The organism is Amycolatopsis jejuensis, from assembly GCF_000717335.1.
Classification (GTDB): domain Bacteria; phylum Actinomycetota; class Actinomycetes; order Mycobacteriales; family Pseudonocardiaceae; genus Amycolatopsis; species Amycolatopsis jejuensis.
The window spans coordinates 57,672-113,886 of record NZ_JNYZ01000026.1; the positions used below are offsets into that span (position 1 = coordinate 57,672).

The window sequence follows — 56,215 nt, forward strand, 5'->3', positions numbered from 1 at the left end:
GGGGTAATCGAGGAAGAACGAAAGTGCCGGGAGAAGACAAAGCGCGGCGAGTCATACACAAGCCACGACGGACAGCAGAGGATGTCGTCCCCGGAGTGGGAGTATCAGTGGTACCTCGAGCGTTACCGGCCCCTCCACGAGTTGTTGCGGGGCTGGTGTGGTCATCGCGCAGTCACCATGCAGGAGCGGCTCGCTGCGGCTGAGGCTGAGGTGCAGCGTCTGGACGTGCTCATCACCCGGCTTGTCGACCAGATGAAGGAGCACGAGCACAGTATTTTCGCCGAGGTGATCGAGCGTGTGCACGAGGAAGAGCGGATCACCGCAGCCAACTACCGTCCGGTCGTCGATCGTCCGTTGAAGCCGTCGGAGATACCTGTTCGTTACGAGCGCGCGCCGCGACGCTGGGGGTATCGCAACTGGTGAGTATCACTGGTTCATGAAGGCCTGCAGCTCGCTCGCTGTCGGCTTGCCCAGGGCGTCAGGTCGGACCGCGCGGTCGGGGAACGGATCCATTACGTCGGCGACCTTCGTAACTCTGTCTGCCCAGTACAGTGCATGTGCGCGACGCTCCGCGGCAAGCGATGACGCGTGCTGCCGCACCTCCGCCGCGTAGGCGCGCAGCTGGCTTGCTTCCGTCCAGCGTCTCGCTTGATCTCGCGCCTCCTCGTCAATCAGGTGTTCTCGGTGTGCGATCGCGGCGCGTTCCTCGGCTGCGGCCTGTTGCCTCGCGCGTTCGGCCCGCTGAAGCTCCGCTTGGCGCTGCCGTTCCTCGGCGGCCGCACGCTGCATTGCCAGGCTTCCGTGTCGGAGCCGGATCTCCTCCAGAATCTCGACCAGATCATCTTCCAGGCGATGGTCGTCGGTGTCCTTCCAGCTGTCGGCCCAGAACCGGCCGCCGGCGCCTGCCAGCACGATGCCGAGATGTTCATCCGGGACCTCGTCAAAGTCCGGGAACATGTAGCCCTGTCGCGCTTGTTTGAGCTCGCGTTCGGTGGGCTCGTGAGGAACGCGGAGCGTGGCCTGGGTGAATCGGAGCCAGGCCTCGTCCCGGTCGACTGCGAACCGGATTTCGTTGGCATGGCTACTTCTTCCGGCGTACCCACGGGTGTGCCGCTCGGTCTGAAGCGACACGGCCATTCCGGTCGCACGTGCACCTCGGACGAGGGCGTCAAGCAGGTGGAAGGCGCGGTTGCGCTGCGCTCCCTGGACGGGGAAGTCCTCCAACTCCATGATCTCCAGCACGACATCGCTGGGATCCGTCGGTGCCTCGGACATGGTTCGGGTCAGCTGCGTGGTCTGCCAGCCGGGCAGCGGTCCAAGTGTGATCGCCAGCCGGTACTTGCTGTCTTGTCGACAATATTCGAACCCTAGCCGGTTTCCTGCCGGTACTCGCCCGAACCGTTTCGCGGTTGCCGCAAGCTGGCGATATTTTGCCGCGTGGTCGGCCGGCGCGAGGACGCGGTGATCGTCTGCGTCCTGGAGTGAGCGCATGAGCTGGTCGACCGGGCCTGTTTTGCGCGAGACCGGCTTCCGTGGCGGCTTCATAGCCGCTTCCCCCGGGCCTGGTCTGGAGTCTTGGCGCGGGGACGGTAGGGGGGTTTTGGGGATCTTCTTGGATTCCTTACTGTCGGCGTGCGACGAACTGTGGGGTTCATCCGGGGGCGAATACGTGTCGGTCGCGAGGTAGTGGGTGCCCTCTGTGGTGATCGTTGCCGTCCAGGATGGTCCGTGGCCCTTCACGATGAGGAGGCCGCGGTTGTGCAGCGCGCGAGCGACCAAACGGTGCGCCCAATCTTCGTACACTCCCGCTGCGCACCCATCTTGCACCCACTTGAGGACTGCCCGCTGAGCCGCATTGAGAGGCGCTTTTCGATTGGTCATCCTCACGTCCCTCGAACCGGCGCGACGATCGTCAATACGTGTGAGGGCAAAATACCCGAGCGCCGATGCTGTTGCCGCTCCCGGGTTGTTACGTTGTTGTGTGTTGGGCTGACCGATGGTGAAGTGCTCGTGCCGAGGGCTCTCCGTCGTTGTCATGTTACTGGGTGGGCAGTTCGATCACCATTCTCGAGACTATGGAGCCGTCTCGCTGACTTGGTTGCTCGTCCGATGCAACCTGACTGGCGAGCGCCAACTTCAGCCGGTGAAGGAAGCGCTCGGCGATTACCTGGACGCAGCGGGCCTGCCCGCGGCACGGCGACGATCGTGAACCGATCAGTTCATCTCGGATCGCTCCCACAGTGGCGGGCGGACTAGCGGGACGCCGCTTGCTTGGCGACGCCAGTGGTGTTGTATCGGAAGCGCGCCATCTCGACGGTCACGTCGTACTGATTGGCGATCTGCTCGATCGAGGCTCTGCGCCGCGCAGCGCTCAGAAGTAGGGGTCGAGGCAGGAGGAGTGTTCCCCCGAAGGCGGTGGCCTCTTCCTCTTCGTCCGGCTTGCAGGTCCGGAAGGGCATCCCGTCGACTTCGCGGATCTCCGACAGACCATGCTTGAGCATGAGGTGTGCGAGTTCGTGTGCGATGTCGCTGTTCTGGCGGCCAGTGTTGCGCAATGGGCTGACCACGATGATCTTGCGCCGCTCGATCTCGAAGGTGGCTGCGGAAAAAGCGAACGACTGGAGGTGCTCCAGATCTTCAAGCTCTGCAACATCTACAAGCTCACCCGCGTCAACGATCGAGACACCGAGGTGCTTGGCGAGGTCTCGCGGGTCAAGGCGATCGTGCGAGGCGAGACCCAGCTCCTTCCGGAATCTTGCCGCCTCTCGTTCGGCTTCAGCCTTGAACCCACGGCGTAGAGTCACAGCTCCCCGCCGGCCACGCGAGCTGCCAACTTGTCGTGCATCTCACCGAGGAGCGAGTTGAGGCGATGGGGAACCCCGGGGCGAAGCACAGATGCGGCGCGTAGGTGGCACGCCACTACCTGCCGCTGGGTCGGTGCCTTCGCAAGCACGTCGTACATATTGCGGAGGACGTCCGCAATCTTCGAGGCGGCGTCCGGCGCCAACCGCGGATCGGCGGCGAGGTGCGCGATCGCCTCGTCGATCGGGGCGACCTGGCGTTCGGTGACGGGCGTGAAGAACTGCCCCGGGGAGACGCCGAGCCATGCGCACAGGAGGGTGAACGAGGTGAGGTCGGGCTGAGCGCCAGCTTCGACGCGGGTGAAGGTACTGAAGCTGACGCCAGCTTCGGCTGCGGCTTGGCGCAGGGACAACTTCCCGCGGCGCTCGCGGAGTATCTCGCCCAGCCGGGCGAGATCGAGCCCCTCCACGCTCGGGGACGGACGCGATCGCCGTACCTGTTCATCCCGGTCACGGCCGGTGTGTTCCTGTCCTCGTACGCGACCACCTGGATCGGTATCCACGCCATTTTCGGGGCGTTCGTCTTCGGTCTGGTCCTGCCTCGGGAGCCGGGACATGAGCTGGCAGGGAGCATCCGCGACCCACTGGTCGCGGTGAGCACAATGCTGCTGCCGGTCTTCTTCATCGTGACCGGCCTCGCGGTGGACATCGGGGACCTCACGGGGCGCGGCGGGATCGAACTGGCAGTCATGATCGTGGTCGCATGTACCGGAAAGGTTGTCGGTTCCGCGTTACCGGCACGGCTCTTCGGAATGTCGTGGCCAGAGTCCGCAAAACTCGGGGTACTGATGAACACCCGTGGTCTCACCGGGCTCATCATCCTAAACGCAGGCATCGGCCTGGGAATTCTCGACACATCGATGTTCACCATGATGGTCATTACCGCACTGGTGACCACTGTCATCACGGGACCACTCCTGTTTTCCCGAACACCGCACTTCCTACCGGATTCTCGCCAAAGAGGTGCAGCCGGCTCGTAGCGGATGATCGGTACGGGCGGAGTTCTCCTGGCGGTTCCCTGTATCGTGGTCCGGGAGTTGGCAGATTATTCTGATCGGGTGGGGTGTGGGCTGCTGTGAGCTTTCGGAACGAAAAGGTTGACGCGGATCTGCTATTCGAGGGACTGCGTGATCTCGGCGTGAGCAACGGGGCAAACCTGATCGTGCATTCCTCTCTGTCCGCCTTCGGTGAAGTTGCCGGCGGCGCCGAAGCTGTGGTGCGATCTCTAATGCGCGCAGTCGGGGCCTCGGGGACGGTTGTCGTCCCTACCTTCACGGGGCAGGTTGCCGACCCCCATCCCGATTCGCGTACGACGGGGGACCGCCGTGTGGACCTCGCGCGTCGGCAGGTACCGCTCTTCCACAAAGATCTCCCTACGCCGATGGGGAAGATTCCCAATACCGTCCTGGCCTGGTCTGGACGGCACCGTAGCCATCACCCCCAGGTCTCCGTGGCAGCGCTCGGCGCGCACGCTCTTGATGTGACGCGACGGCAACCGCTGGCCTACGCAGTGGGAAAGGGATCACCGTTCGATTGGCTGCACCATCACGACGCACAGATCCTGTTGCTCGGCGTCGGCCACAACCGCAACTCCTTTCTGCATTACGCCGAATCGCTCATACCTAACCATCGGCGGAAGCTTCGGCGGTTTCCCTACCTGGTGGAGCAGCAGCGAGTTTGGGTGGAGGCTGATGACGTCGGGGACGACAACGGCCGCTTCTTTCCTCGCGTCGGAGCAGAGTTCGGTGAACTTGGAAACATCAAGCGAAGCGTGATCGGGCGTGCTACTTGCGAGCTGATCGACAGCGTTTCGTTTGTTGAATTTGCCAGTAAGAGACTCGAAGAACTTCTGAGCTGAAATGCGCAGTCGGTCAAGAGGAGGGCTTCAGTGTTGACCACTTCGGAAAAGTACTTCAATCTCGGTCAATTTGTCGTACCGAAATACAACCAAGAGGCACTGGCGAGGGAATGGCGGTTCATTTGGCGGGAACCCGCATTGGCGTTCTACCGGAGCAAGTACTCCAGCAAGGGATTGATACCCGGACACCTCCCCGCGCAGGATCAGATCCCAATTACGTATGCTCGCGAACTCAGACAGGACGAAGCGGACCATCCGCCGTACGGTACGCATCGAGCGGTCATCCCCGAGACCGCCCGCGAGCTCTCGGTAAGCCAGGACGTCAGCGGGCAACGATTTCTCCGTCTGCGCAGCGAGCGCGACATGCAGGTCCACGACGACATCCTTGCCGGCACCCTGAAAACCGTTGGAATACAAGGTCACGACCTTGTCGTACACGTGTCTTTGCAGAGCCTCGGCGAGCCAGCGATCTGCCGTGCTCTGCACCAGATCAACGCGACCTCGTTCCCCCTGTCGGCTCCCGTCGACGACCATGCCGCCGAAGGTCATCTGGCATTGTGGAGGCGCCTCAGGCCCCGCGTTCTCTTTACATCGCTCGACGTGCTGATCCGATATCTACGAGTGGCATCGAATCAAGGGATCCGCATGCGGGACGTGTTCTCGGGTGGCTGCGTCGTTGCCGTCGATTCTCCTCTGTCCCCCGAAGACAGCCTGTTCATCAGACAGCTGTCCGACGGCGGGACTCCGGTACGGGTCGTGGACGTCGTACCAGAGGTGCCCGCGTTCATTGCTGTCGACTGCTCAGCAACCGGCGGTTTCCACCTGCCCAGTCACCATCTTCACTTACAGGTCTGCGACCCCTTGACAGGCCGGGAACTCCCCTGCGGCGAGCCGGGACACATCACGGTCAGCAGCGTTGGCCTCGACACGCTGTGGATCAAGTACGATAGCGGAAGGGAGGGAGTTGTCGACCGATCACTCTGCGAATGCGGGCATTCGAGCGTTCGATACACGCCGATTCGATAGCCTCATCCTGAATTCCCCACGCCACAACAGCGTCAACAACGTCGGCCGTGCCCGTCCACCCCGGATGGTCCCCGGCTAGACGTCCCCTGCCTGTCCCGGAGTGAGGATCACCGCCAAGGGCAGACCCGCGACGTCGACGGCCAGATGGATCTTGGTGGTCAGCCCTCCCCGGGAACGCCCGAGGCACTCCCCGTCGACGGCGAGGTCCTCGATCCGGTCCGCGCAGCCCCCTTTTTTCCGGGCACCGGCCGCGTGCTGATGCGCCTGGACGCTCGTGGAATCGACACTGATCACAAACTCGACATTGTCCCCCAACGTGCCCAGGGAATCGTCTTTGACGATCACCTGCTCCAGGATCCGGTCCCAGGTCCCGTCCGCGGTCCACTTCCGCAACCGCTCGTGCGCGGTCTTCCAGGGCCCGTACCGCTCAGGCAGATCACGCCATGGTGCACCGGTGCGCTCGTGCCACAGAATCGGCGGCCGAGGCGGCCACCAACGCGATCCTGACCGACCTCGCGGAGCGACCACAGGGCCGTGGTCGTGGACTCGCCGCCCGGAGCCGGCAAAAGCACCCTGGTGGTCCGCGCCGCCGGAGACCTCCTCGGCGGCGGCGAGCGGCCGATCATCGTCGCCCAGACGAACAACCAGGTCGACGACCTGCTCGTCCGGCTCGCCGCCGCACATCCGGACGTCACGATCGGCCGCCTGAGCGGCTCCTCCTACACCGCATCGCTGGCCGTCGACGCCCTCGCGAACACGACCGTAACCAACCGCGCCGCGGACCTCGCCCACTGCGGGATCATCGTCGGTACCTCGGCCAAGTGGGCCACCGTCCGCGATACCGCGTTCAGATGGGCGATCCTCGACGAGTCCTACCAGATGCGGTCGGACATGCTGCTGCAGGTCGTCGAGCGGTTCGACCGCGGCTTGTTCGTGGGCGACCCCGGGCAACTGGACCCGTTCACCATCGTCGGCACCGAACGATGGGTCGGCCTGCCCCACGACCCGACCCAAAACGGCGTCACCGTGATGCTGGAACACAACCCGGACACACCCGTGCATCGGCTGCCGGTGTCCTGGCGCCTTCCGGTGACCGCAGCTCCCATCATCGCCCAGGCGTTCTATCCGTTCACCGGATTGAGGTTCCCCCGGTTGCCCGGAGGCTTTGGCAAAGCGGGGGAACCTCAGATTCACCGCGGGCACCGCACCTGGCGCACGTTCCCTGGAGTTCCGCACGAGAAGTCTCGGCAACTCCGCCTTGGACGAGACCTTGACGATGGCCTTCACCACCGGTTGGGCCTTGCACGAATTGCCGCGGCGCCACGTGCCCCGGACCGACAGCGAGACAATCCAGACCGCCGCCGACCTCGCCGTCCGGCTGCTCGACCGCGGAACGGTAGCCACCTGCGAACGCCACGCCAGCGGACGAGTCCTGAAACCGCGCGACATCGCGATCGGCGTCGCTCACCGCGACCAATCCGACCTCGTCCGGATCGCGCTGGCCCGCAGCGGCCGGCCGGACGCCACGGCAGTCGCGGTCGACACGGCCAACCGGCTGCAGGGTCGCGAGTTCGAGATCGTGATCGTCGTGCATCCGCTGTCCGGTCGACGAGATGCGACTGCTTTCCACCTGGAGACCGGACGGCTGTGCGTGCTCGCGTCCCGTCACCGGCACGCGTGCATTGTCGTTGCTCGCGAAGGAATCACCGATCTCCTGGACAGCCACCCGTCCAGCGACCCGGTGCACCTGTCGGTGCCCGCTAAATTCCCCGACGGCTGGGAAGCCAACCAAGTCATGATGGCGACGCTTGCACGGCACCGCGTAGCGGTCTGATCGCGAGCAGCCGCTCGTTGCGCGGCCGGATTCCGCATGCAGGGTGGCTACGGGGCGCTCGACGCGTAACCATCGTGGCGAGGGCGCAATGAGTCCAGCCCCATACGATCGCATCGGCGTCGCTGTAGTTTGACTCACTGATTCTCGTGGGCAGGTGCAGTCGTTGGTCTCACTACAGATGTTCGATCTCGAAATTGCTGCGCATCGTTGGCTGTCATTCCGTGTCACGGGCCTGATGTTTGCGCCGGTCGTTGCTGCTGAGGCTGATCGCGTCGTCATTGGTTCTTCCGCATTAACTTTGGCGTCCAGAGAACGCGCGCTGTCAGCGCGAGCCGTTTGTGCTGCCGGTGCGCAGGATCTGCTCCTGATGAACCCGTTGTCGGGCAACCTTCGCTGGTTGGCTACGGCCTTGACACGGCGTCTCCCGCGGTGGATGACGGGTTTGTCGGTGTTGGCGCTGGTGCGTGGAGGTTGTTATGGCGTGGGTGGAGCAATCTGGGAGTTGTTCGTGGCGGGTTCGGTATCGGCGGGTGTCGGGGCGTGTGGCGTCGGTGGGTGGTTTCGTCAGCGAGGACACGGCGCGTGACTACCTGGCCGATATGGCGGCGGATCGGCGGCGCGGCACGTGGATCGATCCGGTCGGTGGTCGGATGTTGTTGCGCGCGTGGGTGGAGCGGTGGGTTCCGTCGTTGGATCTGGATGAGAGGACGGTTGAGAGTTATTGCAGCAGGCTGCGGTGTCACATCCTGCCGGAGTTCGGGGAAATGCCGTTGGGTGCGATTACGAGTTTGGACATCGCGTTGTGGGCCAAGCGGCTCTCTGCGCGGTATGTGCCGGCGACGGTGTCGGGTTTGGTGAATCTGTTGTCGATGATCCTGGCGGATGCGGTCGATGAGCGGTTAATAGCGGTGAATCCGGTTCATCGGCATCGGCATCGTCGTCGAGGGCGACGGTCGCGGTATGTTCGCGCAGAGCGGGTGTGGGCGACGCCGGAGCAGGTGGTGCAGGTCGCAGCCCAGGCCGAGCAGTTCGGCGGCCGGGCGGCGTTCCTGTTGGTCGTCACGGCGGCGTGGACGGGGTGCCGGTGGGGCGAGCTGGCGGGTCTGCATCGCAGCATGGTCGATCTCGACCGGGGTGTCCTGGTGATCGACCGGTTCCTGGGGTCGTTGCACGAGTCGGGTCGTCGCAGATGGCTGGGGCCGCCGAAGACGCCGTCGTCGGCGCGGCGGATCAGCCTGCCGCCGTTCCTGGTAGAGCTGTTGCGGGAGCATTTGGAGACGCATCCGTTCGAGTTCGTGTTCACGACGCCGTCGGGTTGCTGGTGGTGGCGGTCGACATTCATCCGGCGGGTGTTCCGGCCCGCGGTCGACGGCACGCGGGACGGCCGCGCTGTCGCGGTGCGGCCGGGGTTGACGTTTCACGGGTTGCGGCACAGTCACAAGACGTGGCTGATCGCGGACGCGGTGCCGGAGATCGCGCAGGCTCGCCGGCTCGGCCACCGGCTGGACAACCGGGTGGTGGAGACCTACAGCCACGTCGCCCCGAGGTCGAAGCCCGACTGCTGGACGGGCTGGAAGAGCGCTGGCAGGCCGCCATCCCCGCCAACCCGCCGCCTACCCCGCAACCCCCGGTCTCAGCTGAGGAGGAATGGCTCGCGCCGGTTGTCCCCCTCTTCGCCGGAACGCGGGACACCTATTCCTCGCTGCCGAAATACCGGACGCCGCAACGGAAACGACCGATAGAAAAGAGGCCGAGGCGGCTTACCGCGCCCCGGAACTGCTCCAGCGGAGCAGCGGCCACAACCTCGATCATGACCCTGCAAGATCGGACCCACTATGCGGAAAACCCCTCCGACCAGCCGAAACGGCTCGCTCGAAGGGGTTCCCTGCGTTGTGGAGCTAAGGGGACTCGAACCCCTGACCCCCTCACTGCCAGTGAGGTGCGCTACCAGCTGCGCCATAGCCCCGAGGCGAAGGTGAACTCCGCATCTCGTACGGACGTACAGTACACCCCGCCTGCGGACCCTCCGGCGGGGGGTCCGTTGACTGTCACGCGCAGGATGAGCGATTGGTCGAGGTGAGCAGGTGAGATGCTCGCTACGGGTTGGTCGCGAGAACTTCGTGCAGGCAGACTGCCCTTTCTGACTTATTTTTAGCCGTGTATTGAACGTTGACGTGTCCGCCGTTACATTCCTCGGCGGTGTGGCACGGGAGTCCCATTCTCCTCGCTTGGTCTCGACGGGCGTTGGACTTGTCCCTTGCCTGCGGGGTGCCCGTGTTGTGGCGAAGGAGGTTCGATGAGCTCTCGATTACGGAGAGTGTCGATCTTCCTGCTGTCCATGCTGGTGGCCTCCGCTGGATATCACCCGATGGCGCAAGCAGGAGTCGCGTCGGGGCGTGCGGGCTCCGGTTCGGGTACGCATGACGAGCCGTGTGTGGATTCGCTGGCAGTTGAGGGAGCCGACAAACTGGTACGGCCGTACACCTGCCGCGGAACAAACGCGCACAGTCGGGATTTCCGACTCACCCGCGAGGGCGATACGCGTCAGGCCACGCGTTTCGACTCGCTCCGCGCTCCGAAGGTCACGAGCTCCTCGCCCGGTCATCGCGGTTCGGCGCCGTCGCAGCTGCCCCTTTCCGGCCTCGACCAGCGCCAGCGAGCAAGCTCAACCGCTTCCGTTGCTTTCCCCTCCCCACGTCATGACGGCGAAATGTGTCCCGATGCACCAATCACCCAAGGCGGCCGACCGCAGCAGTACGCCTGTCACGGCACTGCCGCCCGATCATTCACACTGACTCCCGTGGGTGGCACTACTCCTCCGCCGCCGGGGCAGCCGGACCTGGGGCCGAACGTCGTCGTTTTCGATCCGTCGATGCCGGGTGCGAGCATCCAAAGCAGACTGGACGGGATCTTCGCCGGGCAGGAGAAGAACCAGTTCGGCAGCCAGCGTTACGCCCTGCTCTTCAAACCGGGCACGTACTCCAACGACGTGAACGTGGGCTTCTACACGCAGGTTCTCGGCTTGGGCAGTACGCCCGATGCGGTGACGATCAACGGCGCAGTGCATGTGGAGGCGGACTGGTTCCCGCCCCACAATGCGACCCAGAACTTCTGGCGTGGTGCGGAGAACCTTTCCGTGAACCCGGTCGGGGGCACGGATCGGTGGGCCGTTTCGCAAGCGAGCCCGTACCGCCGGATGCACGTCCGCGGCGACCTCCAGCTCGATGACGGCGGCTGGTCCAGCGGGGGCTGGATCGCCGATTCGAAAATCGACGGCCAGGTGCGCTCCGGCTCGCAGCAGCAGTGGATCTCGCGTGACTCGCAGTTCGGCGGTTGGAGCGGCTCCAACTGGAACATGGTCTTCGTCGGTGTCCACGGTGCGCCGGCGGGTACTTTCCCGAATCCGCCGTACACGACGGTCGATCAGGCACCGGTCGTGCGCGAGAAGCCGTATCTCCACGTGGACGAGTCCGGCGACTACCGTGTATTCGTACCCGCTCTGCGGACCAACACTTCCGGCGTCACTTGGGACCACGGCGACGCGCCGGGTACCTCGCTGCCGATCGAGCGGTTCTTCATCGTCAAGCCCGGCGCGACCGCGGCGGACATGAACACGGCTCTGGCGGCGGGCAAGAACCTGCTGATCACCCCGGGCGTGTACCACCTCGACCAGACACTGCATGTGACCCGCCCCGACACGGTGGTGCTCGGGCTGGGGATCGCGACCCTGGTGCCGGACGGTGGAATCACCGCGATGACAGTGGACGACGTGGACGGGGTGAAGATCGCCGGCCTGCTCCTCGACGCCGGAACGACCTCGTCGGCCACACTCATGCAGGTGGGAACTCCCGGATCGGACGCAGACCACTCGGCGAATCCGACCTCGCTGCACGACGTCTTTTTCCGTGTCGGCGGCGCCGTTGCCGGCAAGGCGCGGACAAGCCTCGTCGTCAACAGCAACGACGTGATCGGTGACCACATGTGGATCTGGCGGGCCGACCACGCCGCCGACGACAGCTTCGTCGGGTGGGACGCCAACACGGCCGACACGGGCCTGGTGGTGAATGGCGACGACGTGACCACCTATGGGCTTTTCGTCGAACACTTCCAACGAACTCAGGTGGTCTGGAACGGCAACGGCGGGCGTACGTACTTCTTTCAGAACGAGATGCCCTACGACGTCCCCGACCAGGCGAGCTGGATGGACGGCACAGCGGAGGGTTACTCCGCGTACCAGGTTGCTCCTGGGGTGACCAGCCACGAGGCATGGGGCCTTGGCAGTTACTGCTTCTTCGATATCAACCCGTCGGTCGCCAGCGCGCACGCCTTCGAGGCGCCGGTCACTCCGCACGTGCGATTCCACGACATGGTGACGGTTTCCCTCAACGACCGGGGCACCATCACGCACGTGATCAATGACAGTGGTGAGACGACCCCACCGGGTACGAAACCGGTGAACTTGGTGCGCTATCCGTAGCCGCCACCTGGACAACCGGTGCCCGCCGTGGTGGCGGGCACCGGTCCCCGGCTCTGCTGGCTGCCCCGGCGACCGGGGCGAGGCCGTAGGCTGTCGCGTGTGAGCCAGCCGATCCTGATGACCGTCGACGACGATCCCGCCGTTTCGCGGTCGGTGGCGCGGGACTTGCGCCGCCGCTACGGCAAGGACTACCGGGTGATCCGGGCCGATTCGGGCGCCGACGCCCTCGACGCACTGCGCGAGATCAAGCTGCGCGGGGACGCCGTCGCGGCGATCCTCGCCGACTACCGCATGCCGCACATGGACGGCATCGTCTTCCTGGAGAAGGCGATGGACCTTTTCCCCAACGCCCGGCGGGCTCTGCTGACCGCCTATGCCGACACCGACGCCGCGATCCAGGCGATCAACGTGGTCGACGTCGACCATTACCTGCTCAAGCCGTGGGACCCGCCCGAGGAGAAGCTGTACCCCGTCATCGACTCGCTCGTCGAGACCTGGCTCGCGGTCGGTGACCGTCCGGTGGAGGAGACGAAGCTGATCGGGCACCGGTACTCGGCGCCGTCGTTCCGCGTGCGCGACTTCCTCGCCCGCAACGCGGTGCCGTACCGGTGGTATTCGGTCGACGACGAGGAAGGCGGGCGCATTCTCCAGGCAGCCGCCGCTTGCGAGACCGACATCCCGGTGGTCGTCACGCCGGACGGCACGGTGCTGAAGCAGCCCTCGGGCAGCGAGATCGCCGACGCCGTGGGGCTTTCGACCCGGCCCGCGCAGGATTTCTACGATCTCGTGGTGATCGGTGGCGGACCGGCCGGGCTCGGCGCCGCGGTGTACGGAGCGTCCGAAGGCTTGCGCACCGTGCTCGTCGAAAGGAAGGCCACCGGCGGCCAGGCGGGAACCAGTTCGCGAATCGAGAACTACCTCGGATTCCCGGATGGCGTCTCCGGCGCGCAGCTCACCGATCGCGCCCGGCGCCAGGCACAGAAATTCGGCGCCGAGGTCCTTACGGCGCGTGACGTCGTCGGCTTGGAACCGCGCGGATCCAGCCGCGTGGTCACGTTCGGCGACGGCTCCGAGATCGTGGCGCACTCCGTCATCCTCTCCAGCGGGGTCACTTACCGGGCGCTCGAAGCCGACGGCATCGAGGAACTGACCGGCAGGGGCGTCTATTACGGGTCTGCGGCGACCGAGGCGCCCGAATGCTCGAACGACCACGTGTACATCGTCGGCGGTGCGAACTCCGCCGGTCAGGCCGCGGTGTTCTTTGCGCGCTACGCCGCGGACGTGACACTGCTGGTTCGCGGTGCGTCGCTGGAAGCGTCGATGTCGCACTACCTCATCGAGCAGCTCGCCGGTATCGACAACGTCCATGTACGCACGCACACCACGGTGGTCAAAGCACATGGGGCCGATCACCTCGAGGCCATCACGGTCTGCGAAGACGGCGTGACCGAGACACTCGACACGGGGCACCTCTTCATCTTCATCGGAGCCGCTCCGCGTACGGAGTGGCTGGGGGCGGGCATCCTGCGGGACGCCCACGGATTCGTGCGTACCGGCCCGGACCTCGTCGAGGACGGACGCCGGCCGCCTGGCTGGAACCTGGACCGCGATCCGCACTACCTCGAATCGTCAGTGCCCGGCGTGTTCGTGGCCGGTGATGTTCGGTCCCAGTCGGTGAAACGCGTGGCCTCCGCCGTCGGCGAGGGAGCCATGGCCGTGACCCTGGTCCACCGGTACCTGGAGGAACAGTGACTCAGCCCGCTTTGCCGCGCGAGGAACTGCGCGGTCTGTTCCTGTTCGAGCACCTCTCCGATTCGCAGCTCGACTGGATCGAACAGCACGCTGTGCTGGAGGAGTTCAAGGCGGACACCGTGGTGATCCGCGAGGGGGACCCGGCGACCTGCTTCTACGTGCTGCTGGGCGGTGCCCTCCGGATGACTCGCGAGGTGGCCGGGGCCGAGGTCGAGATGAAGCGCTCCGACCAGCGCGGATCCTATTGCGGGGCAACGCAATTCCTGGCCTACCAGGACAGCGAGGCCACCTATGGTGCGTCCATCCACGCGGTGAGCGACCTGACGTTTCTCACGCTCCCCGCCGCGGAGTTCTCTGTGCAATTCCGGCAATGGTTCCCGATGGCGGCGCACCTGCTCGAGGGCATGTATCTCGGCTGGCGCAACGCTGATGCGCTGGTTTCGTCGCGCCGTCGGCTCGTTGCGCTCGGCGAGCTGTCCGCCGGGCTGATGCACGAACTCAACAATCCCGCGGCGGCTGCTGTACGGGCGACTGCCGCGTTGCGGGAACGGGTCGGCGGCATGCGGCACAAGCTCGCGATCCTGGCGAAGAAGGACATCGACCCGGATCTGCTCGAGCTGCTTCTCGACGTGCAGGAGCGACTGGTCAAGCAGGTCGGCGACGCACCCAAGCTCACCGCGATGCAGCAGTCCGACCGTGAAGACGAGATCGGCGACTGGCTCGACGAGCATGGCATCGACCAAGGCTGGGACCTCGCCAGCATTTTCGTCGCCGCCGGGCTCACCACGGAGAATCTCGACCACGTTCTCGAGTCGGTGGGCGAAGGATTGCTCGACGGAGCCATCCGCTGGCTCGCCTATGCACTCGAGACCGAGATGCTGATGGGCGAAATCGAAGACTCGACGGCCCGCGTCTCCGCGCTTGTCGGCGCAGCGAAGCAGTACTCGCAGATGGACCGCGCACCACACCAGTTCATCGACGTCCACGAAGGGCTCGACTCCACCCTGGTGATGATGTCGGGCAAGCTCGGCGACGGAGTCCGTGTGGTCAAGGAGTACGACCGCTCGATCGACCGCATTCCCGCCTACGCCGCCGAGCTGAACCAGGTGTGGACCAACATCATCGACAATGCCGTCGGCGCGATGGGTGGCCATGGCACGTTGACGCTGCGGACCTGGCAGGTCGGCAAGCAGGTGCGAGTCGAGATCGGGGACACCGGACCGGGTATTCCGGAAGAGGTGCGCCAGCGGATCTTCGAGCCGTTCTTCACCACCAAGGGCGTGGGCGAAGGCACCGGGCTGGGCCTGGACATTTCGTGGCGCATTGTCGTGGAGCGGCATTCCGGCGACATCAAGGTGACGTCGGAACCGGGCGACACCCGGTTCGAGGTCTGTCTTCCCGTGGAAGAGCAAGCGTCGCTCTGAATGTGCGCTTGCCCGCGCGGGCACTGCGGATGGCCGGGTTCTTCGGAATCGGCGGATGGTGACTGTCATCGGTTTATCCCCTCGGAGCGGTTTGACGGCTCGCTTCCGAGGTTAGCCGACTGCGGCGACAGGTTTTTCGACGGTTTTCGAGTTTCCCTTGTGTACCAACGATTTTTGTGAAATCCCCGATCGGGTGATGTTTTCGAACCCGTGTTCGAGCATGCTGGGTTGAGGTGGTGCTGCACCCATTCGTCGGGCCCGGAAGTCGGCCCGGTGGGTATCGCCGCCGGTTCAGGGGAGGGACCGTGTTCCAAATCCGGGAAGTGTCAACGTCATTGCTGCTGTCGTCAGCCAGTTCAGTATGTCCGGCAAGGGGATCCGGGCCAGCCGCCCGGGCCATTCGTCGGCTGCGATCGTCAGCCGGAGCTCGTTCTCGTCCGGCCGGATTCCGTTCAGGCGCAGGCCTTTCGGAAGGTCCGGAAGGGGAAGCACAATCGGCCGGACCCGCTTCGGTGCGCGCATCGTCCACCGTCCGATGTGGAGCTTCGCGGGAGTCAGTACCACCTCGGTCCCGTCGATTCCGGCGACCAGGGTCAGATGCCCCCAGTGCGGATGCTTTCGCCATCGCACATGGAACCCGTCTGCATGAGGTGTTGCGATCAAGTCCGGGCGTGCCGCGGCAACCCGATCCCGAAGCACCTCGCCGTTCACTTCGATCTCGAGCCAGACTGAAGCTGGAATCACTGCTGGCGAAGGCAATCCGCGTAGCCGCACGTCCTTGGCGAGCACGGTCACGCGGCGCAGCGGAATCCGGTCCACGACTGGGTGCGCGTCTGTTCCGATGGTCGGCCCAGTTGTGCGCACAGGTTCGCGATCATTGCCGTGAAACCGCGCGACTCGCCGGGAAGTCGGTTGTGCTGGCTCGTGCGGTTCAGCGCTCGTTGCCGGAGATGTGCTCGCTGGCCTGGGTACTGCGTTTGCCTCCGGTGCGGTGGCTTGGAGATCGTGCTCCGCAGTGGAGTCGCCCGGTGGTGTGGTTTCGCCGCGTTCGCCAGGGTGTCCGATGGCTCGGCCGTCGGCCGGGTTCGGCTGCTCGGTCAGGTCGGGGGTCCGACGCTTCGTGCCCGGCGTTTTCCCTGCCTCACCAGGATCGGTTTGCTGCGGTGTGTCCGCTTGCCATTGATTACCGGCAACAGCACCGGAAGCGGCCGCGGTGGTCGGGTCCGACTTTTCATCACGCGCGCTCGACGTTGTTGCGGCCCCTCCGGTACGAGGCTCATCAGGGTGGCCGACGGCCTGTTCCGCGGGCGCCGCCGACGTGGCCGGCGCCGGCCAGTCGACATCCTCGGCAACGATGCGGACATCGCCGAGGCGGCCGGTGGCCAGCCGGAGCGAATCCGCCGGGTAGTCCAGCTCGGTCAGGGTCAGACCCACCTCGTGGCCTTCCACCGTTGTCGTGAGGCGGCGGCCGACCAGCTGTTCGGTGATCGTGCGGGCGAGGGCTGCCGGAGTCGTGGGTACTGCGGGCATCAGCGCTCGTCCCGCGGCTGCCAGGCTCGACAACTCCGGCCAGGGCACCCAGGCATCGAACCATCGGCCTTCGCTCATCCGGCCATCGTATGGCGGTCCCGGGAAGACCGCTTCTCGCTGTGGCATGCGCCGCGTTGCGGAGGGGAAGAGATCGACGACGCAAAGCTGTCGAGCTGCAGGAGGTCTACCAGGCGAGGTCGGAGCCAACCTGGCCGGCGCGACCTGGATGTCGAGACGCCGAGTGTCCGGCATTCAGACCGGCTACCGATCGGAACTAAGGTTGGCGGATGCCTGAAGACGACCCGGAGCCGGCTGACGTCGAGACGGTCGAGGAACGCGCCTATCGTCGGGAGGATTGGTACGGAGAGGAGTTCACGGCGCGGCGGTTCGTGCGCTGCGAGTTCCACGAGGTCGACCTCACCGAGGCGGTAACGCGTGGTGTCACGTTCCTGGACTGCGTGTTCGGCAACGTGCAGTTCAACGCTTCACGACACACCGACTCGGCGTTCACCGGATGCACCTTCACCCGATGCAATCTGTTCGACACCGAGTTCACCGGATGCAAGCTCGTCGGCAGCCGTTTCGGCGAATGCGATCTGCGTCCGATGCGCATCACCGGCGGAGACTGGTCTTTCGTCGGACTGGCCGGCGCGGACCTGCGTGGGGTCACCTTCCAAGGGGTGCGGATGCGAGAGGCGGATCTCACCAAGGCGAACTGCGGTGGTGCGGTGTTCGCTGACGTCGATCTGTCCGCTGCGGAGCTGGAGGACATCGATCTCACCCGCGCTGAGCTGCGAGGGAGTGATCTGTCATCGCTTGACCCGACTCGTGCGTCGCTGGCCGGTGCGATCGTGTCGTCCGATCAGGCATCGGTACTTGTCACCTCGCTCGGACTGCAGGTACGCGGGTAGCCTCGCGTCCTGGCGGCCGAGATGCCGTGTACATCCGGAGGGAGCGCGATGGGAGTCGTCACACCTGGGTTCACCGGACGTGCACGTGGGGACAACCCGCGGTTGCCGCCGGGGCAGTATCTCACCGACGACTTCCCGGTCCTTTCGGCCGGGCCGACACCGCGGACAAGCACGGAGCGATGGGAGTTCGCTGTCGTCACTGAGCGAGGTGAACGCCGAACATGGTCGTGGCGGGAGTTCATGGCGATGCCGAGCGACAAGGTCACGGTGGACATCCACTGCGTCACCCAATGGTCCAAACTGGACACTCGTTGGCGTGGAGTGCCGGTGGACGCCCTCGTCGGCGACCTCGACACTGCCGCTGACTATGTGATGGCCCATTCCGACGGCGGCTATACCACTAACCTTCCGCTCGCTGACCTGCTGGACGGTCAAGCGTGGATCGCCTATGAGTACGGGGGCAAGCCGCTCACTCCGGAGCACGGCGGGCCTGCTCGCTTGCTGGTGCCACATCTGTATTTCTGGAAGTCAGCGAAGTGGGTGCGCGAACTGCGGCTCACCACCAAGGACGACCCGGGCTTTTGGGAAACGGCCGGCTACCACGACTACGGAGACCCATGGCGGGAACAGCGGTATCAGGGCGACTAGCGTGGCGTGTTGCCCGCCTCGCGGAGATCCGGCAGGAGACACCGACTGCTCGCACTCTCGTTTTCGACCTGCCGGGCTGGCCAGGGCATGTCGCGGGGCAGCACGTCGACGTGCGCCTCACTGCGGCCGACGGCTACACCGCGCAGCGCAGTTATTCGCTCGCCGCACCAGCGAACGGTGGCCGGATCGAGCTGACCGTGCAGCGGGTACCCGACGGTGAGGTATCCGAGCACCTGACGGGCCCGTACGCGGTCGAGGATCCGGTCGAGGTCCGTGGCCCGATCGGTGGCTGGTTCGTGTGGCACTCCGCCGACCCTGCGCCGGTGCTGCTTGTCGCCGGTGGGGCGGGCATCGTGCCGCTGATGTCGATGATCCGTGCCCGGCGAGCGGCCGGCAATAAGGCGTTGTTCCGGCTGGTCTACTCGCTCCGCACTCCCGCCGAGCTCTACTACGCCGAGGAACTTCGCCGACCGTACGCCGGCCTGGACATCACGTACGTCTACACCCGCGAACTCCCGGAAGGCAGGCCGGGAATTCCGCGGCGCATTGATGTTGCCACGTTGGGCACCGCCGCGTGGCCGGCCGAATTCGGTGCCACCACTTACATTTGCGGGCCGACCGGGTTCGTCGAGACCGCCGCCGACATCATGCTTGCGCTGGGACATTCGCCGCACTCGATACGGACTGAACGGTTCGGTCCCAGCCGGGACTGAAGGTACCCGCGGTCAGTGCGGGACGGGCTTGGCGAGCAGGTCTCGCAGGGTGGCGAGCAGTTCTCGGCGATCGGCCGCGCCGAGTTTGCCCCGGATGCGTGCCATGTGATGCTCCACGGTCTTGCCGGAGATGAAGAGCTTGCTGCCGGCTTGCTTGTAGGTCATGCCGTCGACGACCAGACGAGCGACCTCCAATTCCCGCTCGCTCAATGCGCTCAAGCCGGTTGCGGTGCCGGTCGTGGGAGTGGCGGATTCGAGGCGGCCGGTGGTGCCCTGGAACTGCCGCGCCGCCTCGAGCAACTGGACCATCGCCTTGCGATCGGACGTCCGGATCGCGGCCTGGCCGGCCAAGCGTGCGGCGTCCCAGCACAGATCGAGCTCGTGCAGTTCGGCGGCCGCGGCGGAAATCTCGCCCGGGTCGAACGTACCGCCGAGAACCGTGAGCCAGCATCCGGCGGCACGAGCGAGCGCAGCCGGGTAGCGGCCGCAGTCGGCAAAGTGGTTCAACGCGGTCAGTTGCCGCTCAGCAGTTGCGCGGTCCTCTGTCGTGATCGCCGCGTGCAGTTCGTGCCACGACAACGAAACCGTCCACAGCGGAGGATTTCCGAGCCGGTCGAGCATGGCATGGGCCCGGTCCAACCGGCGCGAGAGCTTGGCGTGCGCGCCGGTGCGAGCGGCGGCGATCGCCAGTTCACCCAGCGGCAACAAGGTGAACAGGTCCACTTGCTGACGCATCGACGCCTGATAGGCCCGCTCCCACGACTGTTGCAAACCGACAAGGTCGCTCGCCCGCCGGGCAAGGCCGAGTTCCAAGGTGGCGAAGAACAGCTCGTCCCGGGACTCCAGCCTGGTGCCGGCGACCGCGTCGCGGTGTTCGGTTGCCGTGGCGAGGTGGCCGCTGGTCATCGCGACCCAGCCGAGCAGCAGCCGGTGCCGAGCGGACAGGAGGTCGCCGCCGACGCTGCTGTCCAGCGCCCGCGTCAGGACCGATTCCGAGAGTGCCAGCTCGCCCGCATGGAGCCCGGCCAGGGCTGCGAGTGCGGCCGGGCTGTCGGGAAGAGGCGCACCGCCGACCGCTGGCTCGAGCATGGCTGCGGCGCCTACGAGCGTCGGCAAGGCCTCCGTCCCGCAGCCGTACACCGACTCCACAATCCCGGCAGCGGTTCGCGCCGCGGCGCCGGCGAACAGCGTCGGCGCGAGTCCTGGTACCGGACCGTTGGCGATGACTTCCTTGTCGGTGACTTGCCCGGTTCCGATGAGTGCAATCGTCGCGAATGCGTCGACCGCACCGGGACCGGCCCAGCGGTAGCTGTCCCCGCTCGTCCGCCTGGACAGAAGGGACGTCTCGCCGCCGGATGCCCGGGTCGGTAATCCCTCGGGGCGGTGGAGGGCGGCTGCGTCGACTGTGCCGGGAACCTGGTGACGTGCGGAGAGAGCGTGCGGATGCTTCGGATTGACAAATGCCGAGACTTGGCCGTCCGGGATCGGGGAACTGTGTCCATCGCTGTCGGAGGGCGCGACACCTTGGTTCTGCCCGGGGTGCGGGACGGCGTGATTGTTGAGCGCTGGCGACGAGACGTGCTGCTGGTTTGCCCAGCTGTCCGTTGCAGCTGCCCAGCGGTATAGCTCGGCGGTTCGGGCCAGCTCGCCGCGATGAGCCAAGACCGTCGCCGCGATCTCGGCTCCGGCGGCTCGAGACTCGGGATCTTCGCTGGACAGCATCCCGTCGCCGAGGCGGAGGGCGGTGTCCAGGTCGCCAGAGAGTGCGGCGGCTCGCGCCCAGCCGGCCGTGGTCGCTGCGTCGCGGGCTCCGGCGTCGGCTGCGGCTTCGAAGAGACGTGCTGCGAGCATCGCGTCGGACGTGAGTGCTTCGCTTGCCGCAGTCGCAAATGCGTTCGCTGCGGAGCCACCGGAGCTGCCGGCGTCGAGTAGCGACGTTGCCAAGTCCAGCACTGGGAGGCCACGCGTCAGCTGCGCCTCGACAAGTTGCTGCAGCACAGCGAGACGGCGGGCTGGCGGGGCATACGCACGCACGGCCTCAGCCGCAGCCGGAAGGAGGACGTCTTCGGCATCGAGAAGACCGGTGGCTCGTGCGCCGTCGACGACCTCGGACAGTTCGTCCGGTGTACAGCCCAGCAAGGAGCACAGCAGATCCAAGTTGCGAGCTGCGCCGGCCTCGGCGGCGATCAGGTAGCGGAGGACGTCGTCGTCGAACTCGGCCAGTTCAGTGCGGAAGTCGCTGAGCCGGGCCGTCACGACGCGCTCCACGAGGCGAGGGACACCGCCGGTTCGTGCGTGCAGCGTCGCGGGGTCGATGGCGCGTCCGGTCAGTTGTTTCGCGAGATTGCCGGCTTCATCGACCGTCAGCGGCGGCAACAGCAATGTCTCGCCGAGGGCGCGCAACGCCTCTGCGCGCGGATCTGGGCGGTGTGCCACCACGAACGGTCCGTCAGCAGCGGCGGCGAGCGCAGTGAGCCTGGCCAGGTCGGCGTCGGCGAGCTGGTCGGCGTCGTCGATGATCGTGGCGTCGACTGCTGCTTCGCGGTAGCCGCGGTCGAGGGCGTTCAGCAGCGTGGTTTTGCCGTAGCCGCCGGGCGCGACGACCACGAGCCGGACCGGGGACGACGAGGTGTCGGCGAGCTCCGCGAGGAGCCGGCGGGCTGCGGGATGGACGGCGTCGTTGCCGGTTTTCGCCAGCAGTGCGTTCAACAGTGACCTTCACCGGAGGGAGCTGAGGCTGGGTGGGCGCACGAGCTCAGGGCAGGGGGACGGGGAGAAGCAGGTTCCTTGCCGGCGGTCGCTTCGTGTGACGTCAGAACCGCGACAAGGATCGATGAGCTGATCGCAAGGACGGCCGCCGCAGCGGCCAGCGGTCTCCATCGACGCAACAGTTTTGCAGTGCCCTCGGGTTCCGGCAGTGTGAACGGAGTGATCTCGACCGGGGGTCGCTCAGGTCGCTCGGGAAGTTCCGGCGCCCGGTCGAGCCGCGGAAGCAAGGTGGTCTCGGCAGCCGGGGCTTCGCGCCGCGCGAGCGGGCTCGTCCGCTGGCTGGCGAAAACGGCGGCACCGACCGCGGCTGTCAGTGCGGGCTGGGGACCGACGAATACCGGGCACGGCAGCCGCCCGGACGGTGCGCCCGGACCGGGGCCGCCGCAGAAGACAACGCCGGCCAGGGAGTCCGGGGGGATGTTGGCGGTCTGCGCGAGTCCGAAGGCTGTGCTGATCGCGGAGCCGGGAGCGACGCCTTCGACGCTGGTCCGGGAAACCCAGCCGCTGGCTCCGGTGGCGGTCGCCAAGGTGACGGTGACGCCGTCCGGGCCGAACTCGCAGACGGCTGCTGTCCGGTCGCCGGGCCCGGGGTCCGGAAGGTGCGCGTACAGCGCTGCGACCGCGCTGGGCACGAGAGTCGCCGCGGTGAAACCTGACTCACCGAGTGATCGACGCAGGAGTTCACGTCGGTAACCGCCCCAGTCACCGGGGTGGGTGATGACGAGATGACGGGCCGCACCGCCGGCCTGGCTTGCCGCGACGTCGACGATGCCTTCGACGAACACTGTGGTCAGCGATTCCGGGGTGAACGGTTCACCGCCAACGAAGGCCGGTACGTCGTCGCCGATGCGACGGTGGAAGCCGGTGATGAGCCGGGATGGTGCGGCTGCGCCCGCGTGAGCCGCTGCGTCGCCGGTGAGCAGGTAACCCTCGTCATCGAGGAAGAGCGCGGACGCGGTTGCGGGCGAGTTGTCGCCCAGCCACAGCGGCTCGGGGTCGTCCCAGCGGTCACCCTGCCTGCGACGGAGCGCGGCGTGGGTCCGGGCGGCGCCGAGGTCGATGCCGAGCACGTGGGGCACCGCCGCTTCCTCCCTTCGTCGCAGTCAGGTTCCGCCGAGGGGCGTACTCACTGAACGGATAGGCATCATCACCCGTTCGGGTCAGTCGGGCAAGGGTGGGGTGGGATTTAACCCAACCGGGTTCCGCGTGTCCGATCCCCTAACTCCCTAACGATCTCATATCGACCCCCTAACGGCTGAGCGAGGCGCGACTGGGTGTAAACCCCGATGTGAGCGGGGGTGTCCCGTCCCTACCTTGATCGCCAGCTCGGCCGGAGAAGGCCGGGTATTCCCCCGTAATCACGACAAGTGGAGATCCCCGATGGATCAGGTGCAGACTCTGCACGACTTCACCCTCACTTTGCTCCGCGACCCGTCCGCGCTCGCTGCCTTCGGTCAGAACCCGCAGGCAGCGCTGGCGGCGGCCGGTCTCGGCGACGTCAGCGCCGCCGACGTGCACGAGGTCGTGCCCCTGGTGCTCGACTACGTCCCGGTCGACAACGGCGCTGCGCTCGGCAACCTCCCGCTGTCGGGCGACGTGTCCGGTGCCCTCGCCGACGGGCCGCTGGGCGCGATTCAGCAGCTGCAGGCGCTGACCGCGTCGGTCAGTGTCCCCGCGGGTGAGGCGTCGGTCGAGGCCAGCGGTTCCGCGGCGTCGGGTGGCGCGGCAGTACCGGGGATTGGCGAACTGCCTGGTCTCGGTGCGTTGCCGGGTACTGACGCATTGCCTGGTGTCGGCGAGCTGCCCGGTCTCGGTGCGTCGCCGGGTACCGATGCCTTGCCGGGTGTCGGTGGGCTGACTGGTGCTGGTGGTCTGCCGGGCACTGATGGTTTGCCGGGCGTTGGCGACCTGCCCGGGCTAGGAGCTTTGCCCGGCACCGAGGCGCTGCCGGGCGTTGGCGCGGTGCCCGGAGCTTTGCCGGGTACCGATGCGTTGCCTGGTGTTGGTGCGTTGCCCGGGCTTGGAGCTCTGCCCGGTACCGATGCGCTGCCCGGCGTTGGTGCGCTGCCCGGCGTTGGCGCGTTGCCTGCCGTCGGTGCGCTGCCTGCCGTTGGTCCACTGCCAGGCGTCGGCGCCTTGCCCGCGGTCGGCCAGGTTCCTGGGCTCGGTGACCTGGCGGGTGCCGTCCCCGCCGCCGAGGGGTTGCCGGACTCGGGCGAACTGCCCGCGGTTGCTGGTGTCCCGGCCGTGCCTGGGCTGCCTTCGGTGCCGGGGCTGGGTGACGTGCAGAACGCTGCCGCGTCCGTCACCGCGCTCGTGCAGGACCCGGCTGGGGCGCTTGCCCTCGGCAACGACCTTTCCCGTGGGCTGGACTCCGGTGCTGTCGCGCAGGCGAACGGTGCGCTTTCGCAGGTGCAGCACGTCGGCGGAGAGGTCGCGGCTGCGGCTCCGGCGCCGGTCAGCGATCTGCCCGTTGCGGGCGCTGCCGCACACACGACCGAGGCCGGCGGCGGCATCGCCGGGCATGTCAGTGATCTTGCCGGGACCGTTACCGGCAACGTCGGCAGCCTGAGCGGGGTGCTCAGCGCCAACGGGCTCAACCATGTCGCCAACGGGGTGACCAGCGAGGCGCACTCGCTCATCTCGCAGGGTGACTCCGAGCGCTCCGACGCGGCGACCGAGACGCACACCGGCACCGACGCCGGAGTCGGCGTGGTGCACGACACCGTTTCGACCGTGACCGACCTCGGCCACCAGGGCCTAGGGCTCGACCTGCACACCGGTGCCGACACGGCCCACGGCGGCGGTGAGCTGCACATCTCCCTCTGAACCAGCGCAGTTCGGGAGTGGCTCTGTGGTCTGGGTGCGACCGCGGAGCCACTACCCGGTTCGGATACTCCCCGTGCACGGGGGAAACTGATCCGTCGTGACCGCTCCTGCCTGGCTCGAAGTGCTCGACGAGACCTCGGATGCCTGCCGGACGCACGGCCGCGAAGACTTGGCGCAACGCCTCCGCAGACGCCGGGACCGGCCGCCCGGGGGCACGCGCGTCGCGGTGCTCGGATTCCCCAAACAGGGCAAGGGTTACCTGGTCAACGCAATACTCAACGCGCTGGTCTGCCCGGTCGGTGATGCAGTGACGCCTGCGGTGCCGATCGAAATCGGGTACGCCGCCGAACCCGGCGCGACCCTCGTCGGGCGCGACGGCGAACGGGTGCCGGTCGAGGTCGCGCAGTTGACCGGTGAGGTCGGCGCGCGGCCGGCCGGGTCGCTGCGGCGGGTTGAGGTCGGCGTCCCGCGTGACCTGCTTGCCGCGGGGCTCGTGCTCATCGACACTCCGGCGATCGGCGACCCGCGCTCGCCGCGTACGGCTGCTGCGCTCGACGTGCTGGTCGACGCCGACGCCGTCATCCTCGTCTCCGACGCCAGCGCGGCGTTGAACCAAGCCGAACTCGCTTTGGCACATCACATCCGCACGTGGTGTCCACACGTCGTGGTCGCGTTGACGAAGATCGACGTCAGCGCCGGATGGCGGGGGGTCGCGGAGCAAAACCGGACGGCGCTGTCCGGGGCCGGGATCGATTCGCCGGTGCTGCCGGTGTCCGCGACTGTTCGTTTCGCTGCGGCGAAGGGCGGCGACCAGGATCTCAACGTGCGGTCGGGGTTTCCCGAGTTGCTGACGTGGATTGCCACGCAAGTGTCGCGACCGGCAGAGAGCACGGCTGCGTTGCTTGCTGCCGTGAGCGTCCGCGCTGCAGCGACTGAGCTTGTCGAGACCTTGCGGGCGCGTGCTGAGGCGACTGGCCAGGAGGCGGGCGTCGACCAGGCCACGTTGCTGCACCGTGCGCAGCGTCGCATGGACGAGCTGCGCCGGCGCAACAGCCGATGGCAGAACCTGCTGTCGGACGAGATCGGCGACCTGCAGTCCGACGCGGAGTTCGACTTGCGCGAGCGGACGCGCAAGATCGTCGAGACGATCGACGAGACCTTCGACCACGGGGACCCAGTGAAGGTGTGGGGCGAGTTCGGACCGTGGCTGGATCGCACGCTCGCCGAAGCCGTCGAGACGACGTACACCTTCACCGCCGAGCGTGCGGAATGGATTGCGCAGGCGGTGGCGGTGAGCTTCGGCGCGCAGTACGACCTGCCGGATCTGCCGTTGACCGACTCCGGCGTGGACCGTATCGCCGAGGTGCGGCAGCCGCGGATCGAGCGGTTCAAGATCGGGCAGAAGGCGTTCACCGGGCTGCGGGGGTCGTACGGTGGCGTGCTGATGTTCGGCCTCGTGACCGGGTTGGCGGGACTGCCGCTGATCAACCCGGTGTCGATCGGTGCGGGGGTCGCGTTCGCGGCGAAGACGATCAGTGACGAGGGCGGGATGCGGTTGCAGCGACGTCAGGCAGTGGCGAAGGTGACCGCACAACGGCACGTCGACGACGTGTTCCTGCGGTTCAGCAAGGAATGCCGCGACGCGATCCGGCAGGTTCAGCGGCGGCTGCGGGACCACTTCACCGCGCTCGCGGACGGGCTTGCCGACGAGCTGACCCGGGAACGAGAGTTGATCATCGCGGGTTCGGCCGAGCGGGACCGTCGCAGCGCGCAGCTGCGCCGGGAGATCGACCGGCTGGCCGGGCTGCACCAGCGGGCGGGTGAACTGGGGTTGCTGGCCAATCGGACGCCGAAGGAGCTTTCCGCGTGAGCTCGGTGGTGGCTGGCCGGACGTGTGTTGCGTGGCTTAGAGGGGGTCTCGCTCGTGACTGAGGATGTTCGCGCGCTTCTGGCTGACGCTTGCGCGTACTACCGCGACAGTCCCAGGGCGTCCGCATTGCTCGGCGAAGCGCTTGACCACCTCGACGAGCCGCTTCGCGTCGGCATCACCGGTGCTGCGGGTACCGGGAAGTCCACGCTCGCTGCGGCGCTTGGGGATTGGCCTACGCGAGCACTGCGCGACTTGGACTTCTTCGACGCACCAGCACCGTCCACGCTCACCGACGCGTCCGTACGGCTGCTAAGGCACCTGGAGCCAGACGAGTTGGCGGCGTTGCGTCCGACAGCTGCGTCAGCGTTCGCGCGACAGACTGCCGTCGACACGGTACTTGTACTTGCGCGCGCGGACGAGACTGGCGCGGGGCGGATCGACGCGCTGCTCACCGCGAAGCAGCTTGCGCGGCGCGCGTGGCGCGAAGACCCACTGTGCAGCGGTTTTCAAGGCGTGATTGCTGTGGCCGCGCAGCTTGCGTACGGAGCGCGCGCGTTCACTGATGACGAGTTCGAGCTTCTCGCCGCCTTCGCGGCTGTACCGCGCGAAGAACTGGAGAGGTACCTGCTGTCTGTCGACGCGTTCACGGATCCGGCGTTTCCTGGTCCGGTGTCTGTTGAAACGAGACGGTCGCTCGTTGTGCGCTTCGGCTTGTTCGGGGTGAAGCTCGCGCTGACGTTGATTCGCACCGGCTGTGACAACCGTATGAAGCTGTCGACTGAACTGGTGCGGCGTAGCGGTCTCAGCGAGCTTCGCGACACTGTCGCCGGTTGCTTCGCTGCGCGTGCTGAAGCGTTGCGCGCACGGACTGCGATCATTCGGCTGGAGACTGTGTTGGCTGCCGAGCCTCGGCCGCACAGTGACCGGCTCGCGGCGCGCGTCGAGAGGTTTTCGGCTACTGCGCATGACTTCCGGGAGCTGCGGTTGATTGCCGACATCCGCGGAGGACGTACGGCGTTGTCGGGGGATCCGGCAGAAGAAGCGGTGCGGCTGCTCGGCGCGGAGGGTACGGAGCCGGAGTCGCGGCTGGGGCTCGAGGTGGGGACTGATCCGCGTGAGGTGTACGACGCCGGGCTCGATGCGGTGTTGCGGTGGCGGCATGAGGCGGAACGTCCGGACCGTCCGGCGGCTGACCGCGCCGCGGCGCATGTGGTGGTGCGTAGCGCGGAAGGACTCCTGGCGCAGTTCGGTTGAGGTGACCTTTGGTGCGGCCGGACGTGGTGCGGTCGGGTTGGTGGGCCGGACTGCTTTGCGGTTCGCGTTGGTCGGCTGGGTTTGTGGGGCGGCCGGGCTGCTTGTTGGTGGTTGGCGGCGTCGCCGGTGGCTCGGTCCTGCTTTGGCCGTGCTGGTTGAGCGTGGATTGGTTGGCCGGGACAGGTTGGTGTGATTTGGGTTCGGTAGGCCGGGTCGGCTGATACGGCGCGGGTTCGCTGGTTTGGTCGGCCGGGCCCGTTGGGGTCGGACGTGGTTGATTGGCGGCCGGTCTGGCTGTCAGGGCGGGTGGCTTGCGGGGGTTGTTCGTCCGGGTGGGCGGCGGTTCGGCGCGACGTCGGGTTGTTGTGACGGCTCGGATCAGCGGTGGTTGACGGCCTGTGAGTGGCAGCGCACCATAAAGCACTCGATGGAGCCATCGTCGGCTCGGAGGGAGCTCGCCATGTCCGCGGAGGTAAGCACTCGATTCCGTCTTCTCGGTGATGTTCTTGCGCACTGGGCCGAGTATCGTGGTGATCAGCCGGCGATTACCTATCAAGAAATAACCCGTACCTGGGCCGAGTTCGACGCACGTGTGCAGCGGCTGTCTGCAGCGCTCGCTGCTGCCGGAATCGGCCGGGGGGACCGGGTTGCGTTCCTCGACAAGAATCATCCTGCCTGCGTGGAAGTCACGTTCGCGGCGGCCGCACTCGGAGCGGCCACGGCGATCGTCAACTGGCGGCTCTCCGGTGACGAGCTCGCGTATGTGCTGGACGATTCCGGTGCGCAGATTCTGTTCGTGGGTGCGGAAATGCTGCCTGCGGTGGAGCTGGGTCGGCTGCCGGCGGTGCGGGATGTGGTGGTGGTCGGTGGAGAGGAGGATCGGTTCGAGGCGTTCGTGGCTGGTGGGTCGCGGGAGTCTGGGGTGGATGGACGAACTGGGGTGGCCGGGGAGTCCGGAGTGGACGGACGAGCCGGGGTAGCCGGGGAGTCCGAGGTGGACGGACGAGCCGGGGTGGCCGGGGAGTCCGGAGCGGTCGGACGAGCCGGGGCGGTCGGGGAGTCCGGAGTGGTTGGACAAGCCGGGGTGGCCGGAGAGTCCGAAGTGGACGGACGAGCCGGAGCGGCAGACGCTGGAGAGGAGGCAGGTAGACAGTCTGGAGTGGATGGCGTCGAGAGGGCGGGTGGAGCGCTCGGGGCGGCTGGTGGGACTGGGGCGGTTGGAAAGACAGTTGATGGTGCAAGGGAAGAGGTGGTTGAAGACGGCGGGGTGAGTGAGGACGACGGTGTGCTCGTCATGTACACCAGTGGTACCACCGGATTCCCGAAAGGGGCGGTGCTCACGCACAAGAGCGTGCTGGCGCATGGAGTTTCCGTGGGGACTGCGTTTCCGTTTCAGCCGGGGGACCGGAACCTGGTTGCGATGCCGCTGTTTCACGTCGGCGGGAGTTGTTACGCAGTCGTCGGGTTTCTCAGTGGGGCGCCGACGATTATGATTCGCGAGCCGGACGCGCCGTCGCTGTTTGCGGCGCTCGCGGCCGGTGCCACGCACGCTTTCCTGGTGCCTGCGGTGGTTGCGGCGATCGTGCAGGCCGGGGACAAGGCGATGGCTGCGTTCTCGCGGCTGCGGTACCTCGGTTACGGCGCATCGCCGATGCCGTTGCCGTTGCTGCGTACGGCATTGGCGGCCTGGCCGGACATGAACTTCGTGCAGGTGTACGGCATGACCGAGCTGTCCGGCGCGGTGACCACTTTGGACCCGGACGCGCACCGCGACCCGGTGCGGACCGAGCGCCTTGCGTCGGCTGGGACGCCGGTGCCGGGCGTCGAAGTGCGCATCGTCGACCCGGTCACGCTGGAGGACGCGGCCACCGGCGAGGTGTGGATCCGCACTGACCAGCGTATGGCGGGCTACCTCGGCAAGCCTGAGGCGACCGCGGAAACCGTGATCGACGGCTGGGTACGGACGGGCGACGTCGGGCGGCTCGACGACGGCGGCTTTCTCTTCCTCGAGGACCGGGTGAAGGATATGATCATCACCGGTGGGGAGAATGTGTATTCGCCTGAAGTGGAACGCGTGATTGCGGAGTTCCCCGGCGTGGGCGAGGTGGCTGTGATCGGTGTGCCCGACGACCGTTGGGGTGAGCAGGTCAAGGCTGTCGTCGCGCCGTTGTCGGGGGAGACCGTCGATGCGGGCAAGCTCGTCGAGTTCTGCCGCGAGCGGCTTGCGCACTACAAGTGCCCGCGCACCGTGGACGTGCTGGAAGCGTTGCCGCGCAACGCAACCGGCAAGATCCTCAAGCGCACACTGCGGGAACCGTACTGGCGGGATCGGGAGCGGAACGTCTGATCTTTGCGGCCAATGAGTAGGGCTGCGAGGTGTTGTCCGTGCCCGCGGTCGGACATGTTCGGCGAGGTGAACGTCGGACGGTTGTGTCGGGAACTCGATGTCACAAGCGGGCCGGTTCTACCGCCATTTCGGTGGGCGGCCGGGATTCGTTGACGGCCTGCTCCGGGCACAGGGCGCAACGGCAGGTTCGCATGCTGGCTGACGGCTGCTTTGGTCTGCAGGGCTGGTGGCCGAGGTCGCTGCGCTCATGGACGTCACGATCGGTCAGGCGTAGGAGGCCGGGGTGGCCATTTGCGCATGGTTGGTGAACGACGAAACAGTTTGTGCTGCCCGGAAATGGGTCGATGACGCTCGTGTGCTGGGATGTTGGCGGACGCTGACGTCGTTGGGCGGGTGGTGCTGGTCGGGCATCAGCAGTTGCTGGGCGCAGGCTGCGGTGATGGCGAGAGTGGGGCTCGAACCTCGACCAGCAGCCACTGAAGCGGAGCTATCAAAGACCCTGCAAAACCAGCCAGTCAAGCGTTGCCCAGACCTGCCAATTCGGGTGCTCGACACCCGCCGATTCGGGCGTTGTCCAACACCCGCCGACTCGGGTGTTTCTCGACACTCGCCACCTTGGGCGTGCTTCAAACCCACCGACTCAGCCGTTGCCCACACCCGGCAACTCAGCCGTTGCCCGAACGTGCAACTCAGGCGCCCAACACCCGCCAACTCGCGCGTTGCTCCACACCGCAGACTCGGGCGTTGCCCACAACCCGCGACTCACGCGGAACCGCGATACCTGCGGCTCACGCGGAACCCCAAAGCCGCGAGCTCGGGTATGGCCCGGCGCTCGTGGGACGGTCGGTGTCAGCTCGGGTATGGCCCGGCGCTCGTGGGACGGTCAGTGTCAGCTCGGGTATGGCCCGGCGCCCGTGCGACGGTCAGCGTCAGCTCGGGTATGGCCCGGCGCCCGTCCGACGGGTCAGAGCCGACTCAAGCGTTGCCCAACACCCGCCCCACGGTCAGCTCCAGTACCACCCGCTCCGGATTGACGCGCGGTTGGCGGTACCGGCGCGCGTAGCGTTCCTCCGCGTCGCGGACTGACGCTGGGTCGTCGCAGAAGTGGATGCGGCCCTCCAGCGTCGACCACGTCCTGCCTTCGAACTGGCATACCGCTGCGGCCAGGCCTGCCTCGCCGGCGGTGCGGGTCAGGCGGGCCTTGTACGAGGTCCCCGAGGTGATCACGCGGGCGATGCCCTGTTCGAAGTCGACCGTGACGCCCACTGTGACCACGTGTGGGGTGCCGTCCGGGCGGACTGTCGTCAGTGATGCCAGGCGGCGTTCTGTCCAGAACTGCTGTACGCCGGGGGCGAATGTCATGTCCGGGACGCTAGACGAGACAGAATTTCAACTGTCAGTTGACCTCTTTCACCACCAGTTGTAGCGTCCCGGTCACTACGACGTTCTGGAGGTCCGCATGCCGTCTCTGCGTCCCCGTGCCTGGCTGGTTGCGTTGCTGGGCGGAGTGCTCGTCGCGGCGTGTGGGGGTGGGCCGGACGGGGCCGGTGGGCAACCGCAGCAACCGCAGCAAGGTGCGATTCCGGACAACAATGCCCTGATCAGCGCGGTCAAGGCCGACCCGCAGCTGGCGGCCGCGCTGCCGACGGCGGTTGCGCAGGCCAAGACGTTGCGGCTCGCGTCCAACATCCAATCCGCGCCGAACAACTTCTACGCGGCCGACGGCAAGACCCCGATCGGCTACGAGGTCGACCTGGTGAAAGCGGCTGCGGCGAAGCTCGGCGTCACCGTCACCTACCAGGACCTCGCGTTCGGCTCGCTGATCACCAGCCTCCAGTCCGGCCGCGTCGACCTGACCATGGCCGCCATGAACGACACCAAGGAGCGCCAGCAGCAGATCGACTTCGTCGACTACTTCTCCTCCGGGATCACGATCATGATCCGCAAGGGCAACCCGGATGGGATCACCGGGCCGGATACGTTGTGCGGCAAGAATGTCGCCGTCGTGCAGGGGACGAGTCACCAGAAGTTCGCCGCCGCGCAGAGTGCGAAATGCACGCAGGCGGGCAAGCCCGCGGTCACCGTCACCGCGACCGACAGCGACAACCAGAACCAGAACCAACTGCGCACCAACCGCGTCGCGGCGATTCTCAACGACCTGCCGAGTGCCGTCTACATCTCGCGCACCGCAGGTGAGGGCAAGTTTTTCGAGGTCGTACCTGGTCAGCCGATCGAAGGCGGGCCGTACGGGATGGGCTTCAACAAGGACAACGCGAAGCTGCGGGACGCGGTGAAGCAGGCGTTGCAGGCGCTGATCGCGGACGGCACGTACGGCAAGATCCTGCAGTCCTGGGGCGTCGAGCAGGGTGCGGTGAAGGAGGCGGCCGTCAATGGCGGAAGCTGAACCGCTGCCGATCGTCCGGCTGAAGCACTGGGGCCGGTGGGTCAGCGCGGTGGTGATCGTCGCGCTGCTGGTGGCGATCGGGTTTGCGCTGGCCCAGGCGCAGATCGAGTGGGGCTCGGTACCTGATTTCGTGTTCTACCGCGTGATGGCGCTCGGCCTGCTGAACACCGTCGTGCTCGCGGTGATCGCGCAGGCGGTCGCGATCGCGCTCGGCATCCTGATCGCGTTGCTGCGGCTCAGCGCCAACCCGGTGGCGAAGTGGTTTGCCGCGGCGTACATCTGGCTCTTCCGCGGGCTTCCGGTGCTCCTGCAGATCCTGATCTGGTACAACCTCGCGCTGATCTTCCCGACCGTCTCGATCCCGCTGCCCTTCGGCGGCTACCTGGTGCACGAGCCGACGAACGTGCTGGTCAGCGCATTCACCGCGGCGTTGCTCGGGCTGGCGCTGAACGAAAGCGCGTACATGGCCGAGATCGTGCGTGCCGGGCTCACCAGCGTGGACTCCGGGCAGACCGAGGCGGCCAAATCCATCGGCATGACGCCGGGCGCGACGTTGCGCCGGGTGGTGCTGCCGCAGGCCATGCGCGTGATCATCCCGCCGACCGGCAACGACTTCATCAACATGCTCAAGGGCACGTCGATGGCGTCGGTGATCGGCGTGACCGAGCTGATCCACGCGGCCAACAACATCTCGTCCAACAACCTGCTGGTGATGGAGACGCTGATCGCGGCGGCGATCTGGTACATGGTCGTGGTGACCGTGGCCGGCGTCGGCCAGCACTACCTCGAGCGCGCGTTCGGGGCAGCGGACCGGAGTCCGGCCGCGCGGGCCGGGAAGGCGCTCAAGGGGATGCCATTGGTGCGGGGTGCGCGTGTCTGAACCGCTGCTGAAAGCCGTCGGGGTAAGGAAAAGCTACGGTCACACCGAGGTGCTCAAGGGCATCGACCTGGAGGTCCGCAAGGGGCAGGTGGTGTGCCTGCTCGGGCCGTCCGGGGCAGGCAAGAGCACGTTCCTGCGCTGCCTCAACCACCTCGAGACGATCGACGGCGGCCAAGTCTGGGTGGACGGCGAGCCGATCGGGTTCAAGCTGCGCGGCGGGAAGCTGTACGAGCTGCGGGAGAAGGACGTCGCCCGGCAGCGGCGCGACATCGGGATGGTTTTCCAGCGGTTCAACCTGTTCGGGCATCGGACGGCGCTGGAGAACGTCGTCGAGGGACCGGTCCGGGTGCTCGGTCTCGATCCGGCGAAGGCCCGGCAGGAGGCGATGGACCTGCTCGACCGCGTCGGCCTCGCGGATCGCGCCGGGGCATATCCGGCGCAGCTGTCCGGCGGGCAGCAGCAGCGGGTCGCGATCGCGCGGTCGCTCGCGATGAAGCCGAAGCTGATGCTGTTCGACGAGCCGACGTCCGCGCTCGACCCGGAGCTGGTCGGGGAGGTGCTCGCGGTGATGGGTACGTTGGCCCGGGAAGGAATGACGATGGTGGTCGTGACGCACGAGATGAGCTTCGCCGCCGAGGCCGCGGACGAGGTCGTATTCCTCGCTGACGGTGCGGTCGTCGAAACCGGGCCGCCGGAACGCGTCCTCAAGGAACCGGACCACGAACGGACCCGGCAGTTCCTCGCGCGAGTCCTCTCGTGACCCGGATTCCGCCCCGTTACCTGCTCCAGTTCGACGAACCCGCCGGTTACCTGGATTTCGCGCGGTTCGGGCCGCCGTCGCACGCGGTGCTCGACACCACCGCGCGGTTGCTGGAGGCCACTACGAAGGCCGGTCCGTCCACTGTGGACGAACTGATGCGGCAGGAGATCCGCGCGAAGGCGGCGGCCGCGCGGTTGTGTGGCAGCGACACCGACCACACCGTGCTGCTGCCGCACACGAGTCTCGGGTTGTTCCAGGCGGCGTTCAACAGCCACGGCGAGGTGCTGGTGTCAGCCGCGGAATTCCCGGCGAACACGTACCCGTGGGCGCGGGCCGAGCTGGCCGGGCGCGTCACAACAAGGTGGCTGACCAGCGGTTACGTCACCGCTGATCGGGTTGCGGAGGCGCTCACGCCCGACACGACGGTGGTATCGGTGAGCGCGGTCGACTTCCGCACCGGCTACCGCGCGGACCTCGCCGCGTTGCGCGACGTCGTGGGTGACCGGCTGCTGGTCGTCGACGGCATTCAAGGCTTCGGCGTCACCGAAGCGCCGTGGGAGGTCGCCGACGTGCTCGTGGTCGGCGGGCAGAAATGGCTGCGTGCGGGCTGGGGTACCGGGTTCGCCGTGCTGTCCGACCGGGCGCTGGAGCGGATGGACCCGATCCTGTCCGGCTGGACCGGCGCGCGCGACCCCGGCCTGTTCGACGACGAAGTCCACCCGGCCGACCCGACGGCGGCGAGCTGGTCGATCTCGAACCTCAGCCCGGTCACGTCCGGGGCGTTCGCGGCGGCGCTCGAGCTGGTCGAGGAAACCGGGGTCGCGGCGATCGCGGGCCGGATCGCCGAACGCGTCGGCGAGCTGGAGGATGTCCTGCGCTCGGTGGGTGCGGAAATCGTGTCGGCGACCGAGCGACGGGCCGGAATCCTCGCGTTCACGCTGCCCGGACAGCCGGCCGAGCAGGTGGGCGCGGCGTTGATGTCGGCGGGGATTGCGGCGACGGTGCGGCCGGAACACGTCCGGTTGTCGCCGCACGCGTCCACGCCGGTGGCGGCGGCGGACCAGCTGCGGGAGGCGTTGACGAAGCCGCGTAAACCCGTCGCGATGGCCTCCGCGGTGACAGGTAAAGCAACGCTGCTCACCGCGCTGATCCCAGCAGTGGACGGGCTGGCCGCCATGCTCGGGCCGGGCAACGAGGTGCTGCTGCACGACCTTTCGCGGCTGCCGGATTCGATCGTCGCCGTCGCCGGGGACGACCTCACCGGCCGCACCGTCGGCGGGCCGATGACGGACCTGCTGCTCGGTCTGGTCCGCCGCGGCACGACGCAGGACCTCACCAACTACCGCACACACAGCCCGGACGGTCGCGAGATCCGCTCGTCCACGTTGTTCCTGCGCGACCCCGAGGGGGTGGCGATCGGCTGCCTGTGCGTGAACAGCGAGCTGCGCGGTTCGGCGGAAACCGTCGACGTGCGGCGCGAGGAGACGTTTTCCCCGGACGTCGACAGTCTCCAGCGGTTCCTCGCCGGACGCGCGATCGGGAAGGCGGGGATCCCGGTGGAGCTGATGAAGAAGCGGCACAAGTCGGCCGTGGTGCGTGAACTCGAAGAGGCGGGGTACTTCCTGATCAAGGATTCCGTGGACTACCTTGCCGGGCAGCTCGAGGTGACGCGGTACACGATCTACAACTACCTGAACGAGATCCGTGCTTGAAGGAACTGGCTCCGCGGCATCGAGACAGGCACAGTAGGGGAGAGTTCGTCGGTGAACCTCGTGCCGAACGACACCAGCAGGATCGTGGGATGGGGCACGACGTCGGCGTGACTCACCCGATGCCCGCGCTGCACGAGTTCCCGGCTGACACCGAGTGACGGGTAGAAGGTGGCCGGGCGCAGTGCAGCCGACAGCTCCGCGGCAGCTACCACTTTCCAATGCAACCTACTTTGTGTTACAAAGTAGGGGAACGCATTGGGGGAAGTCATGGCTGAAGCATTCCGGCTCACCGGTTTGGTCAAGAGGTTCGGGCAGCTCAGAGCGGTCGACGGCGTCTCCGTCACCGTGCGCACCGGCGAGGTGGTCGCGCTGCTCGGGCCGAACGGCGCAGGCAAATCGACCACCATCGACCTGCTGCTCGGGCTCGCTCCACCCGACGAGGGGGACGTCCGCGTGCTCGATGGCGGGCCGCGTGCGGCGCTCGACTCCGGGCGGCTCGCGGCGATGGTGCAGAACGGGTTCCTGCTGCGGGACGTCACGCCGGCCGAGCTCGTCGAGCTGCACCGGTCGATGTTCCGGAACCCCTTGTCCGTCAAGGAGATCTACGACCGCGCCGGCATCGGGGAGTTCGCGAAACGCCGGTGTGGCAAGTTGTCCGGCGGGCAGCTGCAACGGGTGCGGTACGCCCTCGCGCTCACCGGGGACCCGGAGATTCTGGTGCTGGACGAGCCGACTGCGGCGCTGGACGTCGACGCGCGGCGGGCGTTCTGGGCGTCCATGCGTGAGTTCACCGCGGGCGGCCGCACGGTGTTGTTCGCGACCCACTATCTCGCCGAGGCCGAGGACTACGCCGATCGCGTTGTGCTGATGCGGCAAGGGAAAGTCGTCGCGGACGGGCCGGTTGCGGAGGTGCGCGCGAACGTGTCCGGGCGGGTGCTGCGGGCCGTCGTGCCAGGGGCGAGTGACGACGGGCTGGCCGCGCTGGCCGGGGTCGCGTCCGTGCGCAGGCAAGGGGACCGGGCCGAGCTCTCGTGCGCCGACTCCGACCTGGCCATCCGGGCGCTCCTGGACACGTTCCCGCAGGCCAGCTCCATAGAGATCACCTCCGCGGGGCTTGAGGAAGCCTTCCTCGCCCTTACCTCCTCGCAAGGAGCGCTGCGATGAACCTCGTCTACCTCCGCCTGGAGATCCTGCGGATCGTGCGCAGCCCGCAGTTCGCGTTGTTCACGATCGTGGTTCCGCTCGGCATGTTCCTGCTGTTCGGCGGGCTGTTCGGGGACCAAGTCGGCCCGGACGGCATCCGCGCGAGTGTCACCACGATGATCAACATGGGCGCGTACGGCGCGATGAGCGGCGCGCTGTTCACCGGCACCCGGGTCGCGACCGAGCGCACCGACGGCTGGCAACGGCAGCTGCGGCTCACGCCGATGCGCGGACCGGGGTACCTCGCGGTGAAACTCGCGTCGGCCATGGCAATGGCGTTGCCCGTGGTCGTGGTGATCTTCGTGGCCGGAGCACTGCGTGGCGTCGACCTCACCGCGGCGCAATGGCTGCTCAGCGGTGTCGCATTGTGGTTGGGCGCCTTGCCGTTCGCGGTGCTCGGGTTGCTGCTCGGGCTGTTCGGCAAGGGTGACACAGTGGGCGCGATGACCGGTGCGCTGATGCTGCCGCTGGGGGTGTTCGGCGGGTTGTGGATGCCGCTGTCGATCATGCCGGAGTGGATGTCGGTGGTGGCGCACTTCTTCCCGACGTACTGGCTCGGCCGGGTCGGTACGCTGCCGATCGACCACGCCGGCGGGCTCGGGCTGGCCGTCGGTGTGCTCGCGGCGTGGCTGGTGGTGCCTGCGCTCGTGGTGGTGCGGCGGTTCCGGCTGGGGCCGGTGAAGGTGGCGTGACGTGGTGACTTCCTGATGGGGGATGGGATGAACGCAGACGACGAACCGCTGTCGGCGGCCGAATCGCTGGACCTCATCGCCCGGCAGAACGAGCGGACGCGGCGTGAGCTGCGGGTCAGTCCGGCGCGGTTGTTCGGCGTGTGGGCTTTCACCTGGCTCGTCGGCTGGGGGCTCGTCTACCTCTCCGACGAGCGTTCGGCGGCGCTGCTGCCGGGCTGGGTCGCGGGTCTCGTGGTGGGAGTGCTGATGGTCGGCGCGATCACGTACTCCGCCTGGCACGGCAGCAAACCCAGCCGCGGGATCCGAGGTCCGTCACGGCGGATCGGCGCGATGTACGGCTGGTCGTGGGCGATCTCGTTCGCGGCCATGACCCTGGTGGACATCCGGCTCACCAAGATGGTCCCCGCGGGCTCCGACCTCGTTCCACTGCTGTGGTCGGGTACGTCGCTGCTGCTCACCGGCGCCCTCTACCTGGCAGGCGGAATGCTGTGGCAGGACCTGCGCCAGTACGGTCTCGGTGGCTGGATCATCGTCTGCAGCGGGGTGAGCGTGCTGGTCGGGGTGCCGGGTAACTTCCTCGTCCTCTCGCTGGCGGGTGGCGGCGGATTCGCCGTCGCGGCGCTGGTCTACGTGGTGCGCCCGCGGTGACCGAGTCCGCGCTGCCCGAGCTCGACCCGGTGATCCATGCCCAGGCGCGGCTGCGGGTCACGGTTGCGCTCGCCGGGCTGCGCAAAGGCGACCAGATCACTTTCCCGCGGCTGCAGCAGCTGCTCGAAATGACCGCGGGCAACCTTTCCACGCATTTGCGCAAGCTCGAGGACGTCGAGTACGTCGAGATCACCAAGGCGTACGAGCACCGCACGCCGGTGACGCTGGTCCGGCTCACCGCCAAGGGCCGGACCGCGTTCGAGAGCTACACCGACGCGCTGCACCGGCTCCTGGACGCTGGGAGCTGACGTGTCCCGCTGGGTCGTGCACCTGGACCTCGACGCGTTCTACGCCTCGGCCGAGCAGCTCACGCGGCCGACGCTGCGTGGCCGGGCGGTGGTGGTCGGCGGCACCGGACCGCGCGGGGTCGTGGCCGGGGCGAGTTATGAATCCCGCGAGTACGGCGTGCGTTCGGCGATGCCGATGTCCCAGGCACGGCGGCTGCTTCCGTCCGGTGGGGTGGTGCTGCCGCCGCGATTCCGGTTGTACGAGCTGTTGAGCAAGCAGGTGTTCGACGTCGTCGGCGAGGTCGCGCCGGTGCTGGAACGGATTTCGCTCGACGAGGCGTTCGCGGAGCCGCCTGCGCTGGCCGGCGCGTCGGTGGCGGAGGTGACCGAGTTCGCGGAGAACCTGCGCTCGCGGATCCGGGAGCGGACCGGGCTGACGGCGTCGATCGGCGCGGGCACCGGCAAGCAGGTCGCGAAAATCGGTTCGGACCGGGCGAAACCCGATGGGCTGCTGGTCGTCCCGCCGGGGACCGAACGGGAGTTCCTGGCGCCGCTGCCGGTGCGGGCGCTGTGGGGGATCGGGCCGGTCGCGGAAGGGAAACTGCGCACGATCGGCGTCCAGACGCTGGGTGAGCTGGCGGCGTTGCCCGAGCCGGACGCGGTGTCGACGCTCGGCGGGGTCGTCGGCCGCGAGCTGCGGCGGCTGGCGAGCGGGATCGACGACCGACCGGTCGCCGAACGCGGCGAGGCCAAGCAGGTGAGCGCGGAGACGACGTTCGACACCGACGTCGTCGACCTGGTCCGGCTGCGGGGAGAGGTCCGGAAGATCGCCGTCGGTGCACACGCTCGGTTGGTGAAAGCGGGGCGTGTTGCGCGTACTGTGGTGATCAAATTACGGCACACGGACATGAGCACGGTCACCCGCTCCGAAACCACCGCGTCGCCCACCGACGACCTCGAACAGCTTGCTGCCACTGCAGAACGGCTGCTGCTGGACCCACAGGAGTTCGGGGGCGTACGGCTGGCCGGTGTTGCCTTCAGCGGGCTTTCCGTGCCACATCAGGACGCCCTCTTCACGCTCGCGGTGCCTGCCGCGACCGAGGCCGTGGTCACGTCGCGTGATGACGCTGCCGCGCCGTCGCCGGGTGGGAGCGCGCCGCCGTCGTCCGGCTGGCGGCCTGGGGACGATGTGGTGCACGCTGCGCACGGGACGGGCTGGGTGCAGGGCGCCGGGCATGGTCGCGTCACGGTGCGGTTCGAGACGCGCACGTCCGGACCAGGGGTGGCGCGCACGTTCGATCAGTCCGATCCGGAGCTCACCCGGGGGAAGGTTGCGGATTGTCTTGCTTGAGTCCTGGTGTTGTCAGTTCGCGCGGGGGCGGTCTGTGGATCGTCTTGCTTGTGCCCTGGTCGGGGCTGGTGTCGCCGGTTCGCGCGGGGGCCGTCTGGATTGTCTCGCCTGAGCCGTGGTCGGCGCCGGTGTCGTCAGCTCACCCGCTTGTCTCGCCTGAGTCCTGATCGGTCGGGTGTCGTCAGCCCCACCCGCGGCCAGCCCGGCGGATTCTCTCGCCCGAGCTTTTGCCTGGTCAGCACCGGTGTCGTCGCCCATCAGGGTGATGCGGCAGGATGTGCCGGGCAGCCGGGCAGCCGGGCAAAGGGGATGATGATGACGTACGTGCGCCGTGCCGCCGCTGTCGCCGGGGTCGCGCTGATGCTCGCGGCCTGCGGGAGCCCGACGAGCACGCCGCGGCCTCCGTCGGCGCCGTCGCCGCCGTCGGCTGTCGCCCCGGAGTCCTTCACCGTGGTGGCGACCGGGGACGTGCTGATCCACCCGCGGCTCACCGACCAGGCGAAGACCGACGGCGGCGGGAAGATCGACTACCGGCCGCTGCTCGCCGGGGTCAAACCGCTGGTGTCCGGCGCGGACCTGGGGATCTGCCACCTCGAGACGCCGCTCGCCCCGGAAGGCGGGCCGTACAGCGGGTATCCGTCGTTCAGCGCGCCGCCGGAGATCGCGGATGCGTTGCGCGACACCGGGTACGACACGTGTTCCACCGCGTCGAACCATACGCTCGACCAAAGCACCGCGGGCATCAAGCGCACGCTGGACAAGCTCGACGCGGCCGGGTTGAAACACACCGGCTCTGCGCGGTCGGCGGAGGAAGCTGCGAAACCGTTGATTCTCGACGTGCACGGGGTGAAGGTGGCACAGCTATCTTACGCGTTCGGGTTCAACGGGATCAAGCGCCCGGCCGGAAAACCGTGGCTGGCCAACGAAATCGACGCCGACGAGATCCTCGACGCGGCCCGCGCGGCGAAGGCGGCCGGCGCGGAAGTGGTGATCGCGAGCCTGCATTGGGGCGTTGAGTACCACCACGAGGTGACCGGCGAACAGGAACAGCTCGCGCGGAAGCTGTTGGCGTCACCGGATCTCGACCTGATCGTGGGACATCACGCGCACGTGGTGCAGCCGTTCGAGAAAATCGGCGGCAAGTGGGTGGCTTTCGGGCTGGGCAACGAAATCGCGAGGCACGACGAACCGCGCGGCTCCACGGAGGAAGGCGTCGCGGCGCGGTTCCGGTTCACCCGCACGGGCGGCCGCTGGACGGTGGACAAGGCGGAGTACGTCCCGACCCTCATCGACCTCGGCCCCCCGATCCGCCTACGAGACCTCACCGCGGCGCCGCCTGCTCAACGCGGCCAGGAGGCGCTTGCGCACACGGACGAGGTGGTGCTGTCCCGCGGAGCCGGGGAAGCGGGGCTGCGCCGCCCTGGTCGCTGACCTGCCGATCTGGTGCGCCCCAATGTGGCATTGGTTGCATGCGATGCAGCGAATGTGGCGTTGGGTGCGTCAGATGCACCCAATGCCACATTGGGGTGGCCCGGGTTCAATGGTCCCGTCGAGTGATCAAGTGTGCCAGCGCGGTCAGCTCCGCCGTAGGCCGCGCGACCGGGTTCGCGGCGGTCAATGCGGACAGAGCATCCGTGAGCAGAGCGTCAGCCTCGGTGTGGCTCCACGTTCGCCCTCCTGCCTGGTCGATCAGGGCAGCGGCGTGCGGCAGGCAGTCGTCGCGTAGGGGGGCGCGGTAGAGGGCGGCCAGTTCCTGTCCGGCTGGCGTGTCCGACGTCAGCGCCGCCACCACCGGCAGGGATTTCTTGCGGCTGCGCAGGTCCGAGTACACCGGCTTGCCCGTGACCGCCGGGTCGCCCCAGATGCCCAGCAGGTCGTCGACGTGCTGGAAAGCCAGGCCCAGCGAACGTCCGAAGCGGCCGAAGCGTTCCACGTGCTCGCCGCGGCCGCCGACCACCAGCACTCCCAGCGTGCACGCGACGCTCAGCAGCGCAGCGGTCTTGCCCTGTGCCATCCGGACGCACTCGTCCACCTCGACGTTCGACCGTTGCTCGAACGCCAGGTCCTCGTGCTGTCCGTGCAGCAGGTCGAGCACCGCGGTGCTGAGCAGTCGCGCGGCGGCCGGGCCGTCGGGGGACAGAACGTCGAAGGCCAAGGCGAGCAAGGCATCCCCGGCGAGGACGGCCTGTCCGGTGCCGAAGACCGTCCACGCCGTGGGCCGATGCCGACGGGTGCGGTCGCCGTCCATCACGTCGTCGTGCAGGAGCGAGAAGTTGTGCGCCAGCTCGACCGCGACCGCGGCGGCGATCGCGTCTTCCGGATCGCCGCCCGCCGCCTCCGCGCACAGCAGCACCAACGCCGGACGCAGCGCCTTCCCGCCGGACGCGCCCGACGGCGTACCCGTCTCGTCCCACCAGCCCAGGTGGTATCCGGCGATCCGGCGCATCGACCCGGGCAGCCGGTCGACTGCCGCCCGCATCGCCGGTTCCCATCGGCTGCGGCTCCAGTCCAGCACCTCGGCCACGCTGCGAGCCCCGGTCTGTGCGTCCACTGTGGTCATCGTTCCTCCGGGGTGCGGGCGGCGCGGGACAGGGTGACCGGCACCGTCAGTCCCCGCGGCCGATCTCGGCGTTTTCCAAGATTGCCAACGCATCCGGTACCAGCACCGCGGCCGAGTAGTATGCGCTCACCAGGTACGAGACGATCGCCTGCTCACTGATCCCCATGAACCGCACGTTCAAGCCGGGCTGGTACTCGTCCGGCAGCCCGGTCTGGTGCAGCCCGATCACGCCTTGCGCCTGCTCGCCGGTGCGCATCAGCAGGACCGAGCTCGTGCGCGTGTCCGTGACTGGGATCTTGTTGCACGGCAGCACCGGCACCCCGCGCCATCCCGGGACCTGGTGCCCGCCGAGGTCGACCGCGTCCGGGTACACCCCGCGCCTGCTGCATTCGCGGCCGAACGCGGCGATCGTCTTCGGATGGGCCAGGAAGAACGCAGGTTCCTTCCATACCAGGGAAAGCAGCTCGTCGAAGTCGTCCGGACCGGGTGGTCCGCTGCGAGTGGGCACGCGCTGGGTGAAATCCGCGTTGTGCAGCAGGCCGAAGCCGGCGTTGTTGACCAGCTCGTGTTCCTGCCGTTCGCGCAACGCCTCGACGGTGAGCCGCAACTGCTGCTCGACCTGGTTCATCGGCTGGTTGTAGAGGTCGGCGACCCGGCTGTGCACCCGCAGCACAGTCTGCGCGACGCTCAGCTCGTACTCGCGCGGCTCGGTGTCGTAGTCGACGAATGTGCCGGGCAGCTGCGGTTCGCCGTCGTGCCCGGACGCGACGTCGATGACCGCCTCGCCGTGGTCGTTCGACGCAAGCGACGCGTTTGCCGACACCGCATCCAGGTGCGCCCGCAGCGTCTCGGACCGGTCGAGCACTCCCTGGAACTCGCTGCGCGGCAACGACAACACCGTGCACGCGGTGATCGCTTTCGCGGTGAACTCCCAGATCCCGTCCGCGCTGACGAGCACTGCCTCGCCGAAGTAGTCGCCGTCGGCCAGCGTGCCCAGCACCGTCTGATCGCCGTACGCGCCGGTGCCGATCTTGCTGATCTTGCCGTGCGCGACCAGACAAACCTGGTCCGCCTGATGTCCGAACTCCACCAGCGCGTCGCCCGGTTCGTACTCGTGCTGCACGAAGCGGCCGGCCAGCTCGTGCAGCACCTCCTCGTCGTCGTACCCGCGCAGCGGGGCCAGTTCGCCGAGCTCCGGCGGGATCACCCGCACCTGCGACCCGGTGGTGGCGAAGGTGACCCGGCCGTCGCCGACGGAATAGCTCAGCCGGCGGTTGACGCGGTACGCGCCGCCCGGCACCTCGACCCACGGCAGCACCTTCAGCAGCCACCGCGACGAGATGCCCTGCATCTGCGGGACGGACTTCGTGGTGGTCGCGAGGGTGCGGGCGGCGGCGCGGCCGAGGCTCAGCTGCGGGTGTTCCGGGTTGACCGGTTCGGTGACGGTCACTGCGAAAACCACCTAACGTCGAAAACATCCGGGAGGCCGTTATCCGGGAATGGGGCGGAATGCGGGCCTCAACATAGCAAGACCTCCTCTCCCGACAATCCCACGATCGGGTAGCCGGGGCCGGTTCACCTGTTTGCCGAACGGCCTTTTCGGGCATCGCGCGTGTTGTTGTCGATCGGCCAGTGGAAAAAGCGTCACGGTGGGTCGGGCGGCGTAACCCGGTCGGGCACCGGCGACCGGTATCCGAGCGGTTTTCCCTGGCAGGAACGGTCAATGGGGAAGCGGCCGGACGGGTCCGCTGCTCCGATCCGGCGAATTGCATACGGCCCGCGCGGCCACCCGGCTGAATCGCGGGATGCGCGGTTGTCCGTTCCGGAATGAGCTGGCTAGCGTCGGCCAGCATATTTACTGGCGCGAAAGGAACCGGATGAACGTCTACGTGACCGGGGTGTTCTGGGTGGTCGGCGGGGCGGTAGTGGCCGCCGTGATCGGCTATCTCGTCCGGCGCTTCGGCTGGGACGAAGGGCGCCGCGACAACAACGACGCCGCCGGTCAGGTGTTCACCATCGTCGGCGCGCTGCACGCGGTGCTGATCGCATTCGTGCTGATCTCGCTTTTCGACGACGTCGGCAAAACGCGCGAGGGTTCCTACACCGAGGCCGACGGTCTCGTCGCCGCCACCTGGTCCGCAGAAGCGCTCCCTGGCGACACAGGCGAGCGCGTACGGCAGCTCGCCATCGCGTACGCGGCCACAGTCGCGCAGCAGGAATGGCCGCGGCTCATCGACGACGGTCCGATCCCGGCCACCGGCTGGACCCAGCTCGACGAAATGCGCCGCGCGGTCGCCGCCGCACCGGCAGGCGACGACTGGGAAACCGACCGCAAGAACGAGGCGTCCAGCCAGCTGTGGCAGGTCTACCAAGCCCGGCAGACCCGGCTCACCGGCGCGGCGACCGACGGCGTCGGCGCGGTGATGTGGTTCGCGCTCATCCTCGGCAGCGTGATTTCGGTGCTGCTGCCCAACCTCTTCGGTGGTACGCGGATGGCCGCGCACCTGGTGATCGTGTCGACGCTGGCCGGTACGATCGTGTTGCTGCTGTTCGCGATCTTCCAGCTGCAGAACCCGTACGCCGGAGGTGCGAGCGTGCCGCCGGACGCGTTCGCCGGCGCCATCGCGCGGCTCGGCTGACCCGTGCGGAGGTACCTGTCCGTGGTCGGCGTGGCGGCGGCGGTCGCGGGACTGCTGGTCGCGTCCGGCTGGCTGACGCCGTCCCGTACCCGGCCGAGCGCGCCGGCGTCGTGTCCGGTGCTGCAGGTCGAAAGCCGCGACGGACGCACGTCCGAACTCGTGCAGCTCACGTTGCCCTCCGGCGCCCGGCATTCCTTGGGTACCAGCAGGTTTGTGCTCAACGCGATCGCGTACTCGGCCGCGCAGGGGGTGACGTACGGCGTCGCCGACGGCCGTTTCCGCGACGGTTCCCACGCCGTCCGGATCGACTCCAGCGGCCACGTGACCGACCTGGGCGCCGTCGGCCGCGACGGCCACCACGGCGTATGGAGCTGGGTGACGGGCGCGACCGCGGGGGCGATTTCAGGTAATTCCTGGTATGTGTTGCGGGGGACAAGTTTGTACACAGTGGACATTGACCCGAACAGCCCCGGTTACCTCACGGTGGCGCCGCCGCTGCTGCTGCGGTCGTGGCTGCTTGGGTCCGGTATTGACGATTTCGCATACCACCCGGCGGACGGCCTGCTGTACGGGGTTTCGGCTACCGGCCGCGGATCGGTGGTGACGGTGGACCCGGCGAGCGGCCGTGTGGCAGAGGTGCCGGGGCAGCGGTTTCCCATGCCTGCGACGTATGGGTCGGTCGTGTTCGGACCGGACCACGCGCTGTACGCGACGGCCAACCGGCTTGGTGGGCGCAGTGTGACGTTTCGGATGGAGGGCGGGACGGCGGTCGAGGTGAGCACTGGGCCTGCTTCGGTGATTACGGATGGTGCTGGGTGTTTGGCTGCTCCTACGCCGCCTCCACCTCCTCCGCCACCGTCGTCACCGTCACCGTCACCGTCACCGTCACCGACGCCTTCGCCCACGCCCACGCCCTCGCCCTCGCCCACGCCAACGCCAACGCCTTCACCGTCGCCGACGCCTTCGCCAACACCGTCGCCGTCGCCGTCGCCGACGCCTTCGCCTTCGCCTTCGCCTTCGCCTTCGCCTTCGCCTTCGCCTTCGCCTTCGCCGAAACCGTCACCGACGCCCTCACCCTCCCCATCACCGTCCAGCACGCCACCCCCACCGAGCCCGCCGTCGACCACCTCGTCACCCCCGCCGCCCGCAAGCCCGCCCCCGGAGCCGACGCCAACCCCGGCCCCGATCCCGACCCCAACCCCAACCGAGGAGCCGCCCCCGATCCCGGAAGCGATCGTCAAACCCGCCCCGCCGACGGAGCCTCCACCGCAACCATCCCCGGTCACCCCGGCGAAGCCGAACCGGAAACCGGCCGAGCCGCATGCCAAGAGGTCCCACGACGAGGTCAAGAAGCAACGTCGCTGGGGACTCACCGCGGTACTCCTCATCGTCGGCGGCGGAGCGGTAGCCGCGCGGGCACGGCGTGCTCGTTAACGCGGCGGTCGTCTCGAAGACGGGCGTTGTCCAACTCGGCCGTCGAGACTCCGTCGGGCGTCGGAGCGACGCCGGAGGAGGAGAAGCGGATGAAACGCGTGAGAATCGGGCTGGCCGCCGGGGTGCTGGTGCTGCCGCTGGCGGCGGCGGGGACCGCGGACGCGCACGGCAGCCACCCGGACGGCCACTACCGCGTGCGGTCCGGGTACACGCTGCAGGTGCACGGCGACAACCAGCGGAACGGTGCGGTCGTGCGGCACACGAGCCCAGACCACGGTGCGCTCACCATCGGCCCCGACGGCTCGTTCCGCTACACGCCCGCCGCCGGGTTCACCGGCCGCGACACGTTCACCTACACGGTCAGCGATGCGGTCCGGCTTTATCCGACGGATCTGCCGCCGCTGGCGACGATCGGCGGCGTGAAGATCACCGGCGGCGCGTTCGGGTCCGCGCTCACGCCGGTGCCCGGGTCGCGCGACGAGTTCTACGGACTCACCGACCGCGGTCCGAACGTCGACACGCCGGACGGCAAAGCCGAGCCCATCCCGTCGTTCACGCCGGCAATCGGCAAGTTCCGGCTGAAGAACGGCAAAGCCGTGCTGGAGCGCCGGATTCCGCTGCGCGCGGCCGACGGAAGCCCGTACAACGGCCAGGTCAACACCGCAGCGGACACCGGCGAGAAGATCGTGGACCTCGATGGCAAGCCGCTGCCCGCGTCGCCGAACGGTTACGACTCCGAGGGGCTCGTCGCCGAACGCGACGGGACGTTCTGGGTCTCGGACGAGTACGGCCCGTTCATCACGCACTTCCGCGCGGACGGCCGTGCGATCGAGCGGCTTTCGCCCTTCGACGGGTCGCTGCCGAAGGAGCTCAAGAACCGCGTGCCGAACAAGGGCATGGAGGGTCTTGCGCTCACGCCGGACGGTCGCACGCTCGTCGGCATCATGCAGTCCGCGCTGCAGCAGCCGGACCTGACGAAGAAGCCCGGCAACGTCACCACGCTGCGGATCGTGACCGTCGACCTGAAGACCCACGCCACGCACGAGTACGTCTACCTGCTCGACAACCCGGACAAAACCAGCACTGCGGTGTCCGAGATCACCGCGCTGTCGGCGACGCGGTTCCTCGTCGACGAGCGCGACGGCAAACCCCAGCCCGGCGCGTACAAGAAGCTGTACGAGATCGACCTGGCGAAGGCGACCGACATCGGCCCAGCGGCGCGCGTGCCGGGCGCGCCCTACGACGCGGCCAAGGGCGGTTTGCTGGTCGGCGGCAAGAGCATCGAGGCGTACGTCGGCAAGGACACCACTGCGGAAGCGACGGACGACCTGGCCAAAGTCGGCGTGACACCGGTGTCGAAGAAGCTGTTCCTCGACGTCGGCGGGCTGGTGACCGGGCTCGACCCGAGCGGCGGCTTCTTCGGCCACGACAAAGTCGAAGGCGTCGCGACCACCGACGGCGGCCGCACCGTGGTGATCAGCAACGACAACGACTTCGGCGTCGACGGCGTCACGAACTCCGCGCCGCCGTACGCGCTCCACCCCAAGCTGCTGCCCGACGGCCGTCAGGACGACGGCGAGTACCTGCAGGTGGACACCACGAAGCTGCCGGCGCGCACCCGGACGGTGACGGTGACCGTCGACGTGCGCTAGTACTTGAACTGATCCACGTTGTCCTGCGTGATCAGCAGAGGGTCGCCGAGGAGGACGGTGCGGGTGGCCGCGTCGTAGTGCACTGCCGGAAGCTCCGGGCTCACGTCGTTGGCAGGCTTGAGCGCGGTGCCGGTGGCGAGCTGCCGCGCGGTCCACGCAGTGAGGTAGCCGAGCGATTCGACGTTCCACAGCACTGTCATCGAGCAGGAACCGTCGAGCAGGTACGGCTTCATCGTCTGCGGCGTGCCTGATCCGACGGTGTACACCCGGCCGATCTTCTGCTGATCACGCACCGCCTGCGCGACCCCCGGCGTGGCCGTCGCGCATTGGCCGATCAACCCGGTGAGCCGCGGATACCGGGTGAGGAGCTGCTTCGCCAGCTTCGTCGCAGTGGTGGTGTCCTCGCCGGCGTACACGGTCTCGACCAGCCTTGCGCGTGGATAGCGTTGCGCCGCATACGTTTTCTCGGCCTCGATCCACGACGTGACGTTCGCCGCCGCGGCCCCGCACGAGACGATGGCGTACTCACCGGTGCCGCCGGTTTTCTTCATGAGGGAGTCGACCAGCGCCGACCCGACGCCTTCGGCCGACGCCTGGTTCACGAACACCTCGCGTTGCGACGCGGCTGCGTCGGTATCCGTGGTGAGCACGTGGATGCCCTCCGCCCGCGCGTCGGCAATCGCCGGAGCCAGCGCGACCGGGTCGTTGGGCGCCACCGCGATCACGTCGACGTGCTCGGCGACCAGCTGCCGCAGGATCGCCGTCTGCGCAGCCGGGTCGACAGTGGCCGGCGCGTGCATCGTCCACTGCATGCCGAGCCGTTCGGACGCCAGCATGCCCCCGGCGTTCATCGCGTCGAAGTACGGGATCCCGGCCAGCTTCGGCACGAACGCGACCTTCGTCGCTCCCGGCTCGGAGGCACGCAAGGCCGACGTGCAGCTCCCGATGACCGCCACCAGGCTCACCAGCAGCGCCACGCCCAGCACGAGCGTCTTCGTCCGCCCTCGCATTCCCCACCGTTCCGGTACTCGAACCTCGGCAGCCGAAGGTATGGGGTACCACCGACGGGGGTCAACCGTTAGTATGCAAACGGTTACGGAAGTGAGTTCAACCGGTCGATGGCGCCCCCGCCGGACAGGTGCCGTCCTTCGGCAGCTCGCCGGTGAGCAGGTAGTGCGCTGCCTTGTCGTCGATGCACGGATTGGCCTCGTTCAGGTAGGCCGCGTGGTTGCCGCCACCGTCCACGAGCAGGCTCGAACCGACGAGCACCTCGTGCATCCGCTGCGCACCCACCAGTGGTGTCGGCCCGTCGTCCTTGCCTTGCAGCAGCAGGATCGGCGGCACCTTCGCCGAGCCGATCCGGACCTCGGGCGACGGCGGGACCGGCCAGTACGAGCACGGGGCGCTGTACCACGTGTTGAGCCAGGCGAACAGCGGTGCCTTCTTCGCGGACTCGGCGGTGTCCGCGTGCCAGGTCGCCCAGTCGCGTGGCCAGCCGGCGTCCGCGCAGTTGTACGCGAGCTGAGCCGGGTCGACCTCGTACTGCGCTTGCGTTGCAGCGGAGACCAGCCCGCTGGAATCCCCGCCACGGTACTTGGCGACCGCCTCCAGCAGGCCGGGCCACGACCAGTCGCCGTACATCGCCGACGCCAGCAGATCGTCCAGCTCAGCCACGCCCGCCTTGCCGTCGACGGGTTGCTTGCCCCTGAGTTCGTTCCACGCGGCTTTCACTGCGGCGGCAGTGGTGCCGAGGTGATACGTGCCGTCCCGCGCCGCGGTCCACGCGAACAGCTGCTCGGCCCGTGTCTGTAGCGCGGAATTCTGTTGGTACTGCGTCTGATACGTGGTGACCGTGGGATCGACGACGCTGTCCAGGATCATCCGGCCGGTGTGCGCCGGGAACAGCGTGGCGTACGTGGCACCGAGCTTGGTGCCGTACGAGTAGCCCAGGTAGTCGATCTTGTCCTTGCCCAGCGCTTCGCGGATGCGGTCCATGTCGCGCGCGGCGTTCTCGGTGGTGATGTGCGGGAGGAGATCTTTCCCGTTCGCTGCGCACTGCCTCGCGATCTGCTGCGCCCGCTCGGACCGCTGCCGCTCCTGCCGCGCGTCGGCCGGATCGTACGGCGGCGCGGGGTGTGGCGTGAGTTTTCCGGTGTCGCCACAGGAAACCGGCGCGCTCGCGCCGACGCCCCGCGGGTCGAAGCTGAACACCGCGTACTGCTCGGCGACCTTCTGCGGCAGCTTGCTCGACACGAGTTTCTCGGTGCCGAGCCCGGACGCACCCGGGCCACCGGGGTTCACCAGAAGGTAGTGCGGTGCACGGAGACTGCCGACCCCGGACAGCGTGAGGGTGATCTGCCTGCCGCCCGGTTTTGCGTAGTCCAGCGGGACTTTCAGGCTCGCGCACGAAACCTGCTGCGGCGTGCCGGGCGGGCATTCGCCCCACTGCAACCGCGACTGGGCGCCTGCGGACGGGGCACTGACGAAACCTAGGAGGAGAAGGAAAACTGCGACTGCGGCGCATCTTCGCGCCTTGTTGATCACCACCCTTCCGTTATACCGAGGTGGTCGAGGTCACTGCAGGACTGTCATCACATCGGGCGACCTTGCGCATTTTATACCCCTTGGGGGTATAGTGGTGCGCATGAACGAACACCAGCACGGAGCATCCTGGTCCACTGCCGCCCAGGCGACGCTGCACTGCCTCACCGGGTGTGCCATCGGCGAAGTGCTCGGCATGGTTATCGGTACTGCGTTCGGGCTGCACAATGCGGCCACTGTGGTGCTGTCCATCGTGCTCGCGTTCGTCTTCGGTTACGCCTTGACCATGCGCGGGGTGCTCAAGTCGGGCCTCGCGCTCGCGGCTGCCTTCAAGGTCGCGCTCGCTGCCGACACGGTGTCGATCGCGGTCATGGAACTCATTGACAACACGGTGATCGTGGCGATCCCGGGCGCGATGGACGCGGGGCTGTCGAGTGGATTGTTCTGGCTGGCACTGGCACTTTCGCTCGCGGTGGCATTCGTGGTCACGGTTCCGGTGAACAAGTGGATGATCGGCCGCGGCCGGGGGCATGCGGTCGTGCACGCTCATCACCACCACTGACCGAAGCTGAAATCGGCGGCAGATTCCTTGCAGGGGAGGGGAATCCGCCGCCGAGTTCGTTGTGGACACTGGATTTCTGTGCGCCGGTTCAGCACGGCGGGACCGGAGCGTCGCCGGTTCGCAGATATGCCTCGGAAACATAGTGGCGAGGGCCGATCCGATGCCATATGGTGGTGGTACCCAGCGCGCCATCCACTGATTCTCCTTGCACATAACATTCGATCGGCACTTTCGCGTAGTTCGCGGCCAGCCCTGCCACCGGAGCTGTCGTCGTCGCGGCCGTGCGCAGATTCAACGGCGCCCCGGCAGTCGTCACCACGCCACTCGCCGGGGCGGAACCAGTCCACAGAAAGGTAATGTCTATGTAGCTGCTCCCCGTGAGGCCGAGGCCGTCCCAGAAGGTGCCGTCGGCGAGGTCGACTCCGGCCGGGTTGCGTACGGTCCGGCCACGCGCGTCCTTGCCGTCGTTGAAGCCGTTTTGGTACGCCGCTTGAGCTTCCGGCATGCCTTGTGGCAGCGACGCGAACGTCGCGCGTTCGTCGGCCGGGTTCCAGAAGTCGTCGTGTTCGTTCCACGGCCCGACTTCCCACACCGGCGCGTACTCGCAGCGGCTGCCGTCGGTGCGGCACACGCGGGCCGTGTAACTCCCGGTTCCTTTGGGTGACACGGATTTCGTCGACGGAAAAGCCACGAAGTGGTCGCGTTCGGTGATCTTGTGCCCGTTCGAGGTCGTCCCGCCTACGAGACCTTCGCGGGTCGCGTAGATCCGGTACGTCAACGGTTCCTGCGGCGGCGGGGGATCGGCCCGGCGCACCCGGTCCGCGGACAGCGTCACCGCCCGCACGGCCACCGGCCCGGACAGCGTGAGCCGTGCCTGCACCACGGTCACCGCACGGGGCAAGGCGGCGCCTGCCGGAACCCATTCCGTCCAGTCGTCTCCCGTTCGGCCACGCACGTCCACCTGGATGCCGGGTGGTCGGTCTGCCTTGACGCCAGACGGCCGGTCTGCCCCGAGGGTGGACGGTGGGTCCACCTGGACGCCGTGCGGTCGGTCTGCCTTGACGCTGGTCGGTTTGTCCGCCTCGACTCCGGGCTGGCGGTCTGCCTTGGCGTCGCGCGGGCGGTTCACCCCGATGTTGGGTGGGCGGTCTGCCTTGATGCTGGGCCGCGGGGCTGCCTCGATGCTGTGCGGTGGGTCCACCGGAACGCCGTGCGGTGGGGCCATCGTGACGTCGTGCGGTGGGTTTGCCGGGACGCCGTGCGGCGGGTTTGCCTGGATGCCGGGTGGTTGGTGTGCTTTGGCGCCGTGTGGCGGGTCTGTCTCGACGCCAGGCGGTCGGTCTGCATTGACGCCAGGCGGCTGTCCTGCCCCGAGGCTGGACGGCGGGTCCACTGCAACGCCGTGCGGGCTGCCCGCCTCGACGCCAGGCGGCCGGTCTGCCTTGACCCGCGCACTCACCCGGTCCACCGCAAGCGAAAGATGATGCTCGGCCGAGATGAAGATTCCGGGTCTGTCCTCGGTCGGCTGTAGCGTTCCGGTGGCTCTTACGCCGAAGTCGTCACCGTCCACCACAGACAGATCGAGCCGCCAACTCCGTTCGGCTGCCGCGGCAGGCGCTGGGACACTCACCGACACCAGCACCGCGACAAGACAGCACAGCTTCCCGCTCTTCATGATCGGCATCCTGGCCCGGCAGGCCGCAGCCGAGGGGGAACTGCGCCCGCGCGTCAGGCGGACACGATCCGGCGTTTTTCCGGGCGGTGGGACAGCTCGTGGCGGATGGCGCGAGCGCGCTCGGCGTAGCTGCGCGACCGCTCGGGCTGGCGGAGTGCCGAATGCAGCTCGCCGAGCAGTTGCGACACCTCGGCCTCCGAACGCCGGTCGCCGTTGCGTCGGTGCACGCTCAGTGAGTTGACCAGCAGCAGTTGTGCGTGCGCGAGGTCGCCGCTGTACAGGCACAGCTCGCCGAGGTTCTGGTTGGCGTAGCCGACGCAGTGGTCGTCGCCGAGGTCGGTGAACACGGCGATGGCGCGCGTGACGTGTTCGCGTGCTTCGGCGAGGTTGCCCTCGCGCTGGTGCAGGAGCCCGAGTCGTTGCAGCGCATGGGCTTCGCGGTGCCGGTCGCCGATTTCGCCGGACAGCTCCAGCGCGTCGGTGAACCAGCGCCGGGCCGTGGCGTAGCACTTGCGCGCCACCCAGATCGAGCCGATCGCAATGCGGATCACCGCTTCGCCGTGCCGATCACCGGCCTCGGCGAACAGCCGCAACGCTTCGTGGCACGGCACGAGCGCGCGTTCGGTCTGGCCTTGCAGCCGCAGCACGGTGCCGATACCGGCGTGTGCCTCGCCGAGACCCTGCACGTCGCCGACGCTTCGGTACCGCTCGAGCGCCGCTTCGAACGCGACCAGCGCGTCCGCGTCATTGTCCTGGTACAGCAGGACTTGGCCGAGGTTGCGCTGGATGATCGCCTCACCTCGGACCGCTCCCGCCCGCCGCGCCGCCGCGAGCGCGACCTCGTGCGTGACGTGCCAGTCGTCCTGGTGACCACGCAGGTCGAAATACGGCGTAAGGGTGGCGGTGAGGCGCCAGGCAAGGTCGTCGAACCCCAGCTCGACGGCCAATTCCACCGCGGCGACACAGGTGGTGTGCTCGGCGGCGAACCAGATGGCCGGATCGTCCGGCACCCGGCCACAGCCGGGCCGGACCAGCGGGGCGTCGTCGCGGTACTGGCCGAAGAAGTGGACCGGCATTCGCTCGGTCGCTTCCACGGCAAGCGCGAGGTACTCCTCCAGCACCCGCTCGACAGCGGCGCGCGTCTCGTCGTGCTCGGCTTGCTCCGCCGCGTACACGCGCAGCAAATCGTGCAGCCGGTAGCGCGGCTGGTCGGCGACGTCCGTGGCGACGAGTTCGACCAGGTGTGCGTCGACGAGCACGTCGACGACGTCGTCTGCGCACGGCCGCCCGAGCACCGCGGCGACCACCCATGCCGGGAACTGCAGCGGACCCAGCGAGCCCAACCGCCGGAACGCCGCGGCGGCGGACATCGGCAGCAGGTCGTAGCTCAGCGTCACACTCGCCCGCACGGCCAAGTCGCCGACGCGCAGCTCGTCGAGCCGCCGATGCTCGTCGTGCAGCCGGTCGGCGAGGATCCGCAGCGACCAGCCCGGCCGGTGGGTGAGCTTCGCACCGGCCACGCGGATCGCGAGTGGCAGGTGCCCGCATTGCTGCAGGATGGCCGCCGCGTCCTCGGGTTCCGCCGCCACGCGCTCGTGGCCGACGATGCTTTCCAGCAGCCGGGCAGCCTCCGGTTCTGGCAGCAGGTCGACGTCCACCGGCAGCGCACCGGCCAGATCGGGCAGCCGGACCCGGCTCGTGATGAGCACTGCGCAACTGCCTGCGCCGGGTAGCAGCGGCCGTACCTGCGCGGCGCTGCCAGCGTCGTCGAGCACCACGCACATCCGGCGGCCGGACAGCTGCGACCGCAGCAACGCGGCACGTTCGGCGAGGTCGCGCGGCAGACCAGCGTCGGGAATTCCCAGCGCGCGCAACAGTTCGGCGAGCACACTCATCGGCGACCGCGGCGACGACGAGGTACCCGCAAGGTTCACATGCAGCTGTCCATCGGCAAACACCGCACGCACCGCATGCGCCACCCGTACCGCGATCGACGACTTCCCGATACCGGGCGCGCCGGACAGCACCACGACCGTCGGCCGGTCCGCCTCGGCGTGCCGGCGCAACTTCGTGACCAGCCGTTCGACGACCTCGGCGCGCCCGGTGAAATCCGGCAGGTCGAGCGGTAGCTGGCAGACCGGCGGGACTTCCGCGCGGGGCATTTCGAGCGTGGTCCGCAATTCGCGCAGCTGCGCTCCCGGACGGGCGCCGAGCTCGTCGGCGAGAGTGCGTTCGACCAGCTCGTACGCCTCCGCCGCCTCGAGGACTCGCCCGGCGTCGCGCAACGCGGTGATCAGCTGGTGCCAGAACTCCTCGCGCAGCGGATGCCCGGTGACGAGACCGCGGAGTTCGGCGATGACCTCGCTGTGCCGGCCGAGCGCAAGCCGGGCTCGCAGGCGCTGTTCCTGCACGGACAGGCGCAATTCGTCCAGCCGCGCGACCGACGGCCCCCAGGCCGGATCGTGCGGCAGACCCTCCAGCACCTCGCCGCGCCAGAGCGCGTGCGCCTCGTCGAGCAGGCCGAGCGCGGTTTCCGGGTCGTCCTCGAGCGTTTCCCACGCCCGCGCGGCGAGCCGGGTGAAGACGAGGTGGTCGAGCTCCTCTTCGGGCACGGACAGCAGGTACCCCGAGGTCCGGCTGCAGATCCGGTCCGCAAGGCCGGGCGCGGTTTCGGCGAGCCGCCGTCGAAGGGAATGGACGTAAGTGCGGATGTTGGCGGCCGCCGACCGCGGCGCGGAACCGGGCCAGAGCACCTCGACGAGCACCTCGGTGGACACGACGACATTCGGCTGCAACGCCAGCGCAGCCAGCAGCACCCGCGGCTTCGGCCCGCCGAGCGGCACGGCCCGTCCTTCGGCGACGACCTCCAGCGGCCCCAGGATCCGGAAGGTCAGCACGTCATTCCACCCGCCTTTGCGGCAAGGTCCCCATACCGGGGCATGCTAGGAGCGTTTCGGACACTTAGCTAGATCCACTCGGGGCGGAATACCCCAGGTGGGTCGGGGCGGATGCCTCCCGGTCACCGGCGCGCCATGAATCGTTTTCACTTCCCTGGGCGGGGATTTGGTTTGCCCGGGTGGGGCGGGGCTGGGCTGGGGCGGGTGTGACGGGC

General features: G+C 67.7%; 44 protein-coding genes, 1 tRNA gene and 2 pseudogenes (1 of these 47 running past the window's edge). 30 read left to right on the plus strand and 17 right to left on the minus strand.

Features of this window, described 5'->3' with window-relative positions; translation table 11 throughout:
- Nucleotides 1-423, plus strand: the 3' end of a protein-coding gene (locus OO71_RS31710; protein ID WP_051792502.1) for a hypothetical protein. Its footprint begins 510 nt before the window's first position; the window shows 423 of its 933 coding nt (coding positions 511-933); the start codon falls outside the window, past its left edge; its stop codon occupies nucleotides 421-423.
- A 3-nt stretch (nucleotides 424-426) separates the two neighbouring features.
- Here the strand turns inward: OO71_RS31710 and OO71_RS31715 are convergent, their stop codons facing one another.
- From OO71_RS31715 to OO71_RS53455, 3 genes are all read right to left on the minus strand, one after another.
- Nucleotides 427-1,545 (minus strand): hypothetical protein, encoded by a 1,119-nt coding sequence (locus tag OO71_RS31715; protein ID WP_033293631.1) that lies wholly within the window; start codon nucleotides 1,543-1,545, stop codon nucleotides 427-429.
- A 707-nt stretch (nucleotides 1,546-2,252) separates the two neighbouring features.
- On the minus strand, nucleotides 2,253-2,804 hold the full coding sequence (locus tag OO71_RS49415; RefSeq protein ID WP_084145422.1) for an ImmA/IrrE family metallo-endopeptidase: 552 nt from the start codon (nucleotides 2,802-2,804) through the stop codon (nucleotides 2,253-2,255).
- A complete protein-coding gene (locus OO71_RS53455) occupies nucleotides 2,801-3,418 on the minus strand; it encodes a helix-turn-helix domain-containing protein (RefSeq protein ID WP_156096649.1) in 618 nt (205 codons plus the stop codon). The genes OO71_RS49415 and OO71_RS53455 overlap by 4 nt, the downstream gene beginning before the upstream one ends.
- On the opposite strand from OO71_RS53455, the gene OO71_RS53460 reads away from it, so the two are divergent.
- From OO71_RS53460 to OO71_RS31740, 3 genes are all read left to right on the plus strand, one after another.
- Complete coding sequence (locus tag OO71_RS53460; protein WP_425388721.1) at nucleotides 3,305-3,841, plus strand: cation:proton antiporter domain-containing protein; 537 nt, start codon at nucleotides 3,305-3,307, stop codon at nucleotides 3,839-3,841. The two genes, OO71_RS53455 and OO71_RS53460, sit on opposite strands and share 114 nt — an antisense overlap.
- Nucleotides 3,842-3,936: 95 nt before the next feature.
- Entirely contained in the window at nucleotides 3,937-4,719 is a 783-nt protein-coding gene (locus OO71_RS49420) for an AAC(3) family N-acetyltransferase (RefSeq protein WP_211260661.1), read from the plus strand.
- A gap of 33 nt (nucleotides 4,720-4,752) precedes the next feature.
- Nucleotides 4,753-5,745, plus strand: a complete 993-nt coding sequence (locus OO71_RS31740; RefSeq protein ID WP_156096643.1) for a phenylacetate--CoA ligase family protein — start codon at nucleotides 4,753-4,755, stop codon at nucleotides 5,743-5,745.
- Between the two features lie 81 nt (nucleotides 5,746-5,826).
- On the opposite strand, the pseudogene OO71_RS52515 reads toward OO71_RS31740, so the two are convergent.
- A pseudogene (locus tag OO71_RS52515) lies at nucleotides 5,827-6,219 on the minus strand (IS5 family transposase); the annotation flags it as partial.
- Nucleotides 6,220-7,021: 802 nt separating this feature from the next.
- Between OO71_RS52515 and OO71_RS50460 the strand changes: the two are divergent.
- Both OO71_RS50460 and OO71_RS31755 read left to right on the plus strand, forming a co-directional pair.
- A complete protein-coding gene (locus OO71_RS50460) occupies nucleotides 7,022-7,579 on the plus strand; it encodes an AAA domain-containing protein (RefSeq protein WP_162186139.1) in 558 nt (185 codons plus the stop codon).
- Between the two features lie 530 nt (nucleotides 7,580-8,109).
- The gene (locus tag OO71_RS31755) at nucleotides 8,110-9,321 is read left to right on the plus strand and encodes a tyrosine-type recombinase/integrase (protein ID WP_162186140.1); all 1,212 of its coding nucleotides are present in this window, start codon (nucleotides 8,110-8,112) and stop codon (nucleotides 9,319-9,321) included.
- 151 nt (nucleotides 9,322-9,472) lie between these two features.
- Here the strand turns inward: OO71_RS31755 and OO71_RS31760 are convergent.
- Nucleotides 9,473-9,545: transfer RNA gene (locus OO71_RS31760), tRNA-Ala, on the minus strand.
- A gap of 372 nt (nucleotides 9,546-9,917) precedes the next feature.
- Between OO71_RS31760 and OO71_RS31765 the strand changes: the two genes are divergently transcribed.
- The 3 genes from OO71_RS31765 (at nucleotide 9,918) to OO71_RS31775 (ending at nucleotide 15,232) form a co-directional block, all read left to right on the plus strand.
- Nucleotides 9,918-12,056, plus strand: coding sequence for a coagulation factor 5/8 type domain-containing protein (locus OO71_RS31765; RefSeq protein WP_425388722.1), 2,139 nt, complete (start codon nucleotides 9,918-9,920; stop codon nucleotides 12,054-12,056).
- 99 nt (nucleotides 12,057-12,155) lie between these two features.
- On the plus strand, nucleotides 12,156-13,808 hold the full coding sequence (locus OO71_RS31770; protein ID WP_033293636.1) for an NAD(P)/FAD-dependent oxidoreductase: 1,653 nt from the start codon (nucleotides 12,156-12,158) through the stop codon (nucleotides 13,806-13,808).
- Nucleotides 13,805-15,232, plus strand: a complete 1,428-nt coding sequence (locus tag OO71_RS31775) for an ATP-binding protein (protein WP_033293637.1) — start codon at nucleotides 13,805-13,807, stop codon at nucleotides 15,230-15,232. The genes OO71_RS31770 and OO71_RS31775 overlap by 4 nt, the downstream gene beginning before the upstream one ends.
- A gap of 291 nt (nucleotides 15,233-15,523) precedes the next feature.
- Here the strand turns inward: OO71_RS31775 and OO71_RS52520 are convergent, their stop codons facing one another.
- Nucleotides 15,524-16,840 carry a hypothetical protein gene (locus tag OO71_RS52520; protein WP_245633852.1) on the minus strand — a complete coding sequence of 439 codons (1,317 nt, stop codon included), beginning with the start codon at nucleotides 16,838-16,840 and terminating at the stop codon, nucleotides 15,524-15,526.
- A 209-nt stretch (nucleotides 16,841-17,049) separates the two neighbouring features.
- Here OO71_RS52520 and OO71_RS31790 point away from each other — a divergent pair, with 209 nt between their 5' ends.
- From OO71_RS31790 to OO71_RS31800, 3 genes are read left to right on the plus strand one after another with little or no spacing between them, the layout of a single operon-like run.
- On the plus strand, nucleotides 17,050-17,673 hold the full coding sequence (locus OO71_RS31790) for a pentapeptide repeat-containing protein (protein ID WP_033293638.1): 624 nt from the start codon (nucleotides 17,050-17,052) through the stop codon (nucleotides 17,671-17,673).
- 48 nt (nucleotides 17,674-17,721) lie between these two features.
- Nucleotides 17,722-18,321 carry a sulfite oxidase-like oxidoreductase gene (locus OO71_RS31795; protein ID WP_033293639.1) on the plus strand — a complete coding sequence of 200 codons (600 nt, stop codon included), beginning with the start codon at nucleotides 17,722-17,724 and terminating at the stop codon, nucleotides 18,319-18,321.
- On the plus strand, nucleotides 18,291-19,034 hold the full coding sequence (locus tag OO71_RS31800) for a ferredoxin reductase (RefSeq protein WP_033293640.1): 744 nt from the start codon (nucleotides 18,291-18,293) through the stop codon (nucleotides 19,032-19,034). Before OO71_RS31795 ends, OO71_RS31800 begins: the two co-directional genes overlap by 31 nt.
- A 12-nt stretch (nucleotides 19,035-19,046) precedes the next feature.
- Here OO71_RS31800 and OO71_RS31805 read toward each other — a convergent pair whose 3' ends face one another.
- Nucleotides 19,047-21,743, minus strand: coding sequence for a helix-turn-helix transcriptional regulator (locus OO71_RS31805; RefSeq protein WP_033293641.1), 2,697 nt, complete (start codon nucleotides 21,741-21,743; stop codon nucleotides 19,047-19,049).
- Nucleotides 21,740-22,882, minus strand: coding sequence for an Hsp70 family protein (locus OO71_RS31810; protein ID WP_033293642.1), 1,143 nt, complete (start codon nucleotides 22,880-22,882; stop codon nucleotides 21,740-21,742). The genes OO71_RS31805 and OO71_RS31810 overlap by 4 nt, the downstream gene beginning before the upstream one ends.
- Before the next feature lie 301 nt (nucleotides 22,883-23,183).
- Here OO71_RS31810 and OO71_RS31815 point away from each other — a divergent pair, with 301 nt between their 5' ends.
- The 4 genes from OO71_RS31815 (at nucleotide 23,184) to OO71_RS49430 (ending at nucleotide 30,103) form a co-directional block, all read left to right on the plus strand.
- Nucleotides 23,184-24,632 carry an IniB N-terminal domain-containing protein gene (locus OO71_RS31815; protein WP_033293643.1) on the plus strand — a complete coding sequence of 483 codons (1,449 nt, stop codon included), beginning with the start codon at nucleotides 23,184-23,186 and terminating at the stop codon, nucleotides 24,630-24,632.
- A gap of 97 nt (nucleotides 24,633-24,729) precedes the next feature.
- On the plus strand, nucleotides 24,730-26,502 hold the full coding sequence (locus OO71_RS31820; protein WP_033293644.1) for a dynamin family protein: 1,773 nt from the start codon (nucleotides 24,730-24,732) through the stop codon (nucleotides 26,500-26,502).
- A 54-nt stretch (nucleotides 26,503-26,556) separates the two neighbouring features.
- Nucleotides 26,557-27,756, plus strand: a complete 1,200-nt coding sequence (locus tag OO71_RS31825) for a P-loop NTPase family protein (protein ID WP_033293645.1) — start codon at nucleotides 26,557-26,559, stop codon at nucleotides 27,754-27,756.
- A gap of 460 nt (nucleotides 27,757-28,216) precedes the next feature.
- Entirely contained in the window at nucleotides 28,217-30,103 is a 1,887-nt protein-coding gene (locus OO71_RS49430; protein WP_084145426.1) for an AMP-binding protein, read from the plus strand.
- 975 nt (nucleotides 30,104-31,078) lie between these two features.
- On the opposite strand, the gene OO71_RS31835 is transcribed toward OO71_RS49430, so the two are convergent.
- Nucleotides 31,079-31,465, minus strand: a complete 387-nt coding sequence (locus OO71_RS31835; RefSeq protein ID WP_033293646.1) for a pyridoxamine 5'-phosphate oxidase family protein — start codon at nucleotides 31,463-31,465, stop codon at nucleotides 31,079-31,081.
- Between the two features lie 97 nt (nucleotides 31,466-31,562).
- Between OO71_RS31835 and OO71_RS31840 the strand changes: the two genes are divergently transcribed.
- Genes OO71_RS31840 through OO71_RS31855 form a run of 4 tightly spaced genes read left to right on the plus strand, consistent with a single transcriptional unit; the run spans nucleotide 31,563 to nucleotide 35,859 of the window.
- On the plus strand, nucleotides 31,563-32,507 hold the full coding sequence (locus tag OO71_RS31840) for an ABC transporter substrate-binding protein (protein WP_033293647.1): 945 nt from the start codon (nucleotides 31,563-31,565) through the stop codon (nucleotides 32,505-32,507).
- On the plus strand, nucleotides 32,494-33,387 hold the full coding sequence (locus OO71_RS31845) for an amino acid ABC transporter permease (RefSeq protein ID WP_033293648.1): 894 nt from the start codon (nucleotides 32,494-32,496) through the stop codon (nucleotides 33,385-33,387). The genes OO71_RS31840 and OO71_RS31845 overlap by 14 nt, the downstream gene beginning before the upstream one ends.
- Complete coding sequence (locus OO71_RS31850) at nucleotides 33,380-34,147, plus strand: amino acid ABC transporter ATP-binding protein (RefSeq protein ID WP_033293688.1); 768 nt, start codon at nucleotides 33,380-33,382, stop codon at nucleotides 34,145-34,147. The genes OO71_RS31845 and OO71_RS31850 overlap by 8 nt, the downstream gene beginning before the upstream one ends.
- Nucleotides 34,144-35,859, plus strand: coding sequence for an aminotransferase class V-fold PLP-dependent enzyme (locus OO71_RS31855; RefSeq protein ID WP_033293649.1), 1,716 nt, complete (start codon nucleotides 34,144-34,146; stop codon nucleotides 35,857-35,859). Before OO71_RS31850 ends, OO71_RS31855 begins: the two co-directional genes overlap by 4 nt.
- Here OO71_RS31855 and OO71_RS51020 read toward each other — a convergent pair.
- Entirely contained in the window at nucleotides 35,835-36,071 is a 237-nt protein-coding gene (locus tag OO71_RS51020; protein ID WP_162186131.1) for a hypothetical protein, read from the minus strand. The two genes, OO71_RS31855 and OO71_RS51020, sit on opposite strands and share 25 nt — an antisense overlap.
- Before the next feature lie 55 nt (nucleotides 36,072-36,126).
- Here OO71_RS51020 and OO71_RS31860 point away from each other — a divergent pair, with 55 nt between their 5' ends.
- The 6 genes from OO71_RS31860 (at nucleotide 36,127) to OO71_RS31885 (ending at nucleotide 41,471) form a co-directional block, all read left to right on the plus strand.
- Nucleotides 36,127-37,023 carry an ABC transporter ATP-binding protein gene (locus OO71_RS31860; RefSeq protein WP_033293650.1) on the plus strand — a complete coding sequence of 299 codons (897 nt, stop codon included), beginning with the start codon at nucleotides 36,127-36,129 and terminating at the stop codon, nucleotides 37,021-37,023.
- Nucleotides 37,020-37,754: an ABC transporter permease gene (locus OO71_RS31865; RefSeq protein WP_033293651.1), complete on the plus strand. Its 735-nt coding sequence runs from the start codon at nucleotides 37,020-37,022 to the stop codon at nucleotides 37,752-37,754. Before OO71_RS31860 ends, OO71_RS31865 begins: the two co-directional genes overlap by 4 nt.
- A 27-nt stretch (nucleotides 37,755-37,781) precedes the next feature.
- Complete coding sequence (locus OO71_RS31870; RefSeq protein WP_245633853.1) at nucleotides 37,782-38,402, plus strand: hypothetical protein; 621 nt, start codon at nucleotides 37,782-37,784, stop codon at nucleotides 38,400-38,402.
- Nucleotides 38,399-38,710 carry a transcriptional regulator gene (locus tag OO71_RS31875; protein ID WP_033293653.1) on the plus strand — a complete coding sequence of 104 codons (312 nt, stop codon included), beginning with the start codon at nucleotides 38,399-38,401 and terminating at the stop codon, nucleotides 38,708-38,710. Before OO71_RS31870 ends, OO71_RS31875 begins: the two co-directional genes overlap by 4 nt.
- A 1-nt stretch (nucleotide 38,711) precedes the next feature.
- Entirely contained in the window at nucleotides 38,712-40,040 is a 1,329-nt protein-coding gene (locus OO71_RS31880; RefSeq protein WP_033293654.1) for a DNA polymerase IV, read from the plus strand.
- Between the two features lie 309 nt (nucleotides 40,041-40,349).
- Nucleotides 40,350-41,471: a CapA family protein gene (locus tag OO71_RS31885; RefSeq protein WP_211260665.1), complete on the plus strand. Its 1,122-nt coding sequence runs from the start codon at nucleotides 40,350-40,352 to the stop codon at nucleotides 41,469-41,471.
- A 106-nt stretch (nucleotides 41,472-41,577) separates the two neighbouring features.
- On the opposite strand, the gene OO71_RS31890 is transcribed toward OO71_RS31885, so the two are convergent.
- Both OO71_RS31890 and OO71_RS31895 read right to left on the minus strand, forming a co-directional pair.
- Nucleotides 41,578-42,600 (minus strand): family 2 encapsulin nanocompartment cargo protein polyprenyl transferase, encoded by a 1,023-nt coding sequence (locus tag OO71_RS31890; RefSeq protein WP_033293655.1) that lies wholly within the window; start codon nucleotides 42,598-42,600, stop codon nucleotides 41,578-41,580.
- 46 nt (nucleotides 42,601-42,646) lie between these two features.
- Nucleotides 42,647-44,050, minus strand: coding sequence for a family 2B encapsulin nanocompartment shell protein (locus OO71_RS31895; protein ID WP_033293690.1), 1,404 nt, complete (start codon nucleotides 44,048-44,050; stop codon nucleotides 42,647-42,649).
- 427 nt (nucleotides 44,051-44,477) lie between these two features.
- Between OO71_RS31895 and OO71_RS31900 the strand changes: the two genes are divergently transcribed.
- Nucleotides 44,478-45,239 (plus strand): bestrophin-like domain, encoded by a 762-nt coding sequence (locus tag OO71_RS31900; protein ID WP_033293656.1) that lies wholly within the window; start codon nucleotides 44,478-44,480, stop codon nucleotides 45,237-45,239.
- A gap of 159 nt (nucleotides 45,240-45,398) precedes the next feature.
- A pseudogene (locus tag OO71_RS53465) lies at nucleotides 45,399-46,049 on the plus strand (DUF6923 family protein); the annotation flags it as partial.
- Nucleotides 46,050-46,068: 19 nt separating this feature from the next.
- Here the strand turns inward: OO71_RS53465 and OO71_RS50465 are convergent.
- The gene (locus tag OO71_RS50465) at nucleotides 46,069-46,302 is read right to left on the minus strand and encodes a hypothetical protein (protein ID WP_156096646.1); all 234 of its coding nucleotides are present in this window, start codon (nucleotides 46,300-46,302) and stop codon (nucleotides 46,069-46,071) included.
- Nucleotides 46,303-46,762: 460 nt separating this feature from the next.
- Here OO71_RS50465 and OO71_RS31910 point away from each other — a divergent pair, with 460 nt between their 5' ends.
- The gene (locus OO71_RS31910; RefSeq protein ID WP_033293658.1) at nucleotides 46,763-48,325 is read left to right on the plus strand and encodes an esterase-like activity of phytase family protein; all 1,563 of its coding nucleotides are present in this window, start codon (nucleotides 46,763-46,765) and stop codon (nucleotides 48,323-48,325) included.
- Here the strand turns inward: OO71_RS31910 and OO71_RS31915 are convergent.
- Entirely contained in the window at nucleotides 48,322-49,335 is a 1,014-nt protein-coding gene (locus tag OO71_RS31915) for an autoinducer 2 ABC transporter substrate-binding protein (RefSeq protein WP_033293659.1), read from the minus strand. The two genes, OO71_RS31910 and OO71_RS31915, sit on opposite strands and share 4 nt — an antisense overlap.
- A gap of 97 nt (nucleotides 49,336-49,432) precedes the next feature.
- Nucleotides 49,433-50,872: an alpha/beta hydrolase gene (locus tag OO71_RS31920; protein WP_084145428.1), complete on the minus strand. Its 1,440-nt coding sequence runs from the start codon at nucleotides 50,870-50,872 to the stop codon at nucleotides 49,433-49,435.
- Nucleotides 50,873-50,969: 97 nt separating this feature from the next.
- Between OO71_RS31920 and OO71_RS31925 the strand changes: the two genes are divergently transcribed.
- Nucleotides 50,970-51,428, plus strand: coding sequence for a DUF4396 domain-containing protein (locus OO71_RS31925; protein ID WP_033293660.1), 459 nt, complete (start codon nucleotides 50,970-50,972; stop codon nucleotides 51,426-51,428).
- A gap of 88 nt (nucleotides 51,429-51,516) precedes the next feature.
- Here the strand turns inward: OO71_RS31925 and OO71_RS52525 are convergent, their stop codons facing one another.
- Together OO71_RS52525 and OO71_RS31935 are read right to left on the minus strand one after the other, a co-directional pair.
- Nucleotides 51,517-53,103 carry a hypothetical protein gene (locus tag OO71_RS52525; RefSeq protein ID WP_245633854.1) on the minus strand — a complete coding sequence of 529 codons (1,587 nt, stop codon included), beginning with the start codon at nucleotides 53,101-53,103 and terminating at the stop codon, nucleotides 51,517-51,519.
- Between the two features lie 53 nt (nucleotides 53,104-53,156).
- Nucleotides 53,157-56,000, minus strand: a complete 2,844-nt coding sequence (locus OO71_RS31935) for an AfsR/SARP family transcriptional regulator (RefSeq protein ID WP_084145429.1) — start codon at nucleotides 55,998-56,000, stop codon at nucleotides 53,157-53,159.
- Nucleotides 56,001-56,215 lie beyond the last annotated feature (215 nt).

What these genes read in the sequence shown, in the direction of transcription:
- OO71_RS31715 (WP_033293631.1), bottom strand. Translation starts at nt 1,545, where the DNA reads ATGAAGCCGCCACGGAAGCCGGTCTCGCGCAAAACAGGCCCGGTCGAC.
- OO71_RS53455 (WP_156096649.1), bottom strand. Translation starts at nt 3,418, where the DNA reads ATGTCCCGGCTCCCGAGGCAGGACCAGACCGAAGACGAACGCCCCGAA.
- OO71_RS50460 (WP_162186139.1), top strand. Translation starts at nt 7,022, where the DNA reads ATGGCCTTCACCACCGGTTGGGCCTTGCACGAATTGCCGCGGCGCCAC.
- OO71_RS31765 (WP_425388722.1), top strand. Translation starts at nt 9,918, where the DNA reads ATGCTGGTGGCCTCCGCTGGATATCACCCGATGGCGCAAGCAGGAGTC.
- OO71_RS52520 (WP_245633852.1), bottom strand. Translation starts at nt 16,840, where the DNA reads ATGAGCGAAGGCCGATGGTTCGATGCCTGGGTGCCCTGGCCGGAGTTG.
- OO71_RS31790 (WP_033293638.1), top strand. Translation starts at nt 17,050, where the DNA reads ATGCCTGAAGACGACCCGGAGCCGGCTGACGTCGAGACGGTCGAGGAA.
- OO71_RS31795 (WP_033293639.1), top strand. Translation starts at nt 17,722, where the DNA reads ATGGGAGTCGTCACACCTGGGTTCACCGGACGTGCACGTGGGGACAAC.
- OO71_RS31800 (WP_033293640.1), top strand. Translation starts at nt 18,291, where the DNA reads ATGGCGGGAACAGCGGTATCAGGGCGACTAGCGTGGCGTGTTGCCCGC.
- OO71_RS31815 (WP_033293643.1), top strand. Translation starts at nt 23,184, where the DNA reads ATGGATCAGGTGCAGACTCTGCACGACTTCACCCTCACTTTGCTCCGC.
- OO71_RS49430 (WP_084145426.1), top strand. Translation starts at nt 28,217, where the DNA reads ATGTCCGCGGAGGTAAGCACTCGATTCCGTCTTCTCGGTGATGTTCTT.
- OO71_RS31835 (WP_033293646.1), bottom strand. Translation starts at nt 31,465, where the DNA reads ATGACATTCGCCCCCGGCGTACAGCAGTTCTGGACAGAACGCCGCCTG.
- OO71_RS31840 (WP_033293647.1), top strand. Translation starts at nt 31,563, where the DNA reads ATGCCGTCTCTGCGTCCCCGTGCCTGGCTGGTTGCGTTGCTGGGCGGA.
- OO71_RS31845 (WP_033293648.1), top strand. Translation starts at nt 32,494, where the DNA reads ATGGCGGAAGCTGAACCGCTGCCGATCGTCCGGCTGAAGCACTGGGGC.
- OO71_RS31860 (WP_033293650.1), top strand. Translation starts at nt 36,127, where the DNA reads ATGGCTGAAGCATTCCGGCTCACCGGTTTGGTCAAGAGGTTCGGGCAG.
- OO71_RS31865 (WP_033293651.1), top strand. Translation starts at nt 37,020, where the DNA reads ATGAACCTCGTCTACCTCCGCCTGGAGATCCTGCGGATCGTGCGCAGC.
- OO71_RS31870 (WP_245633853.1), top strand. Translation starts at nt 37,782, where the DNA reads ATGAACGCAGACGACGAACCGCTGTCGGCGGCCGAATCGCTGGACCTC.
- OO71_RS31885 (WP_211260665.1), top strand. Translation starts at nt 40,350, where the DNA reads ATGATGATGACGTACGTGCGCCGTGCCGCCGCTGTCGCCGGGGTCGCG.
- OO71_RS31890 (WP_033293655.1), bottom strand. Translation starts at nt 42,600, where the DNA reads ATGACCACAGTGGACGCACAGACCGGGGCTCGCAGCGTGGCCGAGGTG.
- OO71_RS31900 (WP_033293656.1), top strand. Translation starts at nt 44,478, where the DNA reads ATGAACGTCTACGTGACCGGGGTGTTCTGGGTGGTCGGCGGGGCGGTA.
- OO71_RS31910 (WP_033293658.1), top strand. Translation starts at nt 46,763, where the DNA reads ATGAAACGCGTGAGAATCGGGCTGGCCGCCGGGGTGCTGGTGCTGCCG.
- OO71_RS31915 (WP_033293659.1), bottom strand. Translation starts at nt 49,335, where the DNA reads ATGCGAGGGCGGACGAAGACGCTCGTGCTGGGCGTGGCGCTGCTGGTG.
- OO71_RS31925 (WP_033293660.1), top strand. Translation starts at nt 50,970, where the DNA reads ATGAACGAACACCAGCACGGAGCATCCTGGTCCACTGCCGCCCAGGCG.
- OO71_RS52525 (WP_245633854.1), bottom strand. Translation starts at nt 53,103, where the DNA reads ATGAAGAGCGGGAAGCTGTGCTGTCTTGTCGCGGTGCTGGTGTCGGTG.